This window comes from Pseudomonas sp. B611, from assembly GCF_055407965.1.
Map to the genome: position 1 here is coordinate 112,597 of NZ_JBUZST010000002.1, position 57,671 is coordinate 170,267.

The 57,671-nt window shown below is 60.6% G+C and carries 46 protein-coding genes (2 of these 46 only partly in view); 25 read left to right on the top strand and 21 right to left on the bottom strand.

The window, feature by feature from the left end; all coding sequences use genetic code 11:
• Positions 1–285, top strand: partial view of a response regulator transcription factor gene (locus tag ACZRMO_RS05590; RefSeq protein WP_463972194.1) — the final stretch only. 435 nt of this gene lie to the left of the window's left edge; only the last 285 of its 720 coding nucleotides appear in the window; its start codon lies beyond the left edge, outside the window; the stop codon is at positions 283–285.
• A gap of 95 nt (positions 286–380) precedes the next feature.
• Here the strand turns inward: ACZRMO_RS05590 and gyrB are convergent, their stop codons facing one another.
• The 4 genes from gyrB to dnaA are packed head-to-tail and all read right to left on the bottom strand — an operon-like array spanning position 381 to position 6,570.
• Positions 381–2,798: a DNA topoisomerase (ATP-hydrolyzing) subunit B gene (gene gyrB / locus ACZRMO_RS05595; RefSeq protein ID WP_017736246.1), complete on the bottom strand. Its 2,418-nt coding sequence runs from the start codon at positions 2,796–2,798 to the stop codon at positions 381–383.
• A gap of 4 nt (positions 2,799–2,802) precedes the next feature.
• Entirely contained in the window at positions 2,803–3,906 is a 1,104-nt protein-coding gene (gene recF, locus ACZRMO_RS05600) for a DNA replication/repair protein RecF (RefSeq protein WP_463972195.1), read from the bottom strand.
• Positions 3,907–3,916: 10 nt separating this feature from the next.
• Positions 3,917–5,020: a DNA polymerase III subunit beta gene (dnaN, locus tag ACZRMO_RS05605; RefSeq protein WP_017736244.1), complete on the bottom strand. Its 1,104-nt coding sequence runs from the start codon at positions 5,018–5,020 to the stop codon at positions 3,917–3,919.
• A 38-nt stretch (positions 5,021–5,058) separates the two neighbouring features.
• On the bottom strand, positions 5,059–6,570 hold the full coding sequence (dnaA, locus tag ACZRMO_RS05610) for a chromosomal replication initiator protein DnaA (protein ID WP_124527027.1): 1,512 nt from the start codon (positions 6,568–6,570) through the stop codon (positions 5,059–5,061).
• 586 nt (positions 6,571–7,156) lie between these two features.
• Between dnaA and rpmH the strand changes: the two genes are divergently transcribed.
• The 5 genes from rpmH to mnmE all read left to right on the top strand — a co-directional run bounded on the left by rpmH (position 7,157) and on the right by mnmE (position 11,106).
• Entirely contained in the window at positions 7,157–7,291 is a 135-nt protein-coding gene (rpmH, locus tag ACZRMO_RS05615; protein WP_003213577.1) for a 50S ribosomal protein L34, read from the top strand.
• 16 nt (positions 7,292–7,307) lie between these two features.
• Complete coding sequence (rnpA, locus tag ACZRMO_RS05620) at positions 7,308–7,712, top strand: ribonuclease P protein component (protein WP_207040237.1); 405 nt, start codon at positions 7,308–7,310, stop codon at positions 7,710–7,712.
• Entirely contained in the window at positions 7,705–7,950 is a 246-nt protein-coding gene (gene yidD / locus ACZRMO_RS05625; protein ID WP_192298133.1) for a membrane protein insertion efficiency factor YidD, read from the top strand. The genes rnpA and yidD overlap by 8 nt, the downstream gene beginning before the upstream one ends.
• Positions 7,951–7,952: 2 nt before the next feature.
• Entirely contained in the window at positions 7,953–9,656 is a 1,704-nt protein-coding gene (gene yidC / locus ACZRMO_RS05630) for a membrane protein insertase YidC (RefSeq protein ID WP_124527025.1), read from the top strand.
• Between the two features lie 79 nt (positions 9,657–9,735).
• Positions 9,736–11,106 (top strand): tRNA uridine-5-carboxymethylaminomethyl(34) synthesis GTPase MnmE, encoded by a 1,371-nt coding sequence (gene mnmE, locus ACZRMO_RS05635; protein WP_017736240.1) that lies wholly within the window; start codon positions 9,736–9,738, stop codon positions 11,104–11,106.
• A gap of 19 nt (positions 11,107–11,125) precedes the next feature.
• Here the strand turns inward: mnmE and ACZRMO_RS05640 are convergent, their stop codons facing one another.
• The 3 genes from ACZRMO_RS05640 to ACZRMO_RS05650 form a co-directional block, all read right to left on the bottom strand.
• Entirely contained in the window at positions 11,126–13,564 is a 2,439-nt protein-coding gene (locus tag ACZRMO_RS05640) for a TonB-dependent siderophore receptor (protein ID WP_463972196.1), read from the bottom strand.
• Positions 13,565–13,653: 89 nt separating this feature from the next.
• Positions 13,654–14,598, bottom strand: a complete 945-nt coding sequence (locus tag ACZRMO_RS05645) for a FecR domain-containing protein (RefSeq protein ID WP_463972197.1) — start codon at positions 14,596–14,598, stop codon at positions 13,654–13,656.
• Entirely contained in the window at positions 14,598–15,104 is a 507-nt protein-coding gene (locus ACZRMO_RS05650; protein WP_463972198.1) for a sigma-70 family RNA polymerase sigma factor, read from the bottom strand. The genes ACZRMO_RS05645 and ACZRMO_RS05650 overlap by 1 nt, the downstream gene beginning before the upstream one ends.
• A gap of 563 nt (positions 15,105–15,667) precedes the next feature.
• On the opposite strand from ACZRMO_RS05650, the gene mnmG reads away from it, so the two are divergent.
• The 17 genes from mnmG (at position 15,668) to ACZRMO_RS05735 (ending at position 31,911) form a co-directional block, all read left to right on the top strand.
• Positions 15,668–17,560: a tRNA uridine-5-carboxymethylaminomethyl(34) synthesis enzyme MnmG gene (gene mnmG, locus ACZRMO_RS05655; protein WP_207040241.1), complete on the top strand. Its 1,893-nt coding sequence runs from the start codon at positions 15,668–15,670 to the stop codon at positions 17,558–17,560.
• Positions 17,557–18,201: a 16S rRNA (guanine(527)-N(7))-methyltransferase RsmG gene (rsmG, locus tag ACZRMO_RS05660; RefSeq protein ID WP_071494728.1), complete on the top strand. Its 645-nt coding sequence runs from the start codon at positions 17,557–17,559 to the stop codon at positions 18,199–18,201. Before mnmG ends, rsmG begins: the two co-directional genes overlap by 4 nt.
• Positions 18,202–18,219: 18 nt before the next feature.
• On the top strand, positions 18,220–19,017 hold the full coding sequence (locus ACZRMO_RS05665; RefSeq protein ID WP_017736233.1) for a ParA family protein: 798 nt from the start codon (positions 18,220–18,222) through the stop codon (positions 19,015–19,017).
• Between the two features lie 9 nt (positions 19,018–19,026).
• Entirely contained in the window at positions 19,027–19,899 is an 873-nt protein-coding gene (locus ACZRMO_RS05670; protein WP_124527020.1) for a ParB/RepB/Spo0J family partition protein, read from the top strand.
• A 148-nt stretch (positions 19,900–20,047) separates the two neighbouring features.
• Entirely contained in the window at positions 20,048–20,455 is a 408-nt protein-coding gene (locus ACZRMO_RS05675; protein WP_010565865.1) for a F0F1 ATP synthase subunit I, read from the top strand.
• Positions 20,456–20,471: 16 nt separating this feature from the next.
• Complete coding sequence (atpB, locus tag ACZRMO_RS05680) at positions 20,472–21,341, top strand: F0F1 ATP synthase subunit A (protein ID WP_017736231.1); 870 nt, start codon at positions 20,472–20,474, stop codon at positions 21,339–21,341.
• A 134-nt stretch (positions 21,342–21,475) separates the two neighbouring features.
• A complete protein-coding gene (atpE, locus tag ACZRMO_RS05685; RefSeq protein WP_002555987.1) occupies positions 21,476–21,733 on the top strand; it encodes a F0F1 ATP synthase subunit C in 258 nt (85 codons plus the stop codon).
• A 56-nt stretch (positions 21,734–21,789) separates the two neighbouring features.
• Positions 21,790–22,260: a F0F1 ATP synthase subunit B gene (locus ACZRMO_RS05690; protein WP_017736230.1), complete on the top strand. Its 471-nt coding sequence runs from the start codon at positions 21,790–21,792 to the stop codon at positions 22,258–22,260.
• A gap of 12 nt (positions 22,261–22,272) precedes the next feature.
• Positions 22,273–22,809, top strand: coding sequence for a F0F1 ATP synthase subunit delta (locus ACZRMO_RS05695; RefSeq protein WP_017736229.1), 537 nt, complete (start codon positions 22,273–22,275; stop codon positions 22,807–22,809).
• A gap of 21 nt (positions 22,810–22,830) precedes the next feature.
• A complete protein-coding gene (gene atpA / locus ACZRMO_RS05700) occupies positions 22,831–24,375 on the top strand; it encodes a F0F1 ATP synthase subunit alpha (protein WP_010207686.1) in 1,545 nt (514 codons plus the stop codon).
• A gap of 50 nt (positions 24,376–24,425) precedes the next feature.
• The gene (atpG, locus tag ACZRMO_RS05705) at positions 24,426–25,286 is read left to right on the top strand and encodes a F0F1 ATP synthase subunit gamma (RefSeq protein WP_010565870.1); all 861 of its coding nucleotides are present in this window, start codon (positions 24,426–24,428) and stop codon (positions 25,284–25,286) included.
• 27 nt (positions 25,287–25,313) lie between these two features.
• Positions 25,314–26,690, top strand: coding sequence for a F0F1 ATP synthase subunit beta (atpD, locus tag ACZRMO_RS05710; protein ID WP_010207684.1), 1,377 nt, complete (start codon positions 25,314–25,316; stop codon positions 26,688–26,690).
• 44 nt (positions 26,691–26,734) lie between these two features.
• Positions 26,735–27,151, top strand: a complete 417-nt coding sequence (locus ACZRMO_RS05715; protein ID WP_003177061.1) for a F0F1 ATP synthase subunit epsilon — start codon at positions 26,735–26,737, stop codon at positions 27,149–27,151.
• 123 nt (positions 27,152–27,274) lie between these two features.
• Positions 27,275–28,642: a bifunctional UDP-N-acetylglucosamine diphosphorylase/glucosamine-1-phosphate N-acetyltransferase GlmU gene (gene glmU, locus ACZRMO_RS05720; RefSeq protein WP_463972199.1), complete on the top strand. Its 1,368-nt coding sequence runs from the start codon at positions 27,275–27,277 to the stop codon at positions 28,640–28,642.
• A 229-nt stretch (positions 28,643–28,871) separates the two neighbouring features.
• Positions 28,872–29,639 (top strand): DeoR/GlpR family DNA-binding transcription regulator, encoded by a 768-nt coding sequence (locus tag ACZRMO_RS05725; protein WP_463972200.1) that lies wholly within the window; start codon positions 28,872–28,874, stop codon positions 29,637–29,639.
• A 10-nt stretch (positions 29,640–29,649) separates the two neighbouring features.
• Complete coding sequence (gene glmS, locus ACZRMO_RS05730; protein ID WP_463972201.1) at positions 29,650–31,482, top strand: glutamine--fructose-6-phosphate transaminase (isomerizing); 1,833 nt, start codon at positions 29,650–29,652, stop codon at positions 31,480–31,482.
• A 63-nt stretch (positions 31,483–31,545) separates the two neighbouring features.
• Positions 31,546–31,911 carry a hypothetical protein gene (locus tag ACZRMO_RS05735; RefSeq protein WP_463972202.1) on the top strand — a complete coding sequence of 122 codons (366 nt, stop codon included), beginning with the start codon at positions 31,546–31,548 and terminating at the stop codon, positions 31,909–31,911.
• Between the two features lie 8 nt (positions 31,912–31,919).
• On the opposite strand, the gene pbpC is transcribed toward ACZRMO_RS05735, so the two are convergent.
• The 14 genes from pbpC to ACZRMO_RS05805 form a co-directional block, all read right to left on the bottom strand.
• Entirely contained in the window at positions 31,920–34,220 is a 2,301-nt protein-coding gene (pbpC, locus tag ACZRMO_RS05740; RefSeq protein WP_463972203.1) for a penicillin-binding protein 1C, read from the bottom strand.
• A complete protein-coding gene (locus tag ACZRMO_RS05745) occupies positions 34,201–39,999 on the bottom strand; it encodes an alpha-2-macroglobulin (protein ID WP_463972204.1) in 5,799 nt (1,932 codons plus the stop codon). Before ACZRMO_RS05745 ends, pbpC begins: the two co-directional genes overlap by 20 nt.
• A gap of 128 nt (positions 40,000–40,127) precedes the next feature.
• On the bottom strand, positions 40,128–46,139 hold the full coding sequence (locus ACZRMO_RS05750; protein ID WP_463972205.1) for a putative Ig domain-containing protein: 6,012 nt from the start codon (positions 46,137–46,139) through the stop codon (positions 40,128–40,130).
• 166 nt (positions 46,140–46,305) lie between these two features.
• Positions 46,306–46,815, bottom strand: coding sequence for a GNAT family N-acetyltransferase (locus tag ACZRMO_RS05755; RefSeq protein ID WP_463972206.1), 510 nt, complete (start codon positions 46,813–46,815; stop codon positions 46,306–46,308).
• Positions 46,812–47,351, bottom strand: coding sequence for a phage tail protein (locus ACZRMO_RS05760; RefSeq protein ID WP_463972207.1), 540 nt, complete (start codon positions 47,349–47,351; stop codon positions 46,812–46,814). Before ACZRMO_RS05760 ends, ACZRMO_RS05755 begins: the two co-directional genes overlap by 4 nt.
• Before the next feature lie 26 nt (positions 47,352–47,377).
• Entirely contained in the window at positions 47,378–47,950 is a 573-nt protein-coding gene (locus tag ACZRMO_RS05765) for a phage tail protein (RefSeq protein ID WP_463972208.1), read from the bottom strand.
• A 37-nt stretch (positions 47,951–47,987) separates the two neighbouring features.
• Positions 47,988–48,542, bottom strand: coding sequence for a phage tail protein (locus ACZRMO_RS05770; protein WP_463972209.1), 555 nt, complete (start codon positions 48,540–48,542; stop codon positions 47,988–47,990).
• A gap of 391 nt (positions 48,543–48,933) precedes the next feature.
• The gene (locus tag ACZRMO_RS05775; protein WP_463972210.1) at positions 48,934–49,398 is read right to left on the bottom strand and encodes a helix-turn-helix domain-containing protein; all 465 of its coding nucleotides are present in this window, start codon (positions 49,396–49,398) and stop codon (positions 48,934–48,936) included.
• 164 nt (positions 49,399–49,562) lie between these two features.
• Positions 49,563–50,495 (bottom strand): phosphatidate cytidylyltransferase, encoded by a 933-nt coding sequence (locus tag ACZRMO_RS05780; protein ID WP_463972211.1) that lies wholly within the window; start codon positions 50,493–50,495, stop codon positions 49,563–49,565.
• A gap of 1 nt (position 50,496) precedes the next feature.
• A complete protein-coding gene (locus tag ACZRMO_RS05785; protein WP_017737613.1) occupies positions 50,497–51,117 on the bottom strand; it encodes a lysophospholipid acyltransferase family protein in 621 nt (206 codons plus the stop codon).
• A gap of 9 nt (positions 51,118–51,126) precedes the next feature.
• Entirely contained in the window at positions 51,127–51,570 is a 444-nt protein-coding gene (locus ACZRMO_RS05790; protein WP_017737612.1) for a hypothetical protein, read from the bottom strand.
• On the bottom strand, positions 51,560–52,858 hold the full coding sequence (locus ACZRMO_RS05795; RefSeq protein WP_463972212.1) for a phosphatase PAP2/dual specificity phosphatase family protein: 1,299 nt from the start codon (positions 52,856–52,858) through the stop codon (positions 51,560–51,562). Before ACZRMO_RS05795 ends, ACZRMO_RS05790 begins: the two co-directional genes overlap by 11 nt.
• A gap of 2 nt (positions 52,859–52,860) precedes the next feature.
• Positions 52,861–54,609, bottom strand: a complete 1,749-nt coding sequence (locus ACZRMO_RS05800; RefSeq protein WP_463972213.1) for a bifunctional alpha/beta hydrolase/class I SAM-dependent methyltransferase — start codon at positions 54,607–54,609, stop codon at positions 52,861–52,863.
• 10 nt (positions 54,610–54,619) lie between these two features.
• Positions 54,620–55,237: a CDP-alcohol phosphatidyltransferase family protein gene (locus ACZRMO_RS05805; RefSeq protein WP_463972214.1), complete on the bottom strand. Its 618-nt coding sequence runs from the start codon at positions 55,235–55,237 to the stop codon at positions 54,620–54,622.
• Between the two features lie 364 nt (positions 55,238–55,601).
• On the opposite strand from ACZRMO_RS05805, the gene hflK reads away from it, so the two are divergent.
• Positions 55,602–57,506, top strand: a complete 1,905-nt coding sequence (gene hflK / locus ACZRMO_RS05810; protein ID WP_463972215.1) for a protease modulator HflK — start codon at positions 55,602–55,604, stop codon at positions 57,504–57,506.
• A gap of 12 nt (positions 57,507–57,518) precedes the next feature.
• Positions 57,519–57,671: the 5' portion of a protease modulator HflC gene (hflC, locus tag ACZRMO_RS05815; RefSeq protein ID WP_463972216.1), read on the top strand. It continues 837 nt past the right edge of the window; the window shows 153 of its 990 coding nt (coding positions 1–153); its start codon is at positions 57,519–57,521; its stop codon lies off the right edge, out of view.

Sequence of the window (57,671 nt, forward strand, 5' to 3'; positions counted from 1 at the left end):
GACGCCGAATTGACCGTGACCCGAGCAGGGAAGCCGATCAACCTCACTGAGCGTGAATACCGATTGGCCAGTTGCCTATTTGCCAACCTGGCACGGCCACTGTCCCGTGAGTACCTGTATGAGCGGTTTTGGACCCATGAAGAGATGGTGTCATCGCGGCCACTGGACACGCATATCTACCGGCTGCGAAACAAGCTGGGGCTCACGGCAGACAGGGGTTGGCAGCTGTTGACGATCTACGGGTATGGGTATCGGTTGGAGAGTGTGGCAGCGACTTCGCCGTGATGTTCCACGTGGAGCATTTGGAATAGACCTGTTTTCACCCAATAAAAAAGGCCAACGCTAAGCGTTGGCCTTTTTGGTTTCGCGGTGTACCTGGATCAGAAATCCAGGTTAGAAACCGCCAACGCATTGCTCTCGATGAAGTCACGGCGAGGTTCGACCGCATCACCCATCAGGGTGTTGAAGATCTGGTCTGCGCCAATGGCGTCTTCGATGGTCACGCGCAGCATGCGACGCTGGCTTGGGTCCATGGTGGTTTCCCACAGCTGATCCGGGTTCATTTCACCCAGACCTTTGTATCGCTGGATGGTGTGGCGCTTGGTGCTTTCGGCCATCAGCCAGTCGAGGGCTTCTTTGAATTCCTTGACTTGCTTCTTGCGTTCGCCACGCTGGATGTACGCGCCGTCGTCCAGCAGGGTGCTCAGTTGAGCGCCCAGGGTCACCACGGTTTTGTAGTCGTTGCTGCCGAAGAAGTCGCGGTTGAAGGTGACGTAGTTCGACAGGCCGTGGGAGATCAGCTCCACCTCTGGCAGCCAGACGTTACGTTCACGGTCTTCACGCAGGCTGGCTTTGTACACCAGGCCAGACTTCTCGGAGGTGCGCAGGCGCACTTCGTACTGGGCCAGCCAATCCTGCATCGCTGCGTGATCGCCCAACTGTTCCAGGCTTACGGCTGGCAGGTAGATGAAGTGTTCGGTCAGCTCCTGAGGGTACAGGCGCGACAGACGCTTGAGGGTCTTCATCACCATGCGGAAGTCGTTAACCAGGCGCTCCAGCGCCTCACCGGAGATGCCCGGGGCTTCGTCGTTCAGGTGCAAGCTGGCATCTTCCAGAGCCGACTGCGTCATGTACTCTTCCATGGCGTCGTCGTCTTTGATGTATTGCTCTTGCTTGCCCTTTTTCACTTTGTACAACGGCGGCTGAGCGATGTAGATGTAGCCGCGCTCGATCAGCTCCGGCAACTGACGGAAGAAGAAGGTCAGCAGCAGGGTACGGATGTGCGAACCGTCGACGTCAGCATCGGTCATGATGATGATGTTGTGATAACGCAGCTTGTCGATGTTGTACTCGTCACGGCCGATACCGCAGCCCAATGCCGTGATCAAGGTGCCGACTTCCTGGGAGGAAATCATCTTGTCGAAGCGTGCCTTCTCGACGTTGAGGATCTTACCCTTCAACGGCAGGATGGCCTGGGTGCGACGGTTACGACCCTGCTTGGCGGAACCGCCAGCAGAGTCACCTTCCACCAGGTACAGTTCGGAGAGGGCAGGGTCCTTCTCCTGGCAGTCAGCCAGTTTGCCCGGCAGGCCAGCGATGTCCAATGCGCCTTTACGGCGGGTCATCTCACGGGCCTTACGCGCGGCTTCACGGGCACGTGCGGCGTCGATCATCTTGCCGACGACCAGCTTGGCTTCGTTCGGGTTCTCCAGCAGGAAGTCGGAGAAGTATTTGCCCATCTCCTGTTCCACTGCGGTCTTCACTTCGGAAGACACCAGCTTGTCTTTGGTCTGGGAACTGAACTTAGGGTCCGGCACTTTTACCGAGATAATTGCGGTCAGGCCTTCGCGCGCATCGTCACCGGTGGTGGCAACTTTGTGCTTTTTGGCCAGGCCTTCGGCTTCGATATAGGTGTTCAGGTTACGCGTCAGTGCGGAACGGAAACCCACCAGGTGAGTGCCGCCGTCGCGCTGTGGAATATTGTTGGTGAAGCACAACAGGTTCTCGTTGAAGCTGTCGTTCCACTGCAGGGCGATTTCCACGCCGATGCCGTCTTCACGCTGGATGTTGAAGTGAAACACCTGGTTGACCGCAGTCTTGTTGGTGTTCAGGTATTCAACGAACGCACGCAGGCCGCCTTCGTACTTGAACAGCTCTTCCTTGCCGCTGCGCTCGTCCTTGAGGACGATACCCACACCGGAGTTGAGGAAGGAGAGTTCACGAATACGCTTGGCCAGGATGTCCCAGCTGAAGTGGATATTCTTGAAGGTTTCAGCCGATGGCTTGAAGTGGATCTGCGTACCGGTGGTTTCGCTGTCGCCAACGATTTTCATCGGTTCTTGTGGAACACCGTGGACGTAGGTCTGTTCCCAGATCTTGCCGCTGCGGCGAACAGTCAGGATCAACTCTTCGGACAGTGCGTTCACCACCGACACACCTACACCGTGCAAACCGCCGGAGACTTTGTAGGAGTTGTCATCGAACTTACCGCCGGCGTGGAGCACAGTCATGATGACCTCTGCCGCCGAAACGCCTTCTTCTTTGTGCACATCGACCGGAATGCCGCGACCGTTGTCGCGCACGGTGATGGACTCATCCGGGTGGATGATGATGCTGATGTCGTCGCAGTGACCGGCCAGCGCTTCGTCGATGGAGTTATCGACCACCTCGAACACCATGTGGTGCAGACCGCTACCATCATCGGTGTCGCCAATGTACATACCGGGACGTTTGCGTACGGCATCCAAACCTTTCAGCACTTTAATGCTGGTCGAGTCGTACGTGTTTTCTTCGCTCATGCCTTCACTCCCGATGGTCGTGGGTCTGGGTGATACGGCCCTGTTCCACGTGGAACAAAGCGACTGGCGTTTCCGTCTGCCAGCCTTCCCTCAATAATTCGTGGTCTACACAGGTGATAAACACCTGGCAGCGTAAGTCTTCCAACAAGCGGCATAACGCGCGGCGATGTTGCTCGTCGAGTTCTGACGGCAAGTCATCTACCAGATAAATACACTGACCGCGTCGGGCCTGGCTAACCAAATGGCCCTGGGCGATACGCAGCGCGCACACCACCAACTTCTGCTGGCCACGGGACAAGATATCCGCGGCATTATGTACGCCTAATCTAAGGCGCAGATCAGCCCGTTGGGGGCCGGCCTGGGTATGGCCAATTTGCTGGTCCCGCTGCAAGGACGTCGCGAGCACTGCACTCAGTTCACGCTCTTTGTCCCAGCCACGGTAGTAGCTCAGTGTCAGCCCTTCGAGATCCAACAACTCGCTCAAAGTCTGCTCAAAGACTGGTTTCAAGGCTTTGATATAAGCACGGCGGTATTCATCTATTTCGTCGCTGGCCAGGCACAGTTCCCGGTCCCAGGCCGCTTGCGAAGCGGCGTCAAGTGTACCATGCCGCAGCCACGAGTTCCGCTGCCGCAGGGCCTTCTGCAGGCGCTGCCAAGTGGCCATGAATCGCGGTTCCACGTGGAACACTCCCCAATCGAGGAACTGTCTGCGGATTTTTGGCGCACCTTCCAATAGGCGAAAGCTGTCGGGGTTGATCAGTTGCAGTGGCAGAATTTCCGCCAGCTGGGCCGCACTGCGTGCGTTTTGGCCATCAATGCGGATCTGGAACTCACCGCCGCGATCACGGGATATCCCCAAGGCACTGTTGCCGCCTTCCGCCAATTCGACTTGGCCGAATACCGTGCACGCCAACTGCTCGTACTGGATAACCGGTAACAAGCGGGCACTGCGAAAGGAACGGGCAAGCCCCAACAAGTGGATGGCTTCCAGCACGCTGGTTTTGCCACTGCCGTTGGCGCCGTAGAGGATATTGATGCGGGGGGAGGGGGAGAAGGTCACCGGGTGCAGATTGCGCACCGCGGTGACCGAGACGCGACTAAGGGACATCTAGCTTCTATTACAGGCGCATCGGCATAACAACGTAAGCCGAGTCGTCGTTGTCAGATTCCTGCACGAGGGCGCTGCTGTTGGAGTCCGACAGAATCAGGCGAACCTGTTCGGTGGTCATCACACCCAGCACGTCGAGCAAGTAGCTCACGTTGAAGCCGATTTCCAGGGAGCCGCCGTTGTAGTCAACGCCCACTTCTTCTTCCGCTTCTTCCTGCTCCGGGTTGTTGGCCTGGATTTTCAGCTGACCGTTGGCCAGTTGCAGACGAATACCACGGTACTTCTCGTTGGACAGGATCGCCGTACGGCTGAATGCTTCACGCAAAGCCTGACGATCGCCGATCACCAGCTTGTCACCACCCTTGGGCAGTACGCGCTCGTAATCCGGGAACTTGCCGTCAACCAGCTTGGAGGTGAAGGTGAACTCACCGGTGGTGGCGCGGATGTGGTGTTGACCCAAGACGATACTGACATTGCCGTCCGGCTCAGTGAGCAGGCGCGCCAGTTCGAGGATACCTTTGCGCGGCACGATCACCTGGTGACGGTCCGGTTGGCCAATGTCGGCCTTCATCGAGCACATGGCCAGACGGTGACCGTCGGTGGCCACGGCGCGGATGATGCCTTCAGACACTTCCAGCAGCATGCCGTTGAGGTAGTAACGCACGTCCTGTTGCGCCATGGCGAAGCTGGTGCGTTCGATCAAACGACGCAGCTTGCTCTGCTCCAGGCTGCAGGTCAGCGAGCCAGGGCCTTCTTCCACGGTTGGGAAGTCATTGGCTGGCAGGGTGGACAGGGTGAAACGGCTACGGCCGGCCTTGACCACCAACTTGGCGTCATCAACCTTGATATCGATCAGCGCGTCGTTCGGCAGGCTTTTGCAGATATCCATCAGCTTGCGCGCCGGTACGGTGATCTCGCCAGGTTCAGCGGGTTCTTCCAACTGCACACGACCGACCAGTTCGACTTCCAGGTCGGTACCGGTCAGGGACAATTGCTGGCCTTCGACCACCAGCAATACGTTGGAAAGCACCGGCAAGGTCTGTCGGCGCTCGACGACGCCTGCGACCAGTTGCAGGGGTTTCAACAGGGCTTCGCGTTGAATGGTGAAATGCATGGTCTAGTCCCTTGCCTTAATAAGCTGCGCTGGTGTCATCACGTTGTCAGTGTACGCAGCAGGTTCTTGTAGTCCTCGCGAATATCCGCGTCGGATTCCTTGAGTTCGTTGATTTTGCGGCACGCGTGCAACACGGTGGTGTGATCGCGACCGCCAAACACATCGCCGATTTCCGGCAGGCTGTGGTTGGTCAGCTCTTTGGAGAGCGCCATTGCCACTTGCCGTGGACGAGCCACCGAGCGCGAACGGCGCTTGGAGAGCAGGTCGGAAATCTTGATTTTGTAGTATTCGGCAACCGTGCGCTGAATGTTATCCACACTCACCAGTTTGTCTTGCAGCGCCAGCAGGTCTTTCAGGGATTCGCGAATCAGCTCGATGGTGATATCGCGGCCCATGAAGTGCGAGTGGGCAATGACCCGCTTGAGTGCGCCTTCCAGCTCGCGCACGTTGGAACGAATGCGCTGGGCGATAAAGAAGGCAGCGTCGTGGGGCAGGTCGACCTTCGCCTGGTCGGCCTTTTTCATCAGGATCGCAACGCGGGTTTCCAGCTCCGGCGGTTCTACCGCAACGGTCAGGCCCCAGCCGAAGCGCGACTTCAAGCGCTCTTCCAGGCCTTCGATTTCCTTCGGGTAGCGATCACTGGTCAAGATGACCTGCTGGCCGCCTTCGAGCAGGGCGTTGAAGGTGTGGAAGAACTCTTCCTGGGAACGTTCCTTGCGCGCGAAGAATTGAATGTCATCGATGAGCAAGGCATCAACGGAACGGTAGAACCGTTTGAACTCATTGATGGCGTTCAGCTGCAAGGCCTTGACCATGTCAGCCACGAAGCGCTCCGAGTGCAGGTACACGACCTTGGCATTCGGGTTCTTCTTTAATAGATGGTTACCCACAGCATGCATCAAGTGGGTCTTACCCAAGCCAACGCCACCATAGAGGAAGAGCGGATTGTAACCATGCTTGGGGTTGTCGGCGACCTGCCAGGCAGCGGCGCGGGCCAGCTGGTTGGATTTACCTTCGACAAAGTTCTCAAAGGTAAAGGTGCGATTCAGGTAGCTGGTGTGCTTGAGCGCGCCTTCGACTTGCACCGTGCGCTGTTCGGCGCGAACCGGTGCTTGCTGGGAACTGGCGCCGGCCATCGGGTCGAAGCTGTCGCGTGACGGTTCCTCGTTCTCAGGCGCGCTTTTTTGCGCGGAGGACTTGGATGGCGCGGGGGCTGGAGCCGGCGCAGCCGGTGCAGTCGCGACCTGCGCTTGCGAAGCGGCAGCCGCCAGCGGGGCATTCGGCGCAGCACGAGGGGCGGAGCTGCGTTTGCTACCTATTAATAAGGAGAGCACGGGCGCAACGCCGTTGCCATGTTCGTCGAGCAATTCGAGAACGCGGCTCAGGTACTTTTCGTTGACCCAGTCGAGAACAAACCGATTGGGTGCGTAGACACGCAACTCGTCGCCTTCGGCTTCGACTTGTAGTGGACGGATCCAGGTGTTGAATTGCTGGGCAGGCAGCTCCTCGCGCAAAAGCTCCACGCACTGCTGCCAAAGTTCCACTGACACGGATATCCCCTAAGTTGAAAGCCGGTGAGGCAAAAACAGCCGCCATTGTAGCGGCGCGCTGCCCACTTATCCACATGTAGGTTGCGCACAAGGCAGCCAAAATCAATGCGTTAACCACAAAAAAAGCGACCAATGGTCTGTGCATAAGCTCTGTGGATAAGCGCACCTAAGGTCGTTGTACAAGTGGGGGCAAAAGTCTGTGGGTAACTGGCCTGTGGATAACAACCCATTCCACCCACAGCTTATCCGACAGTGCAGCACAGGCAGAGCCCAGTTTCTCCCCCGTGTTGTCATTCTCTGTACATCAGGTGGAATATGGCCTCAAGGTAGTTATCCACAGATGATCGTCGCCCTAGCTTTTATAAGCTTTACAGAAAAGCTTTAAATAACTTCCTTCTTTATTTTTATATCTATGGCATTGCCCATGAAAGCCGAGCGGATAGAAAAGGACGCTTTGCCGTATAGAGATCTAATTGAAGGAAAAGCTGGTTGGAAATTGACCTAGAGGCTTGCTTTCTCTAGAATCGCCGGTCTCTTAAAACGGGGGCCATTCCGGCCCGTTGTGGACGAACCAGGTAACAACGCCATGAAACGTACTTTCCAACCAAGCACCATCAAACGCGCCCGCACCCACGGTTTCCGTGCTCGCATGGCTACCAAGAACGGCCGTGCTGTCCTGTCGCGTCGTCGCGCCAAAGGTCGTGCACGTCTGGCAGTTTGATAATCCGGTACCTGTGGTGAGTCAGGACTTCAGTCGGGAAAAGCGTCTGCTAACCCCCCGGCACTTCAAGGCAGTCTTTGACTCCCCCACCGGCAAGGTTCCGGGGAAAAATCTCCTGCTCCTTGCGCGTAACAACGATCTGGATCACCCCCGTCTCGGGTTGGTGATCGGCAAGAAGAGCGTAAAGCTCTCCGTTGAGCGCAATCGCCTCAAGCGTCTGATGCGCGAATCGTTTCGCCTCCACCAGGACACTCTGGTTGGTTGGGATATTGTTATCGTCGCGCGCAAAGGCTTGGGGGACGTAGAAAACCCCGAATTGATTCAGCATTTCGGCAAGCTCTGGAAACGTTTGGCGCGTACCAACAAGCCAGCACCAGCAGTCAGCACCGAAACTGTAGGGGTAGACAGTCCTGATGCGTAAACTGGCAATCGTTCCGATCCAGTTTTATCGCTATGCCATTAGTCCCCTGATGGCCAACCACTGTCGTTTCTACCCCAGTTGTTCCTGCTACGCGTTAGAGGCCATAGAAAATCATGGTCTTCTGCGCGGTGGCTGGCTGACCTTTCGTCGTTTAGGTCGCTGTCATCCGTGGAATGCCGGTGGTTATGACCCGGTTCCACCTATCCCTACCTCCCGTTCTTCTTCGATGGCCGAGTAATCATGGATATTAAACGCACGATCCTGATCGTCGCCCTGGCAATCGTGTCCTACGTCATGGTCCTTAATTGGAACCAGGACTACGGCCAAGCTGCCCTGCCGACTCAGAATGTTGCTGCCAATGCTGTTCCAGCGGGGCTTCCCGATACAGTGAGTGGCACCAACACTGCCGCCAGTGATGACATTCCACGCGCAGCGGGCGAAACAAACGCACCCGCAGAAGTACCAGTTGCCGCCAGCACAGACCTCATCCAGGTAAAAACGGATGTATTGGACCTGGCTATCGACCCGCAAGGTGGCGATGTTGCCAAACTGACACTTCCTCTGTATCCGCGTCGTCAGGATCACCCGGAAATTCCATTCCAGTTGTTCGATAACGGTGGCGAACGTGTTTATCAGGCTCAAAGTGGCTTGATCGGCACCAACGGCCCTGATGCGAGCCCTACCGGTCGTCCGGTTTTCTCCTCGGAGAAGAAGAGTTATCAACTGGCCGATGGCCAGGACCAGTTGGTCGTCGACCTGAAGTTCAGCAAGGACGGCGTCAACTACATCAAGCGTTTCACACTGAAACGCGGCCTGTACGACATCGTTGTCACCTACTTGATCGACAACCAGAGCGCGCAGCCTTGGACTGGCGCAATGTTTGCCCAGCTCAAGCGTGATGCCAGCTCCGATCCGTCGTCCAGCACCGCGACTGGCACCGCGACTTACCTGGGCGCCGCCCTGTGGACAAGTTCGGAGCCGTACAAAAAAGTGTCGATGAAAGATATCGACAAGGTTGCCGAAGACAAACAAAAGGCCCCAATCACCTATAACGTGAACGGCGGCTGGGTTGCATGGTTGCAACACTACTTCGTGACCGCGTGGATTCCTCAGCCTGGCCAGAACAACCTGGTCGCGGCGCGCAAGGACACCAAAGGCAACTACATCATTGGCTACACTGGCCCGGCGTTGACCGTCGCACCAGGTGCCAAGGCTGAAACCAGCGCCACTCTGTACGCCGGCCCGAAAAGCCAGGCTGTGCTCAAAGAGTTGTCCCCAGGTCTGGAACTGACTGTGGACTACGGCATTCTGTGGTTCATTGCCCAGCCGATTTTCTGGCTGCTGCAACATATCCACAGCATCGTCGGTAACTGGGGCTTCTCGATCATCTTCTTGACCATGCTGATCAAAGGGATCTTCTTCCCTCTGTCGGCAGCCAGCTACAAGTCAATGGCGCGCATGCGTGCCGTGGCGCCGAAACTGGCAGCGTTGAAAGAGCAACATGGTGACGACCGGCAGAAAATGTCGCAGGCCATGATGGAGCTGTACAAGAAAGAGAAGATCAACCCGCTGGGTGGATGCTTGCCGATTCTGGTACAGATGCCAGTATTCCTGTCGCTTTACTGGGTTCTCCTGGAAAGCGTGGAAATGCGCCAGGCGCCGTTCATCCTGTGGATTACTGACCTGTCGATCAAAGACCCGTTCTTTATTCTGCCGATCATCATGGGCGCGACCATGTTTATCCAGCAGCGTCTGAACCCGACTCCGCCGGATCCGATGCAGGCCAAGGTAATGAAAATGATGCCAATCATCTTCACCTTCTTCTTCCTGTGGTTCCCAGCTGGTCTGGTGCTGTACTGGGTAGTCAACAACGTGTTGTCGATCTCTCAACAGTGGTACATCACACGTAAAATCGAAGCGGCTACCAAAAAAGCCGAAGCGTAATTTACTCTGTGGGTAACCACTCAAGACGCCCCCTAGTGGGGCGTTTTGCTTTCCGTCACTTTTGTTCTGGAACCTGCTGATGAGTGCTCCTCGTGAAACCATCGCTGCTGTCGCTACCGCTCAAGGTCGCGGCGGTGTCGGTATTGTGCGTATTTCCGGGCCGCTTGCCGGCGTGGCTGCCCAGGCCATCAGTGGGCGGGAGTTGAAACCGCGGTACGCACATTACGGTCCCTTCCTCGATGCTGACCAAAGCGTGTTGGACGAAGGCCTGGCCCTCTATTTCCCAGGGCCGAATTCGTTTACCGGTGAAGATGTCCTGGAATTGCAGGGCCACGGTGGCCCGGTCGTCCTGGATATGTTGCTGCAACGCTGCCTGCAATTGGGCTGCCGCCTGGCGCGGCCGGGGGAGTTCAGCGAACGCGCGTTCCTGAACGACAAGCTCGACCTGGCCCAGGCCGAAGCGATTGCCGACTTGATCGAGGCCAGTTCTGCACAGGCTGCGCGTAATGCGTTGCGCTCGTTGCAGGGCGCGTTTTCCCTGCGTGTGCATAACTTGACCGAGCAACTGATCAGCTTGCGCATCTATGTCGAGGCGGCGATTGATTTTCCCGAAGAGGAAATCGACTTCCTCGCCGATGGCCACGTGCTAGCGATGCTGGATAAAGTCCGCGAGGAATTATCCACAGTGCTGCGCGAAGCCGGGCAGGGTGCATTGCTGCGTGACGGTATGACCGTGGTGATCGCCGGGCGGCCCAACGCCGGCAAATCCAGCCTGCTCAACGCCCTGGCCGGGCGCGAAGCGGCCATCGTCACTGAGATTGCCGGCACGACGCGGGATATCCTGCGCGAACATATCCACATCGATGGCATGCCGCTGCATGTGGTCGACACCGCCGGTTTGCGGGATACCGATGACCAGGTCGAGAAAATCGGCGTGGAACGGGCGCTCAAGGCCATCAGTGAGGCCGATCGCGTGTTGCTGGTGGTGGATGCCACCGCGCCTGAGGCGGTGGACCCCTTTGCCCTGTGGCCGGAATTCCTCGAACAGCGGCCAGACCCGGCCAAAGTCACGTTGATCCGTAACAAGGCTGACCTGACGGGCGAGGCGATTGCCATGGAAACCAGCGAGGATGGCCACGTCACCATCAGCCTGAGCGCCAAGTCGGCGGGTGACGGCCTGGAACTGCTGCGTGATCATCTCAAGGCCTGCATGGGCTACGAGCAGACCTCGGAAAGCAGCTTCAGTGCGCGCCGCAGGCACCTGGAGGCGCTGCGCCATGCCAGCGCGGCGCTGGAGCATGGTCGGGCACAGCTGACCCTCGCGGGCGCAGGAGAGCTGCTGGCCGAAGATTTACGCCAGGCGCAGCAGCTGTTGGGGGAAATCACCGGGGCATTTAGCTCTGATGATTTGTTGGGGCGGATCTTTTCCAGTTTCTGCATCGGCAAATAGCCGAGTTATCCACAGCGCTTTACCAGTTATACGACACCGTACCCAGCAAGGTACGGCTGTCGCCCCAGTAGCAACGCCCCGCATCGTTGCAACCTGATACATATTCTTTGTCGAACAGGTTCTTGGCGTTCAGGTCCAGCGACCAGTGCGGGTCGATCTGATAACCCACAACCGCATCCACCAATGTGACGCTTCCAGGGTCGAGCTTGCCGTACAAGCTCGGCTTGCTGTAGGAAAACGCGCTGTCGAAGTAACGCACGCCGCCGCCAAAAGACAGCCCCTTGAGTGGGCCATCGAGCATGCGGTATTTGCCCCAGATCGACGCCTGGTTGCGGGGAACTCCCGTCATCTGCCGGCCTTCTACCAGGGAACCGACCGTATCCTTGGTTATCCGAGCGTCGGTATAGGTGTAAGCCGCTGTCATATTCAGGTTCGGTGTGAGGTTGCTGTTGATCTCGACTTCCGCACCTTTGGCGCGACTCTCACCCACTTGGCGGTACGTGTTGGTCGTTGAATCGAGGTAGGTATCGTCCTCCTTGCGCAAGTCATACACCGACAGTGTCATCGCCGTGTCCCAGCCAATCGGCTCGTACTTCAAACCCACTTCGTACTGACGACTGGTGATCGGCTTGAGCGGTGAGCCTGTCACCGAGATCTGCTGCACCGGCACGAATGCGGTGGAGTAGCTGACATACGGCGTCAGGCCGTTGTCGAATTGGTACATCACGCCACCTTGGTAGGTGAACTTCTGTTCCGTGGTGCTGGAGTCGGTCGAAGGCTTCACCTTGTCGCGAAAATCACTGTCTACCCAATCCTGACGGCCGCCAAGCAAGAACAACCAGTGGTCATACTTACTCTGGATCTGTGCATAAACCCCTTTCATCTGCTGTTCCAGCAGGGTGTTTTGGATAGCGAGCGGTGTGGTCGGTTCGCGCAGGTAAACCGGGTTATACACATTGATGGTTCCGGCGAAACCAGCGTCCCAGTCCTGGTTGAACGAGGTCCGGCCGTAGCTCGCGCCGAACAGCACAGTGTTTTCCAAGTCGCCCAGCTGGAATTTTCCTTCCAGTTGGTTATCCAGGGAGTACACCATCGACTTGTTGTAGCGGTCGTAGGCGTTCATGTTCAGCTGAGTGCCGAAGCCTTGGTTGTTCAGGTCGCCCGGCCAGGTCTCATGACGGTTGATGCGTGACTGCATGTAACGCGAGTTCTGGCGGAACTGCCATTCGTCGTTGAAGCTGTGACTGAACTCGTAGCCGGTGCTCCAGGCTTCCCGCTCAAAGGTGTTCCAGTCCGGATCACCGAGCATGGTGTGCTTGGATAACTTGCCATTCGGGTTGGTCAGCAAAGTGCCCGCGGCGGGTAAGCCAAGCTCCAGGTTGGTGTGGTCTTTCTGGTAGTTGGCCAACAACGTCAGGGTGTTGTAATCGTCGAAATTCAGGGTCAGGGACGGCGCGATGTAGAGGCGGTCATCCGGCACATGGTCCGTTTGGGTCTCAGACTTGCGGCCAAGCATCACCACGCGACCCAGGATATTGCCGGCATCCGTGAGCGGGCCGGAGATATCCACACCCAGTTGGCGACGGTTATTCGAGCCGTAACCCAGTTGCACCTCTCCCTGTGGCGCAGCGGTTGGGTGCTTGCTCACCAGGTTCACCAGGCCGCCGGGAGCGTTTTCGCCATAAAGCAGCGACGACGGGCCACGGAAGATCTCGACCCGTTCCAGGCCATAGGGCTCGCTGGTAGTGTCGTACCGATTGCCTTGTACGCGTAGGCCATCGCGCAGCAATCCATAGCCGTAATCGGTGGCGTTGAAACCGCGAATGAAAAACAGGTCACCCGCCAGGCCATCACCGGCGGCGAACGGCGGTGCGAAGATACCGGGCACATAACCGAGCACTTCGGTCAGGGTCTGGGACTTCTGGTCCTTGATGCGCTGGCCGGTGACTACTGATACCGAACGCGGGGTTTCCGACAAAGGCGTACTGGTCTTAGTGCCGACCCGGCTGTTTTGCGCCTTATAGCCGACGTCCCCGGCGATCTCTTGAGTGAAACCACCCTGTTGATAAGTACTGATGGTGGTCGGGGCCAACGTCAATTCCCCGGTGGGTGCGGCTTGTAATACATAACTGCCCGGCGCCTGGACGACGGCCTGTAGGCCAGAATCACGCAGCAGCTGTGCGAAACCCTGCTCTACCGAGTAATCCCCAACCAACCCCGGACTGCGCAATCGTGCGGTTTGCTGTGGGGAAAAAGACAGAATGATATTGGTTCTGGCGGCGAATTGGCTCAAGGCGCTGTCCAGCGGGCCGGCGGCAATGCTGTAGTGCTGCATGGCGCTCGCAGCCATCACACTGGAAGGCAGGAACACCCCGACGGCAGTGGCGGTGCTCAACAATAGACCGTACGTAATGCCGTGGCAGGAGAGTCGCTGGCGAAGCTGGTTAGGAAGGCGCATGTGTGAGGAAGCCCTGAAGGTTGCGTCGTAATTACCTGTAGGGCCGCGCCAGGTAGAAAAAAGATAACCCCCTTGTGGACTATTTTTTGTCAGCCGATTCTCTGCACCGACACCCAATAGCGGGTGAAGTATTTCACCTGGATCGGCAGCGTCGCCTGCAGGTTGGCCAGCACGGCATCGGTGGAATCCAGGCGGAACGTCCCGGACACGCGCAGGCGCTGCGAAGCCCGGTCGCACTGGAGGGTGCCAGGGCGGTAACGGGCCAGTTCGTCGATGACGTCACCAAGGCGCGCGTCCAAAACGATCAACTGGCCATCAACCCAAGCAGCTTGAGTACGAAAATACTGTTGATCAGGTCCTACGTTTTGCCGATCGAAGTCGGCACTTTCGCCGGCGACGAGCATACGGCGGTGTGAAGGCTGATCGCCTGGCGACACGCTTACCGTGTCCTCCAACACACCGACCCGGGTGGAATCCGCCAGTTGGCGCACGCTGAACCGCGTACCCAATGCCTGGACCCGGCCTTGGCGAGTGTCGACATAAAAGGGCGTTTGGCCACCCAATCTGCCGGTGTGGATAAGTACTTCACCTTCGCGCAGGCGAATCAGACGCTGGCGTCCATCGAACGCGACATCGATGGCAGTGCCGGTATTGAGGTCAATCTGCGTACCGTCGGCCAGTTCGATACGCCGCCGCTGTCCTACAGCAGTGCGGTAGTCGGCCCATACGTTGCCCAGGGGCGTGTGTTTCTGAACATTCCAACCGAGATACCCCGTGCTGCCGAGCGCCAGCATCCACTTGAGCACTTGCCGGCGTTGTTGCGTGGTCGACAATGCGCGGCGGGTAACGTCCTGGGGCAGGGCACCGAGACTGCGCTGCAATTGTTCCATCTGGTTCCACGCCGCCTGATGGGACGGATCGCCATTGAGCCATTGTTGCCAGGCGTATCGTTCGGCAGGTGTCGGTGGCTGGGACTGAAACTGTACATACCAACTGGCAGCCGCCTCGAAGGTCTTGCGGTCAGGCGCTGCCATCAGAGGCCGGCCATGATCAACGCGCACTCGGTCAGCGCGCGGACCATGTGTTTTTTCACGGTGGTCAGGGAAACCCGCAGTTGATCGGCGATTTGTTGATAAGTGAGCCCGTCGATCTGCGACAGCATGAAAATCCGCCGCGCTCGCTCCCCCAGGCCAGACAGTGCTTTATCCACAGCCACCAGGGTTTCGATGATGATTGCCTTGTCTTCTTCACTGATGGCAGCGGCTTCAGGGCGCTCGGCCAGGGTTTGCTTATAAGCCTGTTCGACGGCATGCCGACGATAACGGTCGATCACCAGGCCTTTGGCAATAGTCGCCAGATAGTCACGCGGTTCCATGATCTGCGCGGCATGGCGTCCGCCCAGGATTCGCACAAACGTATCGTGCGCGACGTCTGCCGCATCGCAAGCGTTATGCAATTTGCCTTTGAGCCATCCCTGCAGCCACGAATGGTGCTGTTCGTAGATGTGCTGGACGGCGGCCGTGTGTGAAGGAGGGGACATAGGGCGCGACAGGCAGGTTAATGATAATCGCTATTATTAACTGCACTGCGGTTTTCTCACAATAGGTCTCTCTTTTACGTGCCCAGCTGTGAATCGAAAGATTACGGCGGCTTTGTCACGCCCGAAATACCCAGCGATTCATCGATTTCTGTGGATTAAGCCCTGTGAATAACCGCCCCTGTGCCCAGTTGATAACAGGGCCTGAAAACTGAAGATAAACCCGTCTGTGGATAACCATCTGTTTAATCCACAGGCTTAAAGCACTTATCCAAGGCCCTCATTGGCACATGACCACAGACTTTTGAATCGCTGTACACAACGTAAATAAAGGCCTGTAGAGATCTATCCACAGAAAGTAGGCTCAGTAGAAATAAACATAAAAACAAAGATTTAATAAATTTCTCTCTTTTAATTTCTATTGTCTGTGATTCATCCACAGCTGGTTAAATTTTGTGCAAAGGGTTCTTTAGGAAGGGCTAAGTCCCTATACTTGCCGCCAAAGCTCCAAAACCCTTTCAACAGACAATTCCTGATTACCTACATAAGCAGGCACGAGGTGCGTGGTGGATTTCCCTTCCCGTTTTGAAGTGATCGTCATCGGCGGCGGTCATGCCGGTACCGAGGCAGCACTGGCGTCAGCACGCATGGGCGTAAAAACCCTGTTGCTCACGCACAACGTGGAAACCCTCGGTGCAATGAGTTGCAACCCCGCCATTGGTGGGATCGGCAAAAGCCATTTGGTTAAAGAAATCGACGCCCTTGGCGGCGTGATGGCCATGGCTACCGACAAGGGTGGTATTCAATTTCGCGTGCTGAACAGCCGTAAAGGCCCGGCCGTGCGTGCCACTCGGGCACAAGCCGACCGCATCCTGTACAAGGCGGCTGTACGCGAAACCCTGGAAAACCAACCGAACCTGTGGATATTTCAACAAGCTGCGGATGACCTGATCGTCGAGCAAGACCAGGTACGCGGTGTTGTCACTCAGATGGGCCTGCGTTTCTTCGCAGAATCCGTGGTGTTGACCACCGGTACGTTCCTCGGCGGACTTATCCACATCGGTATGCAGAACTATTCCGGCGGTCGCGCCGGTGATCCGCCGTCGATTGCCCTGGCAAAACGCCTGCGTGAATTGCCGCTGCGCGTCGGTCGCCTGAAAACCGGGACCCCGCCGCGTATCGACGGGCGTTCTGTGGATTTCTCGGTCATGACCGAACAAGCCGGTGATACACCGATTCCGGTGATGTCGTTCATGGGTTCCAAAGAGCAGCACCCGAAACAGGTGAGCTGCTGGATTACCCACACCAACGCCCGTACCCACGAAATCATCGCCGCGAACCTCGACCGTTCGCCGATGTATTCCGGGGTTATCGAAGGTATTGGCCCGCGTTATTGCCCGTCGATCGAAGACAAGATCCACCGCTTTGCCGACAAGGAAAGCCACCAGGTCTTTATCGAGCCCGAAGGCTTGACCACCCATGAGCTGTACCCGAACGGCATTTCCACTTCCCTGCCGTTCGACGTGCAAATCCAGATCGTGCAATCGATTCGCGGCATGGAAAACGCGCACATCGTGCGTCCGGGCTACGCCATCGAGTACGACTATTTCGATCCGCGTGACCTGAAGTACAGCCTGGAAACCAAAGTGATCGGCGGTTTGTTCTTCGCCGGGCAAATCAACGGCACCACCGGTTACGAAGAAGCCGGCGCCCAAGGTTTGCTGGCCGGGACCAACGCCGCACTGCGTGCACAGGGCAAAGACAGCTGGTGCCCGCGTCGCGACGAAGCGTACATCGGCGTGTTGGTGGATGACCTGATCACCCTGGGTACCCAGGAACCGTACCGGATGTTCACTTCCCGGGCGGAATACCGCCTGATCCTGCGCGAAGACAACGCGGACTTGCGTTTGACCGAAAAAGGCCGCGAGCTTGGCTTGGTCGATGACGCGCGTTGGGAAGCCTTCTGCAAGAAACGCGAAAGCATCACGCTGGAAGAGCAACGCCTGAAAAGCACCTGGGTTCGCCCGGGTACCGAGCAAGGCGATGCGATTGCGCAAAAATTCGGTACGCCGCTGACCCACGAGTACAACTTGCTCAACCTGCTGTCGCGCCCGGAAATCGACTACGCTGGTCTGGTCGAAGTGACCGGCGGTGGCGCAGAAGATCCACAGGTCGCCGAACAGGTCGAGATCAAGACCAAGTACGCCGGTTACATCGACCGCCAGCAGGACGAGATCGCTCGCCTGCGTGCCAGTGAAGACACCAAGCTGCCTGTGGATATCGATTACACCGGGATTTCCGGGCTGTCGAAAGAAATTCAAAGCAAGCTGGGGATAACTCGGCCAGAAACCCTGGGCCAGGCTTCACGTATCCCCGGCGTCACGCCGGCAGCTATTTCGCTGTTGATGATTCATTTGAAAAAACGCGGCGCGGGCCGTCAGTTGGAGCAAAGCGCTTGAGTTCGTTGGTCACCTCGCAACACGCCGAAGAGTTATCCACAGGTGCGCGCCAGTTGGGCGTCGACCTGACCCCGGCCCAGCACGAATTGCTGCTGGGTTACCTGGCCCTGTTGATCAAATGGAACAAGGCCTACAACCTGACCGCCGTGCGTGATCCAGACGAAATGGTTTCACGCCACTTGCTCGACAGCTTGAGCGTGATGCCGTTTATCGAAAACGGTCGCTGGCTCGACGTCGGCAGTGGCGGCGGCATGCCTGGCATTCCGTTGGCGATCCTGTTTCCCGAGTCGCAAGTGACCTGCCTGGACAGCAACGGCAAGAAAACCCGCTTCCTGACCCAGGTCAAACTCGAACTCAAGCTGGATAACCTGCAAGTTATCCACAGTCGCGTCGAAGCCTTCACGCCTGAACAGCCCTTCAACGGAATTGTTTCCCGGGCCTTCAGCAGCATGGAGAACTTCAGCAACTGGACTCGCCACCTCGGCGACCGTGACACCCGCTGGCTGGCAATGAAGGGCGTCCATCCAAGCGACGAGCTGTTAGCATTGCCGGCAGACTTCCACCTCGATAGCGAACACGCCTTGGCCGTACCCGGTTGCCAAGGCCAACGCCATCTGCTGATACTGCGCCGCACGGCATGATTGGGAACACAAGCAAGAATGGCTAAGGTATTCGCGATAGCGAACCAGAAAGGTGGCGTGGGCAAAACCACCACCTGCATCAACCTCGCAGCATCCCTGGTGGCTACCAAGCGCCGGGTGCTGTTGATCGATCTCGATCCACAGGGCAACGCCACCATGGGTAGCGGTGTGGATAAACACGGCCTGGAAAACTCGGTCTACGACTTGCTGATCGGCGAATGCGACCTGGCCCAGGCCATGCACTTCTCCGAGCACGGTGGTTATCAACTGCTGCCGGCCAACCGCGATTTGACCGCGGCGGAAGTGGTGCTGCTGGAAATGCAGATGAAAGAAAGCCGTCTGCGCAGCGCCTTGGCGCCAATCCGCGAGAACTACGATTACATTTTGATCGACTGCCCGCCGTCGCTGTCGATGCTCACGCTGAACGCGTTGGTGGCGGCCGATGGGGTGATTATCCCCATGCAGTGCGAGTACTACGCACTGGAAGGGTTGAGCGACCTTGTGGATAACATCAAGCGCATCGCCGAGCTGCTCAACCCGAACCTGCAGATCGAAGGCCTGTTGCGGACCATGTTCGATCCGCGCCTGAGCCTGATGAACGACGTGTCGGCACAGCTCAAGGAACACTTTGGCGACCAGCTCTACGACACCGTGATCCCGCGCAACATCCGTCTGGCCGAAGCGCCAAGCTACGGCATGCCTGCGCTGGCGTACGACAAATCCTCGCGTGGCGCCATTGCCTACCTGGCCCTGGCTGGCGAGATGGTTCGCCGTCAACGCCGCAACTCACGCACCGCTGCAGCCCAGCCAACTTAAGGAATCCCCATGGCCGTCAAGAAACGAGGTCTCGGACGTGGACTGGATGCACTGCTGAGTGGTCCGACTGTCACGTCGCTTGAAGAGCAAGCCGTGCAGGCCGACGAGCGCGAGCTGCAACACCTGCCCCTGGACTTGATCCAGCGCGGTAAATACCAGCCACGCCGAGACATGGACCCCCAGGCGCTGGAAGAACTGGCCAACTCGATCAAGGCCCAGGGCGTGATGCAGCCGATCGTGGTTCGCCCGATCGGCGGCGGGCGCTTTGAGATCATCGCCGGTGAGCGCCGCTGGCGTGCCAGCCAGCAGGCCGGCAAGGACACCATTCCGGCGATGGTGCGCGATGTGCCGGATGAAACCGCGATCGCCATGGCGTTGATCGAGAACATCCAGCGTGAAGACCTCAACCCGGTCGAAGAAGCGATTGCGTTGCAGCGCTTGCAGCAGGAATTCCAGCTGACCCAGCAACAAGTGGCTGACGCGGTGGGCAAGTCCCGCGTGACCGTGTCCAACCTGCTGCGCCTGATCGCCTTGCCGGAAGTCATCAAGACCATGCTGTCCCATGGCGACCTGGAAATGGGTCACGCCCGTGCTTTGCTGGGTTTGCCGGAAAATCAACAGGTTGAAGGGGCGCGACACGTTGTCGCACGAGGGCTCACCGTTCGTCAGACCGAGGCCCTGGTTCGCCAGTGGCTGAGCGGCAAACCTGCACCGGTCGAAACGAGCAAACCTGATCCGGATATCGCCCGTCTCGAACAGCGCCTGGCCGAACGCCTAGGCTCTGCGGTGCAGATTCGCCACGGGAAGAAAGGCAAAGGCCAATTGGTCATCGGCTATAACTCTCTCGATGAGCTGCAGGGCGTCCTTGCCCACATCCGCTGAAACATTTACTCATGTAGCGTGTGATCGGAAATCACTACCCGGCAGTTGAATAGGGGCAGAACCGCCCCTATACTCTGCGCGCATTTTGTCGGCACAAATTATGCCAAGTTATTGATTTCCGGCAGCCGACCATTGAGGAGCAAGAGTGATGGAAACCCGCACGCCAAACACGTTGCCGTTCCATCGCTTGGCCGTTTTTCCGGTTTTATTGGCTCAATTTGTCATTTTGCTGATCGCCGCTTTGGCGCTTTGGTACTGGCATGGAGTCGTAGCCGGATATTCAGGACTCTGCGGAGGCCTGATAGCCTTGCTGCCCAATATGTATTTTGCTCACAGGGCCTTTCGGTTTTCCGGCGCCCGAGCAGCCCAGGCGATCGTCCGGTCATTTTATGCCGGCGAAGCAGGGAAACTGATTTTGACGGCAGTGCTGTTTGCACTGACCTTTGCAGGTGTGAAGCCATTGGCGCCGCTGGCTGTATTCGGCGTCTTCGTGTTGACCCAACTGGTCAGCTGGTTCGCTCCCCTGCTAATGAAAACAAGACTTTCGAAACCTTAGGGCGTTTGAGGCAACCATGGCAGAAACAACCGCTTCGGGCTATATCCAGCACCACTTGCAGAACCTGACCTTCGGTCAGCTTCCTAATGGCGGCTGGGGCTTTGCCCACTCCGCAGCAGAGGCCAAAGAAATGGGCTTCTGGGCTTTCCACCTGGATACTCTGGGTTGGTCGGTCGCATTGGGTCTGATCTTCGTCCTGATTTTCCGCATGGCGGCAAAGAAGGCGACTTCCGGTCAGCCAGGTGCTTTGCAGAACTTCGTTGAAGTATTGGTCGAATTCGTCGATGGCAGCGTGAAAGACAGCTTCCATGGCCGTAGCCCGGTGATTGCACCGCTGGCACTGACCATCTTCGTCTGGGTGTTCCTGATGAACGCCGTCGACCTGATCCCGGTTGACTGGATTCCTCAGCTCGCCATGGCGATCAGCGGCGACCCGCACATCCCATTCCGTGCCGTATCGACCACTGACCCGAACGCTACCCTGGGCATGGCCCTGTCGGTATTCGCGTTGATCATTTTCTACAGCATCAAGATCAAGGGCATCGGCGGCTTCATCGGCGAACTGACCCTGCACCCGTTCGGCAGCAAGAACATCTTCGTTCAAGCCCTGCTGATCCCGGTGAACTTCCTGCTGGAATTCGTGACCCTGATCGCCAAGCCGATCTCCCTGGCCCTGCGACTGTTCGGCAACATGTATGCCGGCGAGCTGGTGTTCATTCTGATCGCTGTGATGTTCGGCAGCGGCCTGCTCTGGCTTAGCGGCCTGGGCATTGTTCTGCAGTGGGCGTGGGCTGTGTTCCACATCCTGATCATCACCCTGCAGGCCTTCATCTTCATGATGCTGACCATCGTCTACCTGTCGATGGCGCACGAAGAGAACCATTAAGACCAGTCTCGACTAGTCTGATGTCCTTCCCGGTAAAACGGGAAGGTAGGCCCTACCGGGCTATGAAACGATTTGTTTTACCGCTTTAAAATCTAAAAAACCTAAACCATACGACGTAAAAGTCGGGAGGAAAGATGGAAACTGTAGTTGGTCTAACCGCTATCGCTGTTGCACTGTTGATCGGCCTGGGCGCCCTGGGTACTGCCATTGGTTTCGGCCTGCTGGGCGGCAAGTTCCTGGAAGGCGCAGCGCGTCAGCCAGAAATGGTTCCAATGCTGCAAGTTAAAATGTTCATCGTCGCCGGCCTGCTCGACGCCGTGACCATGATCGGTGTTGGTATCGCTCTGTTCTTCACCTTCGCGAACCCTTTCGTTGGTCAACTCGCCGGTTAATCACTCGTCTTTTCGAGTGATTGGTGTGTTGTGCAACGAATGAGCGAGGTATTGGCGTGAACATTAATGCAACCATTATTGGTCAGTCCTTAGCGTTCTTGATTTTTGTCGTTTTCTGCATGAAGTTCGTATGGCCTCCGGTCATCGCAGCTCTGCACGAACGTCAGAAGAAGATTGCGGATGGACTGGACGCTGCAGCACGAGCAGCTCGCGACCTGGAGTTGGCCCAAGATAAAGCGGGTCAACAACTGCGCGAAGCGAAAGCTCAAGCAGCCGAAATCATTGAGCAAGCCAAGAAACGCGGTAACCAGATTGTTGAAGAGGCTGTTGAAAAAGCCCGTATCGACGCTGACCGTGTGAAGGTTCAGGCTCAGGCCGAGATCGAGCAGGAACTGAATAGTGTCAAAGACGCGCTGCGTGCCCAACTGGGTGCCCTGGCCGTTGGCGGTGCTGAGAAGATCCTGGGTGCCACAATCGATCAAAACGCGCACGCGGAGCTGGTTAACAAACTGGCTGCTGAAATTTAAGCGAGGGCGATCATGGCAGAATTGACCACGTTGGCCCGACCTTACGCTAAGGCAGCCTTCGAGCACGCCCAGGCCCACCAGCAGCTGGCCTCTTGGTCAGCCATGCTCGGCCTGGCTGCAGCAGTGTCGCAAGACGACACCATGCAGCGCGTGCTCAAGGCCCCGCGACTGACGAGCGCAGACAAGGCCGCCACTTTTATTGAAGTGTGCGGCGACAAGTTTGATGTGAAAGTGCAGAACTTCTTGCACGTCGTTGCCGAAAACGACCGTCTCCTGCTTTTGCCGGAGATTGCCGCTCTGTTCGACCTGTACAAGGCCGAGCAAGAGAAATCGGTAGACGTTGAAGTGACCAGTGCTTTCGCATTGAACCAAGAACAGCAAGACAAACTCGCCAAGGTTCTCAGTGCACGACTCGACCGGGAAGTGCGCCTGCAAGTTGCGGAAGACAAATCCCTCATTGGGGGCATTGTCATTCGCGCCGGCGACCTGGTTATCGATGGCTCGATTCGCGGCAAACTCGCGAATCTTGCCGAAGCATTGAAATCTTGAGTTTGAAGGGGCAGCAGAGCAATGCAGCAACTCAATCCTTCCGAAATAAGTGAAATTATCAAGGGCCGCATCGACAAGCTCGATGTGACCTCCCAAGCCCGTAACGAAGGCACTGTCGTCAGCGTATCTGACGGTATCGTGCGGATTCACGGTCTGGCCGACGTAATGTCCGGCGAGATGATCGAGTTTCCGGGCGGCGTCTTCGGTATGGCTCTCAACCTGGAGCAGGACTCCGTAGGTGCCGTTATTCTCGGCGCATACCAGTCCCTGGCTGAAGGCATGAGCGCCAAGTGCACTGGCCGCATCCTGGAAGTTCCGGTTGGTAAGGAACTGCTGGGTCGCGTAGTCGACGCACTGGGTAACCCTGTTGACGGTAAAGGTCCACTGGGCAACACCGAGACCGACGCGGTCGAGAAAGTTGCTCCAGGCGTGATCTGGCGTAAGTCGGTAGACCAGCCTGTACAGACTGGCTACAAGGCTGTCGATGCCATGATCCCTGTCGGCCGTGGCCAGCGTGAGCTGATCATCGGTGACCGTCAGATCGGTAAAACCGCTCTGGCCATCGACGCGATCATCAACCAGAAAGACAGCGGCATTTTCTGCGTCTACGTAGCCATCGGTCAGAAGCAATCGACCATCGCCAACGTGGTTCGCAAGCTGGAAGAGAACGGCGCACTGAAAAACACGATCATCGTGGCTGCCAGTGCTTCGGAATCTCCTGCGCTGCAATACCTGGCTCCGTATGCCGGTTGCACCATGGGTGAATTCTTCCGCGACCGCGGTGAAGACGCGCTGATCGTTTATGACGATCTGTCCAAGCAAGCAGTGGCTTACCGCCAGATTTCCCTGCTGCTGCGCCGTCCACCAGGTCGTGAAGCCTACCCAGGCGACGTGTTCTATCTCCACTCCCGTCTGCTGGAGCGCGCATCCCGCGTTTCGGAAGAGTACGTAGAGAAGTTCACCAACGGCGCAGTGACCGGCAAAACCGGTTCCCTGACCGCACTGCCGATCATCGAAACCCAGGCTGGCGACGTTTCCGCGTTCGTTCCGACCAACGTGATTTCCATCACCGACGGTCAGATCTTCCTGGAATCGGCCATGTTCAACTCGGGCATCCGCCCTGCAGTGAACGCCGGTGTTTCGGTATCCCGTGTGGGTGGTGCCGCTCAGACCAAGATCATCAAGAAGCTCTCCGGTGGTATCCGTACCGCTCTGGCTCAGTACCGTGAACTGGCGGCATTCGCCCAGTTCGCTTCTGACCTGGACGAAGCGACCCGTAAGCAACTTGAGCATGGTCAGCGCGTTACCGAGCTGATGAAGCAGAAGCAATACGCCCCAATGTCGATCGCTGACATGGCGTTGTCGCTGTATGCCGCTGAGCGTGGGTTCCTGACTGACGTCGAAATCGCCAAGGTTGGCAGCTTTGAACAAGCGCTGATTGCTTACTTCAACCGCGATCACGCCGACTTGTTGGCCAAGATCAACGTGAAGGGTGACTTCAATGACGAAATCGACGCTGGCCTGAAAGCCGGTATCGAGAAGTTCAAGGCCACCCAAACCTGGTAAGCCGCAGCGGGGGCCGCAAGGCTCCCGCTTGCTAACCTGATAGGTGTTACATGGCAGGCGCAAAAGAGATTCGCAGTAAGATTGCGAGCATCAAAAGCACGCAAAAAATTACCAGCGCCATGGAAAAAGTGGCGGTCAGCAAAATGCGCAAGGCACAAATGCGCATGGCTGCTAGCCGTCCTTATGCGGAGCGTATCCGCCAGGTAATTGGGCATCTGGCCAACGCCAACCCGGAATACCGCCACCCATTCATGATCGACCGCGAAGTTAAGCGTGTGGGTTATGTGGTTGTGAGCAGTGACCGTGGTTTGTGCGGTGGTTTGAATACCAACCTGTTCAAGGCCCTGGTCAAGGACATGGCGGTAAACCGCGAAAACGGCGTCGAGATCGATCTGTGTGTAGTTGGTAGCAAGGGTGCGGCCTTTTTCCGTAACTTCGGCGGCAACGTCGTAGCAGCTATCAGCCACCTGGGTGAAGAGCCGTCGATCAATGATTTGATCGGCAGTGTGAAGGTGATGCTGGATGCATACCTGGAAGGCCGGATTGACCGCCTCTCCGTGGTATCCAACAAGTTCATCAACACCATGACCCAGCAGCCAACCGTGGAGCAATTGATTCCACTGGTGGCGACTCCGGATCAGGAACTCAAGCACCACTGGGACTACCTCTACGAACCAGACGCCAAAGAGCTGCTTGACGGCTTGATGGTGCGCTACGTGGAGTCGCAGGTGTACCAGGCGGTGGTCGAGAACAACGCAGCTGAACAAGCGGCACGGATGATCGCGATGAAAAACGCTACCGATAACGCCGGTGATCTGATCAGCGATTTGCAGCTGATCTACAACAAGGCGCGTCAGGCTGCGATCACCCAAGAGATCTCGGAAATCGTCGGCGGCGCTGCCGCGGTTTAACGGTTCAAATATTCAGAGGATCCAGCTATGAGTAGCGGACGTATCGTTCAAATCATCGGCGCCGTTATCGACGTGGAATTTCCACGCGACAGCGTACCGAGCATCTACAACGCGCTGAAAGTACAAGGCGCGGACACTACTCTGGAAGTTCAGCAACAGCTGGGCGACGGCGTAGTTCGTACCATTGCGATGGGTTCCACCGAAGGCTTGAAGCGCGGTCTGGACGTTGTCGACTCTGGCGCAGCCATCTCCGTACCGGTCGGTAAAGCGACCCTGGGCCGGATCATGGACGTACTGGGCAACCCGATTGACGAAGCTGGTCCGATCGACACCGAAGAGCGTTGGGGCATTCACCGTCCAGCACCTTCGTTCGCGGAACAAGCTGGCGGCAACGACCTGCTGGAAACTGGCATCAAGGTTATCGACCTGGTTTGCCCGTTCGCCAAAGGCGGTAAAGTCGGTCTGTTCGGTGGTGCCGGTGTAGGCAAGACCGTAAACATGATGGAACTGATCCGTAACATCGCCATCGAGCACAGCGGTTATTCCGTGTTCGCCGGTGTGGGCGAGCGTACCCGTGAGGGTAACGACTTCTACCACGAGATGAAGGACTCCAACGTTCTGGACAAAGTGGCACTGGTTTACGGTCAGATGAACGAGCCGCCGGGTAACCGTCTGCGCGTAGCACTGACTGGCCTGACCATGGCCGAGAAGTTCCGTGACGAAGGTAACGACGTTCTGCTGTTCGTCGACAACATCTACCGTTACACCTTGGCCGGTACTGAAGTATCCGCACTGCTGGGCCGTATGCCTTCCGCAGTAGGTTACCAGCCGACCCTGGCCGAAGAGATGGGCGTTCTGCAAGAACGTATTACTTCGACCAAAGAAGGTTCGATCACTTCGATCCAAGCGGTATACGTACCTGCGGATGACTTGACTGACCCGTCGCCAGCGACCACCTTCGCCCACTTGGACGCCACCGTCGTTCTGTCCCGTGACATCGCTTCCCTGGGTATCTACCCAGCGGTCGATCCACTCGACTCGACTTCGCGCCAGCTGGACCCGAACGTGATCGGCCAGGAGCACTACGACACCGCTCGCGGCGTTCAGTACGTGCTGCAGCGTTACAAAGAACTGAAGGACATCATTGCGATCCTGGGTATGGACGAGCTGTCGGAAGCCGACAAGCAGTTGGTAAACCGTGCTCGTAAGATCCAGCGTTTCTTGTCGCAGCCGTTCTTCGTGGCTGAAGTCTTCACCGGTGCCTCGGGTAAATACGTTTCCCTGAAAGACACCATTGCTGGCTTCAAAGGCATCCTCAACGGTGACTACGACCACCTGCCAGAACAAGCGTTCTACATGGTTGGCGGCATCGAAGAAGCGATCGAGAAAGCCAAGAAACTGTAATCCAAGCGCCCGGAAACGGGCGCTCATCAGGTTGAGGCAATCAGATGGCTATGACAGTCCATTGCGATATCGTCAGCGCGGAAGGGGAAATCTTCTCCGGTCTGGTAGAGATGGTGATTGCACACGGCGAACTCGGTGACCTTGGTATTGCCATGGGTCACGCGCCGTTGATCACCAGCTTGAAGCCGGGTCCGATCACTCTGACCAAGCAAGGCGGGGAAAAGGAGGTGTTCTACATCTCCGGTGGTTTCCTTGAGGTTCAGCCGAACATGGTCAAGGTACTTGCCGACACCGTGCAACGTGCTGGCGACCTGGATGAAGCCTCCGCTCAGGAAGCCGTCAAGGCTGCCGAGAAGGCCCTGAACGAAAAGGGTGCGGACTTCGACTACAGCGCTGCTGCTGTACGTCTGGCCGAGGCTGCAGCCCAGCTGCGCACGCTCCAGCAGATCCGCAAGAAGTAAGCGGCTACGCCGTCTTGTTTCATGTGCGATTGATTAAAAAGGGTAGCCTCGGCTACCCTTTTTCTTTTTCAGCAAAACACTTCTCTGGTCTGACGTCGGACCGCCCAGGATTGGTAGCCATTCATGTCTCTTGAAATCGTCATTCTCGCCGCAGGCCAAGGCACCCGCATGCGTTCGGCCCTGCCCAAGGTGCTGCATCCGGTTGCCGGCAATTCCATGCTTGGCCATGTTATCCACAGCGCGCGGCAGCTCGATCCACAGCGCATTCACGTGGTGATCGGCCACGGTGCCGATGTGGTGCGTGAACGCCTGGCCGCGGACGACCTGAATTTCGTATTGCAAGACAAGCAACTCGGCACCGGCCACGCCACCGCGCAAGCCGTGCCGTTCATCACTGCCGACACCGTGCTGATCCTCTACGGTGACGTACCACTGATCGAAGTGGAAACCCTGCAACGCCTGCTCAAGCACGTGGTGCCAGGGCAGATGGGCCTGCTCACCGTCGAGCTGGATGATCCTACCGGCTATGGCCGTATCGTGCGCAACGCTGACGGCAAGGTCGCGGCCATCGTCGAGCATAAAGATGCCAGCGAAGCCCAGCGCGCCATCACCGAAGGCAACACCGGAATCATGGCGGTGCCTGCCAATAAGCTCGCCGACTGGATGAGCCGCCTGTCCAACAACAACGCCCAGGGCGAGTACTACCTCACCGACGTGATTGAGATGGCTGTGAGCGATGGCCTGTTGGTCGCCACCGAGCAGCCTCTCGACCCCATGGAAGTGCAGGGCGCCAACGACCGCAAGCAACTCGCCGAACTGGAGCGTCACTACCAGCTGCGTGAAGGCCGCCGCCTGATGGCCCAGGGCGTGACCCTGCGCGACCCGGCGCGTTTCGATGTACGAGGCGAAGTGACCGTGGGCCGCGACGTGCTGATCGACATCAACGTGATCCTCGAAGGCCGCGTGATCATCGAAGACGACGTGGTGATCGGCCCGAACTGCGTGATCAAGGACAGCACCCTGCGCAAAGGTGTGGTGGTCAAGGCCAACAGTCACCTGGACGGTGCGGTGATGGGGGAGGGCAGCGATGCCGGTCCGTTTGCGCGACTGCGTCCGGGAACCGTGATGGGTGCCAGGGCGCATGTGGGCAATTTCGTCGAACTAAAGAACGCCCGAATGGGTGACGATGCCAAGGCCGGCCACTTGGCCTACCTCGGGGATGCGGTGATTGGTGCTCGCAGCAACATCGGCGCAGGTGCCATTACCTGCAACTACGACGGCGCGAACAAGTACCAGACGACCATTGGTGACGATGTCTTCATCGGCTCCAATAACTCACTGATTGCGCCTGTCTCTATTGGTGATGGCTCGAACACCGCCGCCGGCTCAACGATCAATCAGGATGTGGATAAGTCTCAACTGGCGGTAGCCCGCGCCCGCCAACGCAACATCGACGGCTGGAAGCGCCCGGTCAAAATCAAAAAGACCTGAGTTACCCACAGCTCACGTGGCCAACGCGATCCCCTGTGGGAGCTGGCTTGCCTGCGATAGCGGTCTATCAGTCACTGATGTGCAAACTGATACACCGCTATCGCAGGCAAGCCAGCTTCCACATTTGATTGGGGATTTTTCCAGAAATTTACTACGCCCCGCTTGACGATCTTTCGCCAATAGGTTTTGATTGTCTTCGTTATCTTTCGAAACGAAACTTATCACTGCCATGTCGAAACGAAATACACCCCAACGACGCCATAATATCCTGGCCTTGCTCAATGAACAGGGCGAAGTCAGCGTGGACGCGTTGGCCAAGCATTTCGAAACGTCGGAAGTGACCATCCGCAAGGACCTGGCAGCCCTCGAAAGCAACGGCCTGCTGCTGCGCCGCTACGGTGGCGCCATCACCGTGCCCCAGGAATTGGTGGGCGACGCCGCCCAGCCCATCTCGGTGTACAAGCGCGCCATTGCCCGTGCCGCCGTGATGCGCCTGCGTGAACACGCGCGCATCATCATCGACAGCGGCAGCACCACCGCCGCGATGATCCCGGAACTGGGCCACCAGCCCGGCCTGGTGGTGATGACCAACTCCCTGCACGTGGCCAGCGCCTTGAGCGAACTGGAGCATGAACCGGTGCTGTTGATGACCGGCGGCACCTGGGACCCTCACTCGGATTCGTTCCAGGGCCAGGTCGCCGAGCAGGTGCTACGGTCCTATGACTTTGATCAGCTGTTTATCGGTGCCGATGGCATCGACCTGCAGCGCGGTACCACCACTTTCAACGAACTGCTGGGCCTGAGCCGCGTGATGGCCGAGGTCGCCCGGGAAGTGGTGGTGATGGTCGAATCCGACAAGATCGGCCGCAAGATTCCCAACCTGGAACTGCCCTGGAGCAGCGTCCATACCCTTATTACCGATGATCGCCTGCCGCTTGAGGCCCGCGACCAGATCCAAGCCCGCGGCATTACGCTGATATGCGCGGCAATCATCTAGGAGAAACATCATGTGTGGAATTGTTGGCGCAGTCGCCGAACGTAACGTAACTGCCATCCTGCTCGAAGGCCTCAAGCGCCTGGAATATCGTGGCTACGACAGCGCCGGCGTGGCGGTTTTCACCAACGCGGGCAAGCTGGAGCGCATGCGCCGTCCGGGCAAGGTCAGCGAGTTGGAACAGGCCCTCGCGGGCGAGCCGCTGGTCGGTCGTCTGGGCATTGCCCACACCCGCTGGGCCACCCACGGTGCGCCGTGCGAGCGTAATGCCCACCCACACTTCTCCGGCGACCTGGCGGTGGTGCACAACGGCATCATCGAAAACCACGAAGTGCTGCGCGAACAACTCAAGGGCCTGGGCTACGTGTTCACCTCGGACACCGACACCGAAGTCATCGCCCACCTGCTCAACCACAAACTCAAAGACCACAGCGACCTGACCACCGCCCTCAAGGCCACGGTCAAGGAACTGCACGGCGCCTATGGCTTGGCCGTGGTCAGCGCCAGCCAGCCCGACCGCGTGGTCGCCGCCCGCAGTGGCAGCCCGTTGGTGATTGGCCTGGGCCTGGGGGAAAACTTCCTCGCTTCCGACCAACTGGCCCTGCGCCAGGTCACTGACCGCTTCATGTACCTGGAAGAAGGCGATATTGCCGACATCCGCCGTGAAAGCGTGGCGATCTGGGACGTAAACGGCAACACCGTCGAGCGCGAAGCCGTGCAGTACCGCGATGGCGCCGAAGCAGCCGACAAAGGCGAGTTCCGCCACTTCATGCTCAAAGAAATCCATGAGCAACCGGCTGTGGTGCAACGCACCCTGGAAGGTCGCTTGAGCCAGAACCAAGTGCTGGTCAACGCCTTCGGCCCACAAGCCGCCGAGCTGTTCGCCAAAGTGCGCAATGTGCAGATCGTCGCCTGTGGCACCAGCTACCACGCCGGCATGGTTGCCCGTTACTGGCTGGAAGAACTGGCCGGCATCCCGTGCCAGGTCGAAGTCGCCAGCGAATTCCGCTACCGCAAGGTGGTGGTGCAGCCCGACACCCTGTTCGTGACCATTTCCCAGTCCGGCGAAACCGCCGACACCCTGGCCGCCCTGCGCAACGCCAAGGAACTGGGCTTCCTCGCCAGCCTGGCGATCTGCAACGTGAGCATCAGCTCCCTGGTGCGTGAATCCGACCTGACCCTGCTGACCCAGGCCGGCCGCGAAATCGGCGTGGCCTCGACCAAAGCCTTCACCACCCAACTCGTTGGCTTGTTGCTGCTGACCCTGTCCCTGGGCCAAGTGCGCGGCACCCTCGCCGATGGCGTCGAAGCCACCCTGGTCGAAGAACTGCGCCGCCTGCCCACTCGCCTCGGCGAAGCCCTGGCCATGGACAGCACCGTGGAAAAAGTCGCCGAGCTGTTTGCCGACAAGAACCACACCCTGTTCCTCGGCCGTGGCGCGCAATACCCAGTGGCAATGGAGGGCGCGCTCAAGCTCAAGGAAATCTCCTACATCCACGCCGAAGCCTACCCAGCCGGCGAGCTGAAACACGGCCCACTGGCCCTGGTGGATGACGACATGCCGGTGGTCACCGTCGCGCCGAACAACGAACTGCTGGAAAAGCTCAAGTCCAACCTGCAGGAAGTGCGCGCCCGTGGCGGCCAACTGGTGGTGTTCGCCGACGAAAAAGCCGGCATGACCAACGGCGAAGGCACCCACGTCATCAACGTTCCGCATATTCACGACATCCTGTCGCCGATCCTCTACACCATCCCGCTGCAACTGCTGTCGTACTACGTTGCCGTGCTCAAGGGCACTGACGTTGACCAGCCGCGCAACCTGGCGAAGTCGGTGACGGTGGAGTAACTCCGCCTTCCCTGGAGGCCCGCCGGGTCTCCAGGACCATCACGACGAAAGGATTCGACATCGATGCCAACCTCTTTTTCCCCAATCGGCGAGCGTTTGCACAATCGCCGGTTTGCGGTCGCCAACAACAGCCAAGGGCTCTCCGGCGCCGGTACGGTGTTCCATTATCAAGTCGAAGGCGACGCCATCTCGAGCACCTACCAGGGCGGGCGGATTCGCACCGGCCAGCAGGTCGGGCGGGTAACCGGCCCGGATACCATCGAGCTGCTCTTTCAATGCCTGACCACGGAAGGGGAGTTGCTGGCGGGTTGGTCGCGGGGCACGGTTGGTGTTGATCACGCCGGGCGTACCACCCTGGCTTTTGTCTGGGGTTGGTTGTCAGGTGCGACCGGAGGCGGTGAGTCCAGCTACGTGGAAGTAGTCGCGTAGTCGTCCGATCACGGCACAAACTCCACCCGCAACCCGCGCCCCGCACTGCGTCCCTGATCATCCGTAACCCGCAACCGATACTCCCCCGACTTGCCCGGCCGCCAGTTCAGCGTGGCTTGCGGCGGGCCCTGGCCGATCAGCGTTTGATCGGCAAACCAGTACAGCGTCGTCGCATCGCTGGCCGCGTTGGCATTCAGCGGGATGCTTTCCTGGGGTTGGGACAGGCGTAACTGATAACTCACCTGGGTCAACGGTGAACGGATTTGCGGCGCTTCGCTTTGGTCGCCGATACGGTTGGGCTGGCAGTTTTTCATCACGCTGGGCGGCGTGCGCCGGGGCAGGCCGGCGGCGCGGTACAGGCGCTGCACGTCGCTGGGCCAGAACTCGAAGACTTCTTCACGGGTGTATTGCGCCTCGAATGGCGGGCAGGCGGCTTTGCCGGTGCGCGTGTCGATCAGCACCGGGCGGTGCAGGTTGGACACGCGAATCGGTGAGACGCCGGGGATGTACCAGGTCTTGCGGGTTTGCGGGCACCAGCGGTTGGGCAATTCGCCGGACGCCGCGCAGACCTCGATGCGCACCAGCCCGGGCGGCGCCTTGTCGGGCTTGATCACCACGTTGGGCAAGGCCAGGGGCAGGGCGTCGGCGATGCGAAAGAACAGTGGCGCGGCGGTCTTGGCACCGATAAACGCCGGGTTCGGCCGACCATCGAAGTTGCCCACCCACACCACCAGCACGTAAGGGCCCACCAGCCCGGCGCTCCAGGCATCGTGGAAACCCCACGACGTGCCGGTCTTCCAAGCCGTGCGCCAATGACGACCGGGCAAGCCGTCCGGGCGAGGGTTGCGGCGCAGCATGTCGCGCACCATAAAGGCGGCTTGTGGTGTGAGCAGTTGTGCACCGGTGGCTGGCGGCTGCTCCTGTAAATAGCGCAACGGCCGCAGATGCCCATCACCGGCCAGCATTACATACAGTCGCGCCAGTTCTTCCGGGGTCATCTCGCCGCCGCCGAGGGCCAGGGCCAGGCCGTAATGGCTTTCATCGCGCAGGCCCTTGATGCCGGCGCGTTGCAGCAACCCATACAAGGACGGCGACTTCACCTGGCTGGCCAGCCACACCGCCGGGATATTGCGACTACGGATCAAGGCATCCCGTGCCGTCAGCGGGCCGACAAAACTGCCGTCGAAGTTTTCCGGCTGGAAGTAGCCGAAGTTACTGGGTAGATCCTTGAGGATGCTCATGGGGTGGATCACCCCCTGGTCCAACGCCAGCCCATACAGGAAGGGCTTGAGCGTCGAACCCGGTGAGCGCCGCGACAGCACGCCATTGACCTGGCCGTGAATGCCTGTGGATAAGTAATCCGCCGAACCCACCAGCGCCTTGACGCTCTGGTCGCGGCTGTCGATCAGGATCGCCGTGGCGTTCTCCACCCCGGTGCTGCGCCGCTCGGCGATAAAGCCTGTGATCAGCCGTTCGAGCAATTGCTGCAAGGGCAGGTTGAGGGTGCTGTTGAGCTCGTTGCCGGGCTGGGACGCCAGTAACTGTTCGCTCAAATGCGGCGCCAGAAACGGGATCTGCTGGCGGCTACGCGCCTCCAGGGGCAATTCCAGCAAACTGTCGTTACGCCGGTCTTGTGGATAAGTCTCGCGCCAATCGGCCATCAAGCGCAGCCGCGCGTTTTGCAGCGACGGCCCGAAGCGCGCACGCCGCCCCGGCTGCTGCGGGATCACCGCCAGCGCCAGCGCTTCGGACAACGACAACTGCGCCGCCGCCTTGCCAAAGTAGATACGGCTGGCGGCCTCGGCGCCTTCGATATTGCCGCCCATGGGCGCCAGGTTCAGGTAGGCCTCAAGGATATCGTGCTTGCTGTAGCGTGCTTCCAGCCACAACGCCAAGGCCATCTGTTGCAACTTGCCCGGCACTTGGCGGGTGTTCAGGTCCCACAGGCGCCGCGCCAATTGCATGCTCAAGGTCGAGCCGCCCTGGCGCTGGCCACCGCTGTAGGTGGCCATGGCCGCGCGCAGCAATGCCGGGGGATTGATCCCCGGGTGCCAGTAGAAATTGCGGTCTTCCTTGAGCAGCAAGGCTTCGACCAACGAAGGAGAAATCCGCTCTAGCGGTAGCCAAAGCCGGTATTGCCCATCATCCGCCAACGTCATGCGCAGCAGTGAGCCATCGTCGGCCAGCACTAGCCGTGACGAGGTCACGGCCTGCTCCAGCGGGGCATGGGGCCACAGCCGCAGCCCCACCAGGACCACCGCCGCTGCGAACAGCGGCAGTGTCAGGCGCTTAAGGCTTGGTAATTTCAAGCTCGCCTACTTTGCCGCGCCCTTGCAGGGTGGTTTCGTACATGCCTTCGGCGTAGGCCGGTGGCGTGTTGAACGTGCCGGCGTTGGTGGCGCGCACGCGGTACACGAACGTGCCTACATCGCGCAGTGCGGTGCCGTACAACACCACTCGATCATCTCGTACGTCCACATAGTCCGGCTGCCAATTGCTCAGCTCGGTTTCGCCGATGGGCGCTTGCCAGGCCGGTTCTTCCTGGCTGTCTTCTTCGACGTATTCGGACTCTTCACCGTCCTCGGAACTGGCGGCTTCCGGCTCCGGTGGCAAGTTATACACAGGCTCGACGCCACCCGGCAGCAAATCCACCACGGCCACTTGCTGCACCTGGTCACGGTCGGTGGCGCGCAGGCGCAAGCGCACCAGGAACTCATCGCCCACCGCGACTTTGCTCACCGGCTCGCCCTTGAGGTCGAGGTATTCGTGGAAGATTTCCAGGCCATTGCTGATCGGCTTGAGCTTGGCGCCCTTGTCGAAACCGGCCTCGCTGAGCATGTAAAAGGCGGCTGGGCCGTCGGATTTTTCCATGACCAGTTTTTGCGTGGTTCCCGGCACCGCAGCACGCGGCGGCTGGCCGGCCATCTCCAGCAATTGCTGCTGCTTGTCGCCCAACCAGGCGGTGGCCTTCAGCGTCATATCGCTTTGCGCCCGCTGGCCATAGTTGTCCAGGGCGCGCAGCAACAGCGCCGCCGACAGCGAGTTGTAGCGCTGCTCGTTGAGACGCTTGCCGAGTTTATCCAGCAGCGCCACGGGCACATCATCGAGCAACTCGGGGAAGTGGCGCGCCAGCAGGTGCAGGTGTTCGGCATCGTGCACCAGCGGGTCGTAATACAGGCCGTCGCTGCTCCACTTATCCACAAGGGAACGCCATGGAATCTTGCGGAACAAGGCGTCGGCCTGGCGATCTTGCTTGAGCAACTTGTAGCTTGCGGCTAAATAGGCGGCGCCCAGGTCGTTCTGCCAACTGTCCTTGAAGTAGCTCTCGTAGCGCTCGCGGATATCGCTCAAGGCCCCGCTCACCAGAATCCCCTGACGGCTCAGCAGGTAACTGGCGTAGGCGCGATTGCGCAATTCCGACAGGCCTTCGCTAGGACCGTTGGCCAGGTCTGTCAGATACGCGTTCGAGCGCACCAGCAGGTCTTCCGGCACCGGCAGCCCGCGCTCCTTGGCTTCGATCAGGAAGTCGGTGGCGTACAGGCTGGCGTACGGCGCCACGTCCGGGTTGGCCGCCCACAAACCAAAGCCGCCGGCCTGGTTCTGGCGTTGACGCAACATGCGCACGGCACCGTTGAAGGCTTGCTCGGCTTCCGGCGCGTTGCCACCCCAGATCAATGCGGGCATGGCCTTGGACACCAATTGCTCGGTGCAGGCGTAGCCGTAGTCATCCAGGTAGTGCTTGAGGCCGTTGGCCCACACCAGCGGCGAGGCCGCGACGCCCAGTTGCACGTCGCGCAATTGGCTGAACAGCTCGCGGGTTGGTTTCAACTCTTTGCTGGCGCTGTCGAAGCGGCCCAGGCTCAGGGCCACACGGTGCTCGCTCAGTGGGCGGATCGACGTGGTCTCAGCCACCTGGATGCGCTTGCCATCCGGCAACACCGCGACAAAGCGCAGGTCTGCCGAACCGAGGGTGTCGCCAACCTTGATCTTGAACTCGGCGGTGCCTTCCTTGCGCGGTTGCAGGGACAGGGTGCTGTCCTTGTCGCCCTGCACCTTGAGGCCGTCGCTGGTCTGCACTTCAAACTTCACGTCCGCCGCCGCATCCAGGTTGCTGAACACCCCGGCACTGACGTTGAACACATCCCCCGGCGCGACAAAGGCCGGCACGTTTGGTGTGATCACAATTGGGCCACGCACGTCGGTGGTGGCTTCGCTGACGCCCACACTGTCGCTGTCCACCGCCACCGCAAACAGGTGCAGCTTGCCGTTGAAGCTGTCCGGTACCTGGTAATGCAGCACGGTTTCACCGGCCGGCAAATCCACCAAGCCGGACCACCACGCCACAGGCGGCTGATGTTTACGCTTGAACGGGTTCAGGTGGTTGGCCAGGGCGCCTTCCGTATCGCCACCGGGCGCTGCTCCACTGAGCAAGCGGCTGAATTCCGGCAGGATCAGGTCAAGGATCTGACTGGTGCCGACTTCCAATGCGCGTTTCTGGAAGAAGAAGCCCAGCGGGTCCGGCGTCTGGTAGCGCGCCACTTGCAGGATGCCTTCGTCAACCGCGTAAACCACCGCGCGGCCTGGCCGGTCGGCGTTGACCTTGATGTCGAGCAGTTGCCCGGGCTCGATCTTCGCCGGGCCTTCGACCTTCAGCGCCATGCGCCGTGCATCCAGGTTGATGCTGAATGGCACCACGCCGTAGGACAGCGGGCTCATATACACCTCGGCCGAACCCATATCCCGCACAAACTGCACGTTGACGTAGGCATTGCCTTCAAGCCCCGCAGGCACACGGATATGTTGCACGCTGTTGGTGCTGTCGGCCTTGAACCATTGCTGGGTGTAGACCTTGTCGCGCTCAATGGTGATCAAGCCGGCGCCGGTGTACGGCGCACGGATGCTGATGGCGATCTCGTCACCGCTGGCGTAGCTGCGTTTATCCAGGCGCAGTTGCAGCTCGGCGTTGCGTTCCAGGGAGCGCGAGGTGTTGCCACGCCCGGCCACGCTGTACTCGATCTGGTTGAGCAGGTTGCCGTTGGCGTCTTTCAGTTGCAGGGTGAAATCCCCCGGCGTGGAAGTGTTCAGGGCCTGCTTGGCGCCGTCTTTTGTCATCACCAGCGGTGAGGCCGGCTGGCTGATGTTCTTGATGCGCGACTCGTACTTGTAGGTGCCGTTGGACTGTTTCACCAGTACCGACACGTAGCGGTGCTCGACCACTTCGCTGGTCAGGCCGCCCACGGCTACCGGCGAAAGGTCTGGCGCGACGGCCAGCCATTGCACCTGGCGCGGCGCATCCTTGGCGACGTACGACAGCGAATCCTGACTTTTCACACCCACAAGGTAAGGTGCGGACGACACCAGCAACGCACTTTGCGCCGCCACATTGCGACCGCCCTCGGCTTCGAACACCTGGGTCATGACTTGCAAGCGATAGGTGCTGTTGGCGAAACGTTGCAGGTTGAGGTCGAGCACGGCCTGGCCGTTGTCGTCCACGGTGGTTTCGGCCAGGTCTTCGGTAGTGGCGTCTTCCAGGCCGTCGTTGAGGCGGAAGCGGTAGTCGGGGTAGCGCTCGAAGGCCGCGAGTGTTGGGCTCAGAGACATCTTTGCAGTGACTCGACGGCCAGCGGCCGGGGCGCCGAACAGGTGCATCGCGGTGACTTTGGCCACCACCTGATCCGGTGGAATCCAGCCCTGCACGGGGGTGTCATGCAAGCTCAGGCTGACCTTCATGCGGTCCGGTTCGAAGTCGCGGACCTTGAAGCTCACGCTGCCCAGGTCGGTGCGGGTCTGTTTCTGGCCAATCAACTGCAAGGTCGCGGTGTATTCCCCGGCGGGGGCGACTTCGCTGCTGGGGAAATCAAAGGTCTCAAAACCGCTGGCGGACAGCTTCAGCGGCTGGCGGATCACCTCCAGGCCGCGTGGGTCGGTGATTTGCAGCTCCACCGGCAGGCCTTGCAAGGCGCCTTGCCAGTTACCGCTGCGTACGATCATGCCCAAGTGCGCGGTTTCGCCCGGGCGGTACAGACCACGGTCGGTAAACAGGTAGGCGCTAAGGCGATCAATCGCGCCGTCCTCTTCCAGACCGCCTACGTCGAAGCGCGACAAATCCAGCTGCTGGGACTGACGGGCAATCGGCAGGAAGGATTGATCGTTGCCGCGGGTGACGACATACATCAGCGGCGTTTTCTCACGGCGCAGTTCATCCAGCTTGGCGAAATGCGCGTGGCCTTCGGCGTCGGTGCGCCCGCTGCTGACCGGCAAGCCGTTGCGGCCGATGATATCGACTTGTGCATCCGACACCGGCGAACCGTTGCCGATGGATTGCACATACACATCATGGCTGCCATCGCTGGAGCGCTTGGCGATGATGCCCAGATCCGTCACCACGATAAACCGCAGGTCGCTGGTGCTGCTGCGGTCGTACTCGAAGGTGCGCTCGACCGGCTCATCCTGCGGGCTGAGCTTGAGCACAAAGATGCCGCGCCGGCCGCCGTTGGCGGTGAGGTAGTGGCCGAGGTCGACGTTGTCGTAGACGGTTTTCGCCGGGTCATTGGAGGACAGCGGGATGTCCAGTGACTGACGCTCCACCATGCGATCGAAGTACTCGTTGCCAAAATTCGGCCGGGCAAAGCTGCCGCTGCTCTGGTCCACCAGGTGTTGCAACTGGTTGGGCAGCAGGCGGGCGATTTCCACATGGGCGCCGGGCACGCCACGGGCCATGAAGCCCAGGCGTTTTTCGCCATTGAGGCTGAGCAAGGCGCCGTCAGACAGGAACTGCAAGGTGCGCGGATACGCCGGCATGCTGATCAGCGACGCCGTAGGATTCTTCGCCAGATAGCCGCCGATGGCTTCCAGGTTGGCGGGCACGCGCACGTAGAGAGCCCGACCGGCTGGCGCCTTGAACTTGAAGGCGTGCAGGGTGTTCAGCGGTTCGACGCTGGGCACGTGGGTCAGGTTGACCTTGCTGCTGCGGGCGAGCAGGGCGTCGTCGATGTCGTTGCTGTTGTAGGGGCGCGTGTCGTCTTCGGCTTTTTCCGGCAGCAACCAGGCCTGCACCTTAGCGGCGATGGTGTCATCGGCTACGGCACTGGAGCTGCTGAACATCAGCACCGGCTCCGGCTCGCCGCGTTCGTTGTCGACAAAGCTCACTTCAGCACCGGTAAAGGTCAGGCGATAACGCCCGGGCACGGTGACTTCGGCCACCAGCGGCGCAGTGCTGGCGTTGCCGCCGTCGCGGGCCTTGAGGCCTTCGTCGAGCTTGGCGCTGACCGGGGTGCTTTCCAGCGGGGTGGCCAGGGCGGCGGAGCGCACGTAGGCGTTGAGTTTTTTCTCGTCGAAGGTGATTTCCGGGCGGTTGGGCAACTGGGCGTCGCGGTAGGTCAGGCCTTTGCCGAGGGTAACCGTCACGCGTTTGCGCAGGCTGTCTTCATCCACCGGGTGGGAAAAATGGAAGGTTGCCACCAGCTGTTTCAGCGTCGGGTTGGACGGGTCTTGATACAGCTCGTTTTGCGCCAGGGTGGCGCGGAACGGTTGGGTGGAGAACTGAGCGCTGTATTGGTCGAGCAATACGCCGTCGGCCAACAGGTTTTTCTTCGCCAGGTCCAGGGTGTAACCGGCGTCGATGGGCCAGTCTTTTTCCGGCACGAACAGCAATGTGCGGTCATCGGACCAGCGCCACGTGCCCGCTACGCTCGGTTTGAGCGTGATACCTGCGTTCACCGGCTTGCCAATCGCCGCCAGCGGAGCCACGGACTCGGCGAACCGCACCTGCACGTTATCCACAACCGGCGTTGGCTGGGTGTAGTCGGTGAGATTGGGCTTGTGCAGCGAATAACTCACGGTGTGCGGCTTGGGCAGATGGGAGTACCACTGCCAGCCATAGAAACCGGCGGCGCCCAGCAGCAGCACACCCAACACGCCGGCCCCAGCCTGGCGCGGATAGGCGCGCGCCTTGTGGCCGAGCGCCAGCACGCCATCGCCGATGGCACGCAGCCAGAACGGCGGACGCCATTGGCCGAACAGGGCACCCACCACCGTCGCTAATGCACCGAATAAACGGCGGCAGATCGTTTTGAACGAGTCGAACATGGTGAGCATCCCTGGCTAAGTGCGGCGTATCTTACAGCGTCTTTGATACAAAAGATGACGCCGATACGCCGCACATCAGGGCGCAGGTCGGGAAAAGGACGGCGCCAGGGCAGGCGCCGTCGATCGCCTTAAAACTTGCCGTTTACGCCAATACGGAACGAATCGTTGCGCTCGTCGCTGCCCAAGGCTGTTTTGTACGAGAAACCCATCTGCCAGGCGCGCCCGAGGTTGAAGTCCAGGCCCAGGTCGAGGTTGGCAAAGTCGCTGTCCAGCGGGTCGGGCTTGAGCCGGTAGAGCAGGCCGTCCTCGCCCTGGTCGGTGTAGCGCATCTTGTAATCGCTGCTGCCGCTGAAGTTGTGGCCCCAGGCCAGGCCGATCTTGGGTGTCATCACGCCGAGGCGGGTCGCCACGTCATAACCCGTACGCAGGCCGAGGAATGAGGTGACGTTCTGTTGGCGCTGCTCCTCGTAGGACAACCCATAGATGCCGCCGCCCCGTTCGCGGAAGGCGTCCAGGCGTGTAGTACTGGCGTTCAAACGACCGTAAGGCGTGAGCGACAGCGGGCCTTGGCGGTACTCGTAGCTGGCGGTCAGCGAGGCGAACAACTGGTCGGCATCCCGCGAGCCACGTGCGTAGTCGTCGTTGCTGCCGGTGATGTAGCGCCGCGAATCGAAGCTGATGCGGTTGTAACCGAGCAAGCCATCGACGAACACTTTGGGTGCCAGGTTCAGGCTCAGGTACGTGGCGATGCCGAGGGCGTCGCCGTCGCTGCGGGTCTTGTTGTTGCCGATATCGCTGCGGTCGTTGCCGTAACCGAAGCCGATACCGGCGATGGCGGTCGGCGACAGGCGGTAATCCACCCCGGCACTCAGGCCCATGGTGGTGAAGCTGTTGTCGCGCGCGCCACGGGCGTGGGTGGAACCGTTGTTGATAAAACCGTCGCTCCAGTAGGCAATGTCGTCTTGTTTACAGCCTTCTTCGACCTCGGCGGCGGTCTTTCTTTTTTCCTCGTCGGTGCTGTTGGCCGAGCCGCCCAGGTGCTGGGTCACGGCGCTGGCGACTTCCTGCAAGGGCACGTCCTTGCCGTCTTTCTTCACGCTGGCATTGAAGGAATTGCGGTTGCAGGACACTTGGTGCAACTGCTCCAGGCGACGGTTGAAGTTGTCCATCTGCGTGCTGGCAAAGCGTTCGGCGGCGCGGGTCTGGGCGTTGAGCAGGCCGATTACGTCCGCATCCTTGGTCGGGTCGGGGCGGGCCGCGATGATAAAGCTCACCGAACTGGTTGCGATGGAGCCACTGCCGTTCTCCAGGCTGAAGCTGACAATCGCGGTGCCGGCAAAGGCCGCCGACGGTACGAAACGCATGGAGAACGCGCCGACTCGTGTCGCGCGGCCGGCCGACGCCGGGGTGACGGTGCCCACGGTCGCCTGGGTGAACGGGCCGCCGCTGGCGCCTTGCGTCAGGTCGACAGTTGCCGATTGCCCGGCTGCGAGGATTTGGCTGGAGGGCGCTACGTTGATCGGCATGGCAGCGATGTTGAATGTGTAGGCCTGGAAACCGGTGGCGCCATTGGTGTCGGTCACCGTGATGGTCACGTTCGCCGCCTGGGTATTGGTGGGCGTACCGCTGAGCACACCGCTGCTGGCGTTCAGGTTCATGCCGGGCGGCAGACTGCCGCTGCTGACGCTGTAGGTGTAAGGCGCGGTGCCGCCCGCAGCGCTGAGGGTGGTGCTATAGGGAGTACCCGCCATGCCGGCGCCCAGCGACGCCGGGGTTACCAGCAAGGTCGGCGCGGTGACGGCCAGGGTGACGGTGGCCGGGCTGGACGTGCCGCTGCTGTTGGTGGCGGTGTAGGTGAAGCTGTCTGCACCGGAATACCCCGCCGTCGGGGTATAGGTGATGCCGGTACCGCTGGCCGTAGCGGTGCCATGGCTCGGCGCGCTGGCGACGGCAACGCTGGTGGCCGCACCGCCGCTGAGGTTGAGGGTGATCGCATTGGCACCGCTGTTGGCGGCGACGGTGGCACTGTTCGCCCCGGCGATGGGCGCGGCGACGTTGACGGCCCCGGAGTAGGCGCGTGAACCGGTGGCGCCGTTGGCGTCGGTGACGGTCACGGTGAAGTTGTATGGGCCGGCCGCAGTAGGAGTGCCGCTCAGGGTGCCGGTGGATGAGTTCAGAGTGACGCCCGCTGGCGTTGCGCCGCTACTGATGCTGTAGCTGTAGGGCGCGGTGCCGCCGCTGGCACTGAGGGTGGTGGTGAAGGTGACGTTTGCCGTGGCAGCCCCCAACCCCGTCGGCATGATGCCGAGGGTTGGTGCGCTGATCGTGATGGCCACGGGGGCCGGGCTGGACGTGCCGCTGCTGTTGGTGGCGGTGTAGGTGAAGCTGTCCGCACCGGAATACCCCGCCGTCGGGGTGTAGGTGATGCTGGTGCCGCTGGCCGTGGCGGTGCCATGGCTCGGCGCGCTGGCGACGGCGACGCTGGTGGCTGCGCCGCCGCTGAGGTTAAGGGTGATCGCGTTGGCGCTGCTGTTGGCGGCGACGCTGGCGCTGAGCGCCCCGGCGATGGGCGCGGCGATGTTGACGGCCCCGGAGTAGGCGCGTGAACCGGTGGCGCCGTTGGCGTCGGTGACGGTCACGGTGAAGTTGTACGGGCCGGCAGCCGTGGGGGTGCCGCTGAGGGTGCCGGTCGCAGTGTTCAGGGCCATGCCCGTTGGCACGCTGCCGCCGGTGATGCTGTAGATATAGGGCGCGGTGCCGTTGCTCGCACTCAAGGTGGTGCTGAAGGCGACGCTTGCCGTGGTAGCGCTCAAGACCGTCGGGCTGATACCGATGGTCGGTGCACTGATCGTGACGGCTACGGCCGCTGGGCTGGACGTGCCGCTGCTGTTGGTGGCGGTGTAGGTGAAGCTGTCCGCTCCGGAATACCCCGCCGTCGGGGTATAGGTGATGCCGGTACCGCTGGCCGTGGCGGTGCCATGGCTCGGCGCACTGGCGACGGCAACGCTGGTGGCCGCACCGCCGCTAAGGTTGAGGGTGATCGGGTTGGCGCTGCTGTTAGCGGCGACGCTGGCGCTGAGCGCCCCGGCGATGGGCGCGGCGACGTTGACGGCCCCGGAGTAGGCGCGTGAACCGGTGGCGCCGTTGGCGTCGGTGACGGTCACGGTGAAGGTGTACGGGCCGGCAGCAGTGGGGGTGCCGCTCAGGGTGCCGGTGGATGAGTTCAGAGTGACGCCCGCTGGCGTTGCGCCGCTACTGATGCTGTAGCTGTAGGGCGCGGTGCCGCCGCTGGCACTGAGGGTGGTGGTGAAGGCGACGTTAGCCGTGGCAGTCCCCAGCCCCGTCGGCGTGATACCTAGGGTTGGTGCACTGATCGTGATGGTCACGGCCGCCGGGCTGGACGTGCCGCTGCTGTTGGTAGCGGTGTAGGTAAAGCTGTCCGCACCGGAATATCCCGCCGTCGGGGTGTAAGTGATGCTGGTGCCGCTGGCCGTGGCGGTGCCATGGCTTGGCGCGCTGGCGACGGCGACGCTGGTGGCTGCGCCGCCGCTGAGGTTTAGGGTGATCGGGTTGGCGCTGCTGTTGGCAGCGACGGTGGCACTGAGTGTTCCCGCGATGGGCAGTGGCGCCTGGATTACCCCGGAGTAGCTGCGCGAACCGCTGGCGCCGTTGGCGTCGGTGACGGTCACGGTGAAGTTGTAAGGGCCGACGACGAGGGGCGTGCCGCTGAGGGTGCCGGTCGCTGTGTTCAAGCTAATGCCCGATGGGAGGCTACCGCTGCTGATGGCATAGCTGTAGGGCGCGGTGCCGCCGCTGGCACTGACGGTGGTATTGAAGGCGACGCTTGGCGTGGCAGCAGGCAACACCGTCGGGCTGATGCCGATGGTCGGTGCACTGATCGTGACGGCCACCGTGGCCGGGCTGGATGTGCCGCTGCTGTTGGTGGCGGTGTAGGTAAAGCTGTCTGCACCGGAATACCCCGCCGTCGGGGTGTAAGCGATGCTGGTACCGCTGGCCGTGGCGGTGCCATGGCTCGGCGCGCTGGTGACCGCGACGCTGGTGGTCGCGCCGCCGCTGAGGTTGAGAGTGATCGGGTTGGCGCTGCTGTTGGCGGCAACCGTGGCACTGACCGCCCCGGCGACGGGAGGCAGCGCGTTGATCGTGAAGCTATAGGCCCGCGCCGCTGTCGAGACGGGGGTGCCAGAGTCGGTAGCCGTCACTGTGAAGTTGAAATTGCCGCTGACAGTGGGGGTGCCGCTGAGAGCGCCGGCAGGACTCAGGCTCAAGCCAGCGGGCAGGCTGCCGCTGGAGATGGCGTAGGTATAGGGCGCGAGACTGCCGCTGGCGCTGATGGCCTGGCTATAAGCGGTGCCTATCGTACCGTTGGGCAAAGAGAGCGGGCTGATGCTGATGGTTGGCGACGCCACGGTAACGCTCACAGTGGCCGGGATGGACGTGCCGCTGGCGTTGGTGGCGGTGTAGGTAAAGCTGTCCGTGCCGAAATACCCTGCCGTCGGGGTGTAGGTGATGCTGGTACCGCTGGCCGTGGCGGTGCCATGGCCAGCCGCGCTGGCGACGGCAACGCTGGTGGTCGCGCCGCCGCTGAGGTTGAGAGTGATCGGGTTGGCGCTGCTGTTGGCGGCAACCGTGGTACTGACCGCCCCGGCGTTAGGCGGCGCTACCTGGACTGTCCAGGCATAGGCGCGGGAACCCGTTGCACTGTTGGCGTCGGTGGCGGTTACGGTGAAGGTATACAGGCCGCCTGCGCTCGGGATGCCGCTGAGGGCGCCGGTCGCTGGGTTCAGGCTTATGCCGGAGGGGAGGCTGCCGTTGGTAATGCTATAGGCATAGGGCGCGGTGCCGCTGCTCGCACTGAGGGTTGTCGCGTAGACGGTGTTTGCCGTGCCATTGCTTAAGCTCGCCGGGCTGATGCCAAGGATCGGTCGGCTGATCGTGAGGGTCACGGTGGCCGGGCTGGACGTGCCGCTGCCGTTGGTGGCGGTGTAGGTGAAGCTGTCCGTGCCGGAATACCCCGCCGTCGGGGTGTAGGTGATGCTGGTACCGCTGGCCGTGGCGGTGCCATGGCCAGCCGCGCTGGCGACGGCGACGCTGGTGGCCGCGCCGCCGCTGAGGTTGAGGGTGATCGGGTTGGCGCTGCTATTGGCAGCAACCGTGGCACTGACCGCCCCGGCGATGGGCGCGCCCGGGATCACGGTCACGCTGTAGGCGCGTGATCCGGATACGCTGTTGGCGTCGGTGGCGGTCACGGTGAAGTTGTACGTGCCAGCCACGGTCGGGGTGCCACTGAAGGTGCCGCCATTGCTCAGGCTCAAGCCTGTGGGCAGGGCGCCGCCGGTGATGGCAAAGGTATAAGGCGCGGCACCGCCGCTGGCAGTGATCGTCTGGGTGCTATACGCGGTGTTCTGCGAGCCGTTGGGCAGCGTGGTCGGGCCGACGATGACGGTGGGTGTGGCGTAGGTGTAGCCATTGGTGAGGGTCGCCGTACCGCCGGATGTGGTCACTACCACATTCACCGCGCCCGCAGCGTGGGCCGGCGTGGTGGCCGTAATAGAGGTGCCGCTGTTGAAGGTAAAACCCGAGGCCGACGTGCCGCCAAAGCTGACGCCGGTGACGCCGGTCAGGTTGGTGCCGGTCAAGGTGACCGAGGTGCCGCCGCTGGTGCTGCCGGTGTTTGGCGTAACCGACGTCAGGGTGGGGACTCCAGCACCGGTGACCACCAAGGTGTAGAACGCAGCACCCGCTTGGTTGGTGTTGTCATTGATGGACACGGCGAAGGTGTAGTTCCCCGCAGTGGTAGGCGCGCCATGCAACAGCGTGCTGGCGCTGCCGGTCGATTTATCGAGCACCAGGCCGGGCGGCAGGCAGCCGGTTTCACCCGCATAATCCGGGTCACTGGCGTCGCACTCGACCCAGTCGTTCAGCGGAAGCGCGCCCCCGGTCGAGGTAATAGTGATGCTCATGTTCTGGCCCACCGCAACGGTGGGCAGGGTGCTGCCAGGCGCCGGGCTCACGATCGTCGGTGCGGCCAACGCCTGCGCGGCCAGGGTCATCAGCAACAGGAAGGCTGCGGCCAGTCTGTGTGCCAGCCGGGCACCACGGTGGGTGAGCATTTTTATCATTCTGAGGCTTCCTGCCGTACGCCCCGTCTGGGGTGCGTGTCCAGCTCAAGTGTCGAAAAATGGCCGATGGACACAGGCAGGGGCGCGCAGGTATGCGGCGTGCTGTGAGAAATCGTTTGCCATCACAGTCAGTAAACAATCAAGCGTCAGTGTCGGTGCTGCCTGGCTACTCCGGGGATGGGCGCGCGGGCCGGCGCATCTGGGTGTGAATGCCGCTTTCACCACAGGCTTGAAAGCCGAGCCGGTGGTACAGGCGGCGGGCCGGGTTGCCTTGCTCGACGCTCAGGTCGCAGGGCTGACCCGCCGCATCGGCCTGGGCCAGCACGGTCTGCAGCCACTGCGTACCGATGCCCTGGCCGCGCCAACCCGGGAGCAGGGCGATATCCACCACACGCACCGCCTCGGCGTCACGGTGTATACACAGCCGCCCGATCGGGGTGCCGGCCTGCTCGATGATCAGGAAGTCCGCCGCCGCGTAGTGCTTTGCATAGTGCTGACGCTGCAACTGCGCCTGGGCGTGCAGGAATGCGCGACGCTGGGTGTCGTCCCAGCCCGGAACCTGGCTGACTTCGGCCCAGCGCCGGGCGACGAACAGGTCCTGCAGGAAGACCAGGTCGTCGCTTGTCTGCGTGCGCAGCTCCGTGCAACTGCCCAGGAGGTTGGCGGTCTGCATCATGATGGCTTCACGGGGTACTCGCCATTGAGGCAGATGCAGTAGCTCAAGGTCAGGAACGGTTGCAGGGTACTGCGCTGTGGATTGGTGCCGGGGGGAAGCTGCCCGGCGGGCGTTAGTGTGCCGGTGGGCAGGGTCGGGCCGCCGGCAAGCGGTGCGGTGTTGTTGTAGATGCGCACGTTGCGCGGTTGGGCCAGATAAGCGCTGCTATCGGGCACATCCAGGGCCGCCGAGGCTTCAGTGCCATCCTTCACCTGCACCGCGTGGGTGTGGGCGGCAAAGTTGGCCGGCGTCAGCGTGACTTGATCAGCCCCCACGGGGATGCCAATGGTTCGCTGGGGGCCGGCGCCCATGGCCGCGCGCCCATTGAGGTTGGGCAGTTTGAACGTTTGCCCGGACGTACCGCCGTAGGTGTAGGCGAGTATCGAGAACAGCGCCGGGTACTGCTGAATCGACAAGGACGAGCCATCGCAATAGGCCCAATCCTGAGGCGCGTAGTTGAACGGGAACAGGCGGATTTCGCCGGTGAAAGCATCCATGATGGGGCGCTCCTGAGCAGAAAAGGTTACGGCCGCATCGGGTAGATACCCGTCAGGCAGATGATGTAATTGATGGTCAAGGAACCCATCAGGTTGCTGTGCGGTGCGCCCACGGGAGTGCCAGGCGTGGGGTCGAGAAAGTTCGGATGCAGCCCGACCGGGGCCGATGTGCCGGTACCCGCGCTGTACAGACCCTTGACGATGGTGACGGGCTCGAATTGGCCGAACGTCTGGCTGTTGGGCGCCGCCGGTGCGGCAGGCACGGGCGTCGCCGATGTAGCAACGATGTTGTTGACCACAAAGCCGTGGCTGTGGGCAGGGGTGTTTGCCGCCATCAGGGAGACCGCTTCGGCCCCTGTGGTCGTGGCTATCACCCGCGGCGTCAGGCCGGGCCCGGTGCCTTGGCCGATGGGCAGGCGACCGCGATAGTCGGGCAGGCCAAAGTTGCTCACTCCGTTGCCGCCGTAGAGGGTGCCGAGTATCGAGAACAAGCTCTGGTAGGCATTGACGGGCAGCAGCGTGCCATCGCAAATCGCCCAGTTTTCTGGCGCGTAGTTGCCGGCAAACATACGGATTTCTCCGAGGTAAGCTTCAGACATATCAGTTTCCTTACGTGCGAGTCTGTAGAGGGTGCGGCTACTGGCGTGGTGGGTAGATGCCAATCGTGGCGATGCAGAAACAGCCGACAATCGAGGGCTGCATATTTGCCACCGGCGTGCCGGGTGTAGGCACCACCGTCGCACTGTTCAACGTCACCTGAGCAGTCGTCGAGGCTGTCACGTAAACCGGCTTGGATAGCTCGCCCTTGGAGTTCGCAGTGACGGCTGGGATGCCGCCCGCAGGCGTGGCGAGATTCGCAGGGCTGGCGGACACATGCGTGCCGTGGGTATGGGGGGCGAGGGCGTTGATGCCGAGCGTTACTGTCTCAGTGCCGCCTGCAGAACCCAGGGCGCGGACGCCGATGATTGGGGCTGGCGCGACAGAGGGGACGAAATTCTGGCCCAGCGCCGCGCGGCCGCGCAGGTCTGGTATGCCGAAGGTGGTGCTGCCATTGCCGCCGTAGCGATTGCCCAGCAGCGAGGCCAAGGCAACATAAGTGTTTAAGGGCAGCACCTGGCCTTCGCAGGGCAGCCAACCAGTAGGCGCCCAGCCCCAGGGGAACAGGCGGATTTCGCCAAGAAACGGGTCCATAGTTTTCATCCTTGAAAAATAATAGGCGCCGACAACCTGCTCTTCCTACATGCAGTAAACGGCGTGTATATCCACAATAAACGGATGTGAATTTAATACGCAAATATTATTTTTTGACGGTGTAGAACTTATGCGTCAAGGCGTTGTCGCGTGCTGGCGTTGGGGAAATCAACTGCGCACAAAAGCCAATAAGGGGCCGTAGTCATTGGCATCTGCGGCGCGGAGCGCTTGGATATAGCGCTGGCGTATTTCACTCACGGCCACCAGGTTACCGCGCCCCCAGGAAAACTGCGCGAGGCCAGATTGCCTTAGCAGGCAGTCGGTCATCAGGCGGGCGTGCCGGCCATTTCATCCGGGTCCAGGGACGTCTGGCCTGGCTTGAGTACCAGTTCTATCGCCATAAGCGCGTCCATGAGCCATCGAGCAGTTCTTTGCGGCGTTCATCAATTTGGCGCTGGATGAAAGCGTCCGATGGGCGTTGATCCTCAAGACTCATGGAGTGCGCCACGCCCAGAACTTCTTGTTTTGCCAATAATTCTGCGCGGTCTTCGATCATTTCGTGCAGGGGCTTCTTGGGCACAAGGCCATAGACGAGTTCACAGTCCAGCGCTGCGGCGAGTTTTCTGAGTTGCGCGAGTGAAATCCGATCCTCGGCTTCGGAGCGCTCGGACTTGGTCAAGGTCACTGACGATATGCCGGCGATTTCGGCCTGTGCGCGCAACGAGCGGCCAAGCGACTCCCGGATCGATCGCAGCCAGCCGCCGGGCGGAACTGAAGCGCCTTTGACGGTGGTGAAAGGTTCAATGGCGCGTTCCACTTGAGAGAGGCGCAGCTTATGTAGGTGAGAAGTGCCCACGGCGGATTACCTTTTGAAAGCCTATAGGCTTTCAGTATTGCAATAAATGTAAGCCTATAGGTATACAAATAATTTAAAAAATAAGCCTATAGGCAAACAAGATATCTAGTTTTGTTTGCTTATAGGCTTTCAGATTGATTCAGTTTGTTAATTCGAAACGGGACTCAGGTCCACCAGTACCGCACCAGATGAAAGAAAATCGGCGCCGCAAAACACACCGAGTCCAGGCGATCCAGCATCCCGCCATGCCCTTCGATCATATGCCCCCAATCCTTCACACCCCGGTCGCGCTTGATCGCCGACATCACGATGCCGCCAGCAAACCCCAGCAGGTTGATCAACAGCGCGATCAAGAACGACTGCCACGGGTTGAACGGTGTGGTCCACCAGAGTGCCGCGCCGATCAGGGATGACAGCAGAATCCCGCCGATAAAACCTTCCACTGTTTTGGACGGCGACAGGTTGGGCGCGATCTTGTGCTTGCCGAACAACTTCCCACAGACGTACTGGAGTACGTCCGACAGTTGCACCACGATCACCAGGTAGGCAATCAGCAGCAGGTTGCGGCCTTCGTAGCCGGGGATGTCGAGGGTCAGCAAGGCCGGTACGAAGGACACGCAGAACACTGCGATCATCAGGCCCCATTGCACCTTCGAGGCACGCTCCAGGAAGTGCGTACTGTCGCCGCCCAGGGACGCGAGGATCGGCAGCAGCAGGAACACGTACACCGGGATAAAGATCGAGAACAGCCCGTACCAGTCGGCGAAGATCAGCAGGTACTGCAACGGCAGCGCCAGGTAGAACGCCGCCACCAGCGCCGGGTAGTCGCTGCGACGGGTGGGGGTAAGGGTAAGGAATTCGCGCAGGGCGTAGAACGACACCGCGTAGAACAGCAGGATCACCGCGCCCGTGCCGAGCCAGAAGGCGATGCCGATGACCACCACCATCACCCACCAGGCGTTGATGCGCGCGTTGAGGTTGTCGATCACCGCGTTGGGCGTGCCACGGGTGCGCAGTTTGAGGATCAGGCCGATCAGCGAGGCGAGCACCAGGATCGCGCCGATGCCGCCGAACAGCATTATGGTCTGGCTGTGCATATCAGGAATGCTCCGGGGCGAGGGCGAGCAGGGCGTCGCGGGTACGGGCGAGGAAGGCGCTCTTGTCTTCGCCTTCTTCCAGGTGCAACGGCGCGCCGAAGCTGGTGGTGCATAACAAAGGCAGCGGCAAGACACGGCCCTTGGGCATGACCCGGTTGAGGTTGGCTATCCACACGGGCACCAGTTCGGCCTGTGGGTAACTTTTTGCCAGGTGGTAAAGGCCGCTTTTGAACGGCAGCAGGCCGTCTTCCAGGTTGCGCGTGCCTTCGGGAAACAGGATCAGCGAGTCGCCGCCTTCCAGCGCGGCCAGCATGGGCTGCAAAGGGTTATCCACAGGGTCTTTGCGCTCACGGTCGATCAGCACGCCGTTGAACACGCGGTTGATGATGTAGCGGCGCAGGGCGCTCTTGCTCCAGTAATCGCTGCCGGCCACCGGGCGTGTGAATTTGCGCAGGTTTTGCGGCAACGAGGCCCACAGCAGCACGAAGTCGCCGTGGCTGCTGTGGTTGGCGAAGTAGATGCGTTGCACCGGCACCGGCGCGCAGCCGAGCCAAAGGCTGCGGGCGCCGGTGACGGTGCGGGCCATGGAGGTAATCAGCGTGGCGACCACGGGTTCGAACATGGGGATTCCTTATCCGGCGAAAGGCAGCCAAGGGCTGGCGAGGATCACGCTGAGGGTCAGCAGCGCTTGCGCCCCCAGCAGCCAGGCTTGTTTGCGCAGCAGTTTGAGGGCGCCGCGACGGCGTTCGGTCCACGGCCGGCCGGCGCGCTTGGGCGATTGCAGGCCAAGGGTTTGCAGGGCCTGGTCGAGGTCGGCGGTGCGTTCGGTGTCGCGGGCGAGCAGGGCGAACAGATCGGCATCGAAGGCCACGCGCAGCGCCCAGTACTTTTGCAGCAGGCCGAGGATAATCATCCACAGGCTGAGCAGCAGGCAGATCGGCGTAATACTGGCCATCAACAGTTGGGCCAGGCCGAACAGGACGCCGAGCAGGGTCAGGCCTGTGGATAACTGATCCAGCGAACGGCCACGGCGCAGCAGGCTGGCGACGACCTGGAGTTCCATATCAGCGGGCATGGGGCAAACCCTCCAAAGCTTCACGGTGAGCGGGGTGCAGGACCACATCGGCCCGCGCTGTACGAATAATAGTCAGCGCCTCCTCAACCGTCGCGACACGCCCGCTGTGCAGCAGCCACGCGGCCACGGCGGTGGCGCTGCGCGAATAACCGAGGGCGCAGCACACCAGCAGCGGGCCGCTGGCGCGCAGGCGCTCGATGGCTTGTGCGGCGTGCAGGCATTCGGCGGGCGTCGGCGCGATCAGGTCCAGCACGGGGATGGATTGATAGGCGCGGCCCTGTGGATCAATCGGCAATTCGGCGCAGAGATCGACGATGGCCTTGAAGGGCTCTTGCTCACGTGTCTTAGGAATACGCCCGAGCCAGACGTTATCCACAATCAGGTCGGGTTGTGGGTGTTTGCGTGTCCACAGGCGTGAATTGATCCACGCCGCCGCCAGATACGGCGCATACAGCCAGCGTGCGGCAGGCGTCAGTTGGCCATCGGCGCGCTTCTGGAAACCCGCAGCGCCCAGCACAAAGTAGTTCGCCTTGATCAAGGCCAGGGAAACCGCCGGCCACAGTAGCCACAGCCAGGCGCCGCCCATGACAAACGCCAAGACCGCCAAGACCAACGCCCCCAGGCCGTAGCGCACGCCCAGCCGCCAGCGTTTTCGGTCCCGCGTGAGTGAGGCATTCAGCAGCGGGCTGGGATGCTCCACCGGCCATAACCACACACAAATCCACCCTGCAAGGGCGCCTGTGGGTAAGTCGATAAAGTGATGTTGATAAGTGGTCAGCACCGAAATACCGATCAAGGCGAACCAGCCATGCACCAGCCAACGCCACACACCCTGGGTATGACGCTGGTACATGACCCACAGAATCACCAGCAGGGCGATATGCAGCGACGGTGCCTGGTTGAAGGGTTTGTCGAAGCCGGCCAGCACGGCAAACAGCCAGCCGAACACACCATCCAGCTCCGGCCGCTCGAAGGTGAAGCGCAGCGGCCAGATCAGGAAGCAGCTCACGGCAATAAGCTGCGCAGAGAGCAGCCGCAACGCGTGCTGCTTCAACTCATGCCGGGTGTTGGGCAGCAGCAGGGAGAACCCGTAGAGCAAGTCGATGGACCAGTAGGGCACGATGGTCCACGCCCAAAACGGCATATGGGTTTCCCAGCCGAACACCAGCGTGCCGACGTCGCTGCGCTGGCTGGTGACCCAGGTGGCAAAGCCGTAGGTGCTGAAAAACAGCGGTGCCAACAGCAGCAGCCAAAGGACGGCAGGTTTCAATAAACCGGGTTCGCGCATGCTCAGATCTTCTGTGCCAGGGACACGGTAAAGATGCCCCACTCATCCACACGCTGGGTGATCTTGCGAAAGCCCGCGGCCTCGACCAGTTGATCCATTTCCGCCTGGCTGCGCCGGCGCATCACCCAGGCCTGGCCCTGGCGGTGGCTGGTCAGCGCGCGGGCGATCAGTTCCAGCTGCGGGTGCCATGGCTGGCCGGTGTAGACCAGATAGCCACCGGGCTCCACCGCTTCGGCAAGGCCGGCCAGCGAGCCGCCGACCATCGTGTTATCGGCAAACAGCTCGTACAGCCCGGACACCACCGCCAGCGTCGGCTTGGGCGCCAGCGCCGCCAGATCGGCACGGTCAAATGCATCGCCTTTGACGAATTGCGCGATATCCCCCAGGCCTTTTTCGCGGATCAGCGCGCCACCGTCACGCACGTTGATGTCGCTGTAGTCGCGCAGCAGGATCGATTCCGGCAGCGGCGACACACCCTGCAAGGCTTCCAGGATGTAGCGCCCGTGGCCGGCGGCGATATCGACGATGCGCACGTCGCGATCATCCCCACGCAGCTTGGCCATGGCCAGGCGCAGCAATTCCTCGACGTTCAGCTTGCGCTGGCGAATGCCGCGCCAGCCAATGGAGTTGAGGTAATTGGTGTCGATCATCCGGCCCAGCCCGCCTTTGCCGGTGGGCTTGTTGCGGTACACGTAGTCGAGGGTGCTGCCGGAGTCGAAGCCGGTGTCGAAACCCAGCTTCACGCCGTCCGACAGGTTCTTGCCCAAGCCCATGCTGGCGCGGGTCAGGCGCCAGTAGAGGTCGCGCAGGGAGTTGCGTGGCAGCGGCGCGGCGAGGGCTTCGGACTCGGCGCAGGTGGCGCCGATCTTGTCGGCGTCCAGCAGCGAAGCGCGATCCAGCGGGTGGGCGAAGTTTTGCAGGATAAAACGCTTGGCGCTGCTCACGGCGGTGGCGCGGTCACGCTCGCCGAGGGTGTCGTGGAAGAAGCCGGGGAGGATATGCAGTTCTTTTTTCAGGCTGCCGAGGCGGTCGAAAAATTGCTGCTGGGGTTTGCGATGCACCACGAAGTCAGAGCCGGAGACCAGCAACTGGGTCGGCACCTGGATCGCCTGGGCATCGGCTACAACCCGGTCGGCGGCTTCGTACAGGCCGAGCAGCACATTCACCGAGATCGCCTTGGTGATCAGCGGATCGCTGTCGTAGGACGCCACGCGTTCCGGGTCATGGCTGAGGAACTTGGCCTTGACGTAGCTGTTGACGAAAAAGTTGCCGCGAAACTTGCGCATCAGTGCCAGGCCCGGGCGGGCGAAGGGCACGTAGAGCTTGACCTTGAACGCCGGGGAGGCGAGCACCAGGGCGCGGATCTTCGGCGCGTAATCGTGCACCCACGTGGCCGCGATCACCGCGCCGACGCTTTGCGCGATGACCGCGAAGTTTTCTTCTTCGATGCCGTAGGTGCTGCCGATGTGGTCGCAAAAGGTCTGCACATCGCGGGCGCTGGTGGCAAAGCTGGGGCTGTCGCCGCGCTCGCCGGGGGATTGGCCGTGGCCGCGGGCGTCCCAGGCGAAGAAGTCGAACTGCGGCAGGTCCAGCTCATCCACCAGGTGCGCGATACGCCCCGAATGCTCATGGCCGCGATGGAACAACACGATGGCCTTGCGCGGCCCGTCGTTCGCGGTGGCCGGCCAGTGGCGGTAGAACAGCTCGACGCCATCATGGGTGCTGAAGGTGTGTGCTTGTTGTTCACGCATCGCAAAATCCTTATGCAGAAGGGGAAGTGGTTTCTTCAAGACCTTGGCGCACCCGATTGACCAGGGTGTAGGCGAGCAGGGCGGCCACCAGCCACATCACCCCCTCCACCCAACCCGCGCCCAGCCAGCCCAGCGCGACGCCGGTGGCCAGCACGCCGAGCACAAAGGCGCGGTCACTCTTGCCCATTGGCCCATCGTAGCGCCGTGATGCGCCAACCATCGGCCCGAGCACCCCGGCGTATTCACTGAACACCGCCAGCAACGCCACCAGCAGCACCGGCGCCAGGCTCACGCCGGGGATCAGCGCAAACGGCAGGATCAACGCGCTGTCGGCGATCACGTCGCACAGTTCATTGAGGTAGGCGCCCAGGCGCGACTGCTGGCCGAATTCCCGGGCAAGCATGCCGTCGATGGCGTTGAGGGCCATGCGCAGGATCATCCACAGCGGGATCAGCGCGAACAGCCACAGGTGGTGGGCGAAGCTGGCGATCAACAGGCCCACCAGCAGGGAGACCACGCCGGCCAGCACGGTGATCTGGTTGGCGGTGGTGCCGTTGTCATAGAGACGCTGCACGAGGGGGCGCAGCAGGTTTTGAAAACGCGGCTTGAGCTGATAGATCGAAATCATGGGAGGTGACGCTTCCTTGTCCGTGGACCCGCGAAAAACTGGTTTGGAGTGTGCCGCTTAATCCTGGGCGACACCAGTGATGGCTCGTGTTTATGGGGGCTTGGTCACGCTCTCGAGTGCAACGAGGCACGGAGGTGGGGGTGATCAATGTGGGAGCTGGCTTGTGTGGGAGCTGGCTTGCCTGCGATTGAATCACCTCGGTTTTGCTGGACGATCGAGTTGTCAGCATCGCAGGCAAGCCAGCTCCCACAAAAACCAGTTCCCACAGGGGATTTGGGTTGCATTCAAAAGCTGCGTTTATCGGACAAAAATTTCACGCCCCGTGTTATATCGTAACTAATTGTGTGCGAATGGGCGTGTTGGGATGCAAGTGGATCTAGAAGCTGACGGCGTTTCGGTAGAGGGCCTGCCGCGTTTTCAGCAAGGGCTGTTCCATGCCCGTCGATTGCGCCAGGCCGGTATCAGCCTGACTGCTGTGGCCGTGTGCGGCTGGGTGCTGGCGCTGTTTGTCGCGCTGTTTGCGCCGCTGTCGATCTGGCCGGTGGTGTTGATCAACTGCGCCTCGGCCTTGCTGCTGCTGGTGGCCGGTTTGCAATCGGCGTGGTGGGTCGCCGATTGGCGCGCCCAGGCGCTGGAAGAGCCGCCGCAGGAAGCCCCCATAGAAGACACCGGCCTTTATGCGCGCCTGGCCGGGCGCTTCGGCAAGCAGATCGGCACCCCGGTGTTGTGGCTCGGCGGTTGGTCGCTGCTGGCGCTGATCAGCATTATCGAGTTCTGGAACCTGGCGTTGCCCGCAGCAATCGTCGGCCAATCCGCGAGTATCGGCGCCGCGCTGGCCTTGGCGCTGGCGTTCGGCTTGCTGGTGTTCGAACGCCGTCTTGCCCAGGAAACCGCCGCGCAATGGCCGGAAGCTTCGCAACTGGTGCAATTGAGCCGAGTGGCGATTATCTGCCTGTTGATCAGTGCGATTTGTCTGCTATTTGCCGGCGCCGAGTCGCTCTGGCCGCTGCGCCTGGCGGTGTTGATCGGCCTGCTGCCAGCGCTGGTCGCTGTGGAGTTTCTATTAAGAGCTGTGCTCTCACTCTTCAGCCCACGCCAGCCACGCCTTGAACCGCGCCTGATGGCGCAAAGCTTCATCGCCGGGCTGTTGCGCTGGCCGCCACAACCTTTGCTCGCCTTGCAGCACGAATTGCACAACCGCTTCGGTATCGACCTGCGTCAGATCTGGGCGTTTACCTACATGCGTCGGGCGTTTCTGCCGGTGTTGCTGGTGGTGTTGGCGGTAGGCTGGGCGCTGACAGGTGTGCACGAAGTGCCCCTGCAAGGGCGTGGGATTTATGAGCGTTTCGGCAAGCCGGTAGAAGTGTTCGGCCCCGGCCTGCATGCCGGTTTGCCGTGGCCGCTGGGTCGTGTGATCAGCGTGGAAAACGGCGTGGTGCATGAACTGGCCACCAGCGTCAGCGAAGCCGCCGCACCGGAACTGGCCGCCGCCGAAGGCCCGCCACCGCTGATCGCCAACCGCTTGTGGGACGCCAGCCACGTGAATGACAAATCCCAGGTCATTGCCAGCAGCAGCGGCGACAAGCAGAGCTTCCAGATCGTCAACATGGACGTGCGTTTCGTCTACCGTATCGGTCTCACTGACCACGCCGCGCTCGCCGCCACCTATAACAGCGCCGATGTGCCGACCCTGATCCGCAGCACCGCCAGTCGCATCCTGGTGCACGACTTTGCCTCGCGCACCCTCGACGAATTGCTCGGCGAGCAACGCACCAGCCTCGCCGACGAGATCGGCCGCGCCGTGCAAGCCGACTTGCACCGCCTCGACAGCGGCGTGGAAATCCTCGCCACCGTCGTTGAAGCGATCCACCCACCGGCCGGCGCCGCCAATGCCTACCACGGCGTGCAAGCCGCACAGATCGGTGCGCAGGCTTTGATCTCCCGCGAGCGCGGCGCGGCCAGCGAGCAAACCAACCTGGCGTTGCTGCAAGCCAGCACCGCCCGCGACCAGGCCACCGCCACCGCGCGCGAAGTGAGTGCAGGCGCCCAAGCGGCCGACCTGCGCTTTGCCGCCGAACAAAAAGCCTACGCCAGCGCTGGCAAAGCCTTTGTGCTGGAGCAGTACCTCGGTCAACTCAGCCAGGGCCTGGCACACGCCAAGCTGCTGATTCTGGATCATCGCCTGGGCGCCGACAGTGCGCCGACGATCGATCTGCGTTCTTTTACCTTGCCGGCCGATCCGTCGCTGCCGCGCAAAGCCGTTCAATAAGGAGTCGGTCTGTTGAGCGCTCATTCTCACGATCACGGTCATCACCATGGCCATCACCACCACCATCATCACGGTGACGAGCAAGCGGCCGGCCCATTTCCTTGGCGGCGAATGGCCTGGGCGGCGTTGCTGGTTTTGTTTGCGGTCGCGGCGGCGAGCCTGGTG

What these genes read in the sequence shown, in the direction of transcription:
- gyrB (WP_017736246.1), bottom strand. Translation starts at nt 2,798, where the DNA reads ATGAGCGAAGAAAACACGTACGACTCGACCAGCATTAAAGTGCTGAAA.
- recF (WP_463972195.1), bottom strand. Translation starts at nt 3,906, where the DNA reads ATGTCCCTTAGTCGCGTCTCGGTCACCGCGGTGCGCAATCTGCACCCG.
- dnaN (WP_017736244.1), bottom strand. Translation starts at nt 5,020, where the DNA reads ATGCATTTCACCATTCAACGCGAAGCCCTGTTGAAACCCCTGCAACTG.
- rpmH (WP_003213577.1), top strand. Translation starts at nt 7,157, where the DNA reads ATGAAACGTACTTTCCAACCAAGCACCATCAAACGCGCCCGCACCCAC.
- yidD (WP_192298133.1), top strand. Translation starts at nt 7,705, where the DNA reads ATGCGTAAACTGGCAATCGTTCCGATCCAGTTTTATCGCTATGCCATT.
- yidC (WP_124527025.1), top strand. Translation starts at nt 7,953, where the DNA reads ATGGATATTAAACGCACGATCCTGATCGTCGCCCTGGCAATCGTGTCC.
- mnmE (WP_017736240.1), top strand. Translation starts at nt 9,736, where the DNA reads ATGAGTGCTCCTCGTGAAACCATCGCTGCTGTCGCTACCGCTCAAGGT.
- ACZRMO_RS05640 (WP_463972196.1), bottom strand. Translation starts at nt 13,564, where the DNA reads ATGCGCCTTCCTAACCAGCTTCGCCAGCGACTCTCCTGCCACGGCATT.
- ACZRMO_RS05645 (WP_463972197.1), bottom strand. Translation starts at nt 14,598, where the DNA reads ATGGCAGCGCCTGACCGCAAGACCTTCGAGGCGGCTGCCAGTTGGTAT.
- ACZRMO_RS05650 (WP_463972198.1), bottom strand. Translation starts at nt 15,104, where the DNA reads ATGTCCCCTCCTTCACACACGGCCGCCGTCCAGCACATCTACGAACAG.
- ACZRMO_RS05665 (WP_017736233.1), top strand. Translation starts at nt 18,220, where the DNA reads ATGGCTAAGGTATTCGCGATAGCGAACCAGAAAGGTGGCGTGGGCAAA.
- ACZRMO_RS05670 (WP_124527020.1), top strand. Translation starts at nt 19,027, where the DNA reads ATGGCCGTCAAGAAACGAGGTCTCGGACGTGGACTGGATGCACTGCTG.
- ACZRMO_RS05675 (WP_010565865.1), top strand. Translation starts at nt 20,048, where the DNA reads ATGGAAACCCGCACGCCAAACACGTTGCCGTTCCATCGCTTGGCCGTT.
- atpB (WP_017736231.1), top strand. Translation starts at nt 20,472, where the DNA reads ATGGCAGAAACAACCGCTTCGGGCTATATCCAGCACCACTTGCAGAAC.
- atpE (WP_002555987.1), top strand. Translation starts at nt 21,476, where the DNA reads ATGGAAACTGTAGTTGGTCTAACCGCTATCGCTGTTGCACTGTTGATC.
- ACZRMO_RS05695 (WP_017736229.1), top strand. Translation starts at nt 22,273, where the DNA reads ATGGCAGAATTGACCACGTTGGCCCGACCTTACGCTAAGGCAGCCTTC.
- atpA (WP_010207686.1), top strand. Translation starts at nt 22,831, where the DNA reads ATGCAGCAACTCAATCCTTCCGAAATAAGTGAAATTATCAAGGGCCGC.
- atpG (WP_010565870.1), top strand. Translation starts at nt 24,426, where the DNA reads ATGGCAGGCGCAAAAGAGATTCGCAGTAAGATTGCGAGCATCAAAAGC.
- atpD (WP_010207684.1), top strand. Translation starts at nt 25,314, where the DNA reads ATGAGTAGCGGACGTATCGTTCAAATCATCGGCGCCGTTATCGACGTG.
- ACZRMO_RS05715 (WP_003177061.1), top strand. Translation starts at nt 26,735, where the DNA reads ATGGCTATGACAGTCCATTGCGATATCGTCAGCGCGGAAGGGGAAATC.
- glmU (WP_463972199.1), top strand. Translation starts at nt 27,275, where the DNA reads ATGTCTCTTGAAATCGTCATTCTCGCCGCAGGCCAAGGCACCCGCATG.
- ACZRMO_RS05725 (WP_463972200.1), top strand. Translation starts at nt 28,872, where the DNA reads ATGTCGAAACGAAATACACCCCAACGACGCCATAATATCCTGGCCTTG.
- glmS (WP_463972201.1), top strand. Translation starts at nt 29,650, where the DNA reads ATGTGTGGAATTGTTGGCGCAGTCGCCGAACGTAACGTAACTGCCATC.
- ACZRMO_RS05735 (WP_463972202.1), top strand. Translation starts at nt 31,546, where the DNA reads ATGCCAACCTCTTTTTCCCCAATCGGCGAGCGTTTGCACAATCGCCGG.
- ACZRMO_RS05745 (WP_463972204.1), bottom strand. Translation starts at nt 39,999, where the DNA reads ATGTTCGACTCGTTCAAAACGATCTGCCGCCGTTTATTCGGTGCATTA.
- ACZRMO_RS05750 (WP_463972205.1), bottom strand. Translation starts at nt 46,139, where the DNA reads ATGATAAAAATGCTCACCCACCGTGGTGCCCGGCTGGCACACAGACTG.
- ACZRMO_RS05755 (WP_463972206.1), bottom strand. Translation starts at nt 46,815, where the DNA reads ATGATGCAGACCGCCAACCTCCTGGGCAGTTGCACGGAGCTGCGCACG.
- ACZRMO_RS05760 (WP_463972207.1), bottom strand. Translation starts at nt 47,351, where the DNA reads ATGGATGCTTTCACCGGCGAAATCCGCCTGTTCCCGTTCAACTACGCG.
- ACZRMO_RS05765 (WP_463972208.1), bottom strand. Translation starts at nt 47,950, where the DNA reads ATGTCTGAAGCTTACCTCGGAGAAATCCGTATGTTTGCCGGCAACTAC.
- ACZRMO_RS05770 (WP_463972209.1), bottom strand. Translation starts at nt 48,542, where the DNA reads ATGGACCCGTTTCTTGGCGAAATCCGCCTGTTCCCCTGGGGCTGGGCG.
- ACZRMO_RS05780 (WP_463972211.1), bottom strand. Translation starts at nt 50,495, where the DNA reads ATGCACAGCCAGACCATAATGCTGTTCGGCGGCATCGGCGCGATCCTG.
- ACZRMO_RS05785 (WP_017737613.1), bottom strand. Translation starts at nt 51,117, where the DNA reads ATGTTCGAACCCGTGGTCGCCACGCTGATTACCTCCATGGCCCGCACC.
- ACZRMO_RS05790 (WP_017737612.1), bottom strand. Translation starts at nt 51,570, where the DNA reads ATGCCCGCTGATATGGAACTCCAGGTCGTCGCCAGCCTGCTGCGCCGT.
- ACZRMO_RS05795 (WP_463972212.1), bottom strand. Translation starts at nt 52,858, where the DNA reads ATGCGCGAACCCGGTTTATTGAAACCTGCCGTCCTTTGGCTGCTGCTG.
- ACZRMO_RS05800 (WP_463972213.1), bottom strand. Translation starts at nt 54,609, where the DNA reads ATGCGTGAACAACAAGCACACACCTTCAGCACCCATGATGGCGTCGAG.
- ACZRMO_RS05805 (WP_463972214.1), bottom strand. Translation starts at nt 55,237, where the DNA reads ATGATTTCGATCTATCAGCTCAAGCCGCGTTTTCAAAACCTGCTGCGC.
- hflK (WP_463972215.1), top strand. Translation starts at nt 55,602, where the DNA reads ATGCAAGTGGATCTAGAAGCTGACGGCGTTTCGGTAGAGGGCCTGCCG.